Source organism: Streptomyces sp. NPDC005811, assembly GCF_040630405.1.
Classification (GTDB): domain Bacteria; phylum Actinomycetota; class Actinomycetes; order Streptomycetales; family Streptomycetaceae; genus Streptomyces.
The window spans coordinates 1-57059 of record NZ_JBEXXK010000043.1 but is presented as its reverse complement, the minus strand read 5'-3'; the positions used below and the strand labels follow the sequence as shown (position 1 = coordinate 57059).

The 57059-nt window shown below is 67.6% G+C and carries 50 protein-coding genes and 6 pseudogenes (1 of these 56 running past the window's edge); 19 read left to right on the top strand and 37 right to left on the bottom strand.

Going from position 1 to position 57059, the window contains the following annotated elements:
• The 3 genes from ABZ490_RS36275 to ABZ490_RS36265 form a co-directional block, all read right to left on the bottom strand.
• On the bottom strand, nucleotides 1-381 hold the start of the coding sequence (locus ABZ490_RS36275) for an ABC transporter permease (RefSeq protein WP_359000168.1). 426 nt of this gene lie to the left of the window's left edge; the window shows 381 of its 807 coding nt (coding positions 1-381); the start codon lies at nucleotides 379-381; its stop codon lies off the left edge, out of view.
• Nucleotides 382-443: 62 nt separating this feature from the next.
• Entirely contained in the window at nucleotides 444-1538 is a 1095-nt protein-coding gene (locus ABZ490_RS36270) for an ABC transporter permease (RefSeq protein WP_359000165.1), read from the bottom strand.
• Nucleotides 1535-3178 (bottom strand): ABC transporter substrate-binding protein, encoded by a 1644-nt coding sequence (locus tag ABZ490_RS36265; RefSeq protein WP_359000162.1) that lies wholly within the window; start codon nucleotides 3176-3178, stop codon nucleotides 1535-1537. The genes ABZ490_RS36270 and ABZ490_RS36265 overlap by 4 nt, the downstream gene beginning before the upstream one ends.
• Before the next feature lie 578 nt (nucleotides 3179-3756).
• Here ABZ490_RS36265 and ABZ490_RS36260 point away from each other — a divergent pair.
• The 5 genes and pseudogenes from ABZ490_RS36260 to ABZ490_RS36240 form a co-directional block, all read left to right on the top strand.
• Nucleotides 3757-4390, top strand: a pseudogene (locus tag ABZ490_RS36260) (IS5 family transposase); the annotation flags it as partial.
• A 1140-nt stretch (nucleotides 4391-5530) separates the two neighbouring features.
• Complete coding sequence (locus tag ABZ490_RS36255; RefSeq protein ID WP_359000159.1) at nucleotides 5531-6697, top strand: saccharopine dehydrogenase NADP-binding domain-containing protein; 1167 nt, start codon at nucleotides 5531-5533, stop codon at nucleotides 6695-6697.
• A complete protein-coding gene (locus tag ABZ490_RS36250) occupies nucleotides 6694-7128 on the top strand; it encodes an acyl-CoA thioesterase (protein ID WP_359000156.1) in 435 nt (144 codons plus the stop codon). The genes ABZ490_RS36255 and ABZ490_RS36250 overlap by 4 nt, the downstream gene beginning before the upstream one ends.
• A 176-nt stretch (nucleotides 7129-7304) precedes the next feature.
• Nucleotides 7305-8093 (top strand): SDR family oxidoreductase, encoded by a 789-nt coding sequence (locus ABZ490_RS36245; RefSeq protein WP_359000153.1) that lies wholly within the window; start codon nucleotides 7305-7307, stop codon nucleotides 8091-8093.
• Nucleotides 8094-8122: 29 nt separating this feature from the next.
• On the top strand, nucleotides 8123-9274 hold the full coding sequence (locus ABZ490_RS36240; RefSeq protein ID WP_359000150.1) for a saccharopine dehydrogenase NADP-binding domain-containing protein: 1152 nt from the start codon (nucleotides 8123-8125) through the stop codon (nucleotides 9272-9274).
• 169 nt (nucleotides 9275-9443) lie between these two features.
• Here ABZ490_RS36240 and ABZ490_RS36235 read toward each other — a convergent pair whose 3' ends face one another.
• The gene (locus ABZ490_RS36235) at nucleotides 9444-10235 is read right to left on the bottom strand and encodes an SDR family oxidoreductase (protein WP_359000147.1); all 792 of its coding nucleotides are present in this window, start codon (nucleotides 10233-10235) and stop codon (nucleotides 9444-9446) included.
• A 208-nt stretch (nucleotides 10236-10443) separates the two neighbouring features.
• On the opposite strand from ABZ490_RS36235, the gene ABZ490_RS36230 reads away from it, so the two are divergent.
• Entirely contained in the window at nucleotides 10444-11070 is a 627-nt protein-coding gene (locus ABZ490_RS36230; RefSeq protein ID WP_359000144.1) for a TetR/AcrR family transcriptional regulator, read from the top strand.
• Nucleotides 11071-11718: 648 nt separating this feature from the next.
• On the opposite strand, the gene ABZ490_RS36225 is transcribed toward ABZ490_RS36230, so the two are convergent.
• Both ABZ490_RS36225 and ABZ490_RS36220 read right to left on the bottom strand, forming a co-directional pair.
• Nucleotides 11719-12558, bottom strand: coding sequence for a hypothetical protein (locus ABZ490_RS36225; protein WP_359000141.1), 840 nt, complete (start codon nucleotides 12556-12558; stop codon nucleotides 11719-11721).
• Between the two features lie 557 nt (nucleotides 12559-13115).
• Nucleotides 13116-13868, bottom strand: a complete 753-nt coding sequence (locus ABZ490_RS36220) for a response regulator transcription factor (protein ID WP_359000138.1) — start codon at nucleotides 13866-13868, stop codon at nucleotides 13116-13118.
• Between the two features lie 194 nt (nucleotides 13869-14062).
• On the opposite strand from ABZ490_RS36220, the gene ABZ490_RS36215 reads away from it, so the two are divergent.
• From ABZ490_RS36215 to ABZ490_RS36205, 3 genes and pseudogenes are all read left to right on the top strand, one after another.
• Entirely contained in the window at nucleotides 14063-14728 is a 666-nt protein-coding gene (locus ABZ490_RS36215; RefSeq protein ID WP_359000135.1) for a response regulator transcription factor, read from the top strand.
• 586 nt (nucleotides 14729-15314) lie between these two features.
• Complete coding sequence (locus ABZ490_RS36210) at nucleotides 15315-16370, top strand: histidine kinase (RefSeq protein WP_359000132.1); 1056 nt, start codon at nucleotides 15315-15317, stop codon at nucleotides 16368-16370.
• A gap of 103 nt (nucleotides 16371-16473) precedes the next feature.
• Nucleotides 16474-17166, top strand: a pseudogene (locus tag ABZ490_RS36205) (transposase); the annotation flags it as partial.
• Between the two features lie 20 nt (nucleotides 17167-17186).
• On the opposite strand, the gene ABZ490_RS36200 reads toward ABZ490_RS36205, so the two are convergent.
• The 20 genes and pseudogenes from ABZ490_RS36200 to ABZ490_RS36105 all read right to left on the bottom strand — a co-directional run.
• The gene (locus ABZ490_RS36200; RefSeq protein ID WP_359000129.1) at nucleotides 17187-17777 is read right to left on the bottom strand and encodes an IS630 family transposase; all 591 of its coding nucleotides are present in this window, start codon (nucleotides 17775-17777) and stop codon (nucleotides 17187-17189) included.
• Nucleotides 17774-17893, bottom strand: a complete 120-nt coding sequence (locus tag ABZ490_RS36195; protein WP_093682675.1) for a winged helix-turn-helix domain-containing protein — start codon at nucleotides 17891-17893, stop codon at nucleotides 17774-17776. The genes ABZ490_RS36200 and ABZ490_RS36195 overlap by 4 nt, the downstream gene beginning before the upstream one ends.
• Before the next feature lie 6 nt (nucleotides 17894-17899).
• Nucleotides 17900-18289 (bottom strand): helix-turn-helix domain-containing protein, encoded by a 390-nt coding sequence (locus ABZ490_RS36190; RefSeq protein ID WP_359000126.1) that lies wholly within the window; start codon nucleotides 18287-18289, stop codon nucleotides 17900-17902.
• Nucleotides 18290-18715: 426 nt separating this feature from the next.
• Nucleotides 18716-19426, bottom strand: a complete 711-nt coding sequence (locus ABZ490_RS36185; RefSeq protein WP_359000124.1) for an alpha/beta hydrolase — start codon at nucleotides 19424-19426, stop codon at nucleotides 18716-18718.
• Between the two features lie 182 nt (nucleotides 19427-19608).
• On the bottom strand, nucleotides 19609-20316 hold the full coding sequence (locus ABZ490_RS36180; protein WP_359000120.1) for an ATP-binding cassette domain-containing protein: 708 nt from the start codon (nucleotides 20314-20316) through the stop codon (nucleotides 19609-19611).
• Nucleotides 20313-21080 (bottom strand): ABC transporter ATP-binding protein, encoded by a 768-nt coding sequence (locus tag ABZ490_RS36175; protein ID WP_359000117.1) that lies wholly within the window; start codon nucleotides 21078-21080, stop codon nucleotides 20313-20315. The genes ABZ490_RS36180 and ABZ490_RS36175 overlap by 4 nt, the downstream gene beginning before the upstream one ends.
• Entirely contained in the window at nucleotides 21077-23077 is a 2001-nt protein-coding gene (locus ABZ490_RS36170; RefSeq protein ID WP_359000114.1) for an ABC transporter permease, read from the bottom strand. The genes ABZ490_RS36175 and ABZ490_RS36170 overlap by 4 nt, the downstream gene beginning before the upstream one ends.
• A gap of 30 nt (nucleotides 23078-23107) precedes the next feature.
• The gene (locus tag ABZ490_RS36165; RefSeq protein ID WP_359000111.1) at nucleotides 23108-24442 is read right to left on the bottom strand and encodes an ABC transporter substrate-binding protein; all 1335 of its coding nucleotides are present in this window, start codon (nucleotides 24440-24442) and stop codon (nucleotides 23108-23110) included.
• A gap of 247 nt (nucleotides 24443-24689) precedes the next feature.
• On the bottom strand, nucleotides 24690-25448 hold the full coding sequence (locus ABZ490_RS36160; protein WP_359000108.1) for an SDR family NAD(P)-dependent oxidoreductase: 759 nt from the start codon (nucleotides 25446-25448) through the stop codon (nucleotides 24690-24692).
• Nucleotides 25449-25499: 51 nt separating this feature from the next.
• Nucleotides 25500-27098, bottom strand: a complete 1599-nt coding sequence (gene mdlC, locus ABZ490_RS36155) for a benzoylformate decarboxylase (protein ID WP_359000105.1) — start codon at nucleotides 27096-27098, stop codon at nucleotides 25500-25502.
• Nucleotides 27099-27134: 36 nt separating this feature from the next.
• On the bottom strand, nucleotides 27135-28622 hold the full coding sequence (locus tag ABZ490_RS36150) for an aldehyde dehydrogenase family protein (RefSeq protein ID WP_359000102.1): 1488 nt from the start codon (nucleotides 28620-28622) through the stop codon (nucleotides 27135-27137).
• Between the two features lie 184 nt (nucleotides 28623-28806).
• Nucleotides 28807-30210: an aminomethyl transferase family protein gene (locus tag ABZ490_RS36145; protein WP_359000099.1), complete on the bottom strand. Its 1404-nt coding sequence runs from the start codon at nucleotides 30208-30210 to the stop codon at nucleotides 28807-28809.
• 298 nt (nucleotides 30211-30508) lie between these two features.
• The gene (locus tag ABZ490_RS36140) at nucleotides 30509-31210 is read right to left on the bottom strand and encodes a YceI family protein (protein ID WP_359000096.1); all 702 of its coding nucleotides are present in this window, start codon (nucleotides 31208-31210) and stop codon (nucleotides 30509-30511) included.
• 270 nt (nucleotides 31211-31480) lie between these two features.
• The gene (locus tag ABZ490_RS36135; RefSeq protein ID WP_359000093.1) at nucleotides 31481-32296 is read right to left on the bottom strand and encodes a citryl-CoA lyase; all 816 of its coding nucleotides are present in this window, start codon (nucleotides 32294-32296) and stop codon (nucleotides 31481-31483) included.
• Nucleotides 32289-33473: a CoA transferase gene (locus tag ABZ490_RS36130; protein WP_359000091.1), complete on the bottom strand. Its 1185-nt coding sequence runs from the start codon at nucleotides 33471-33473 to the stop codon at nucleotides 32289-32291. The genes ABZ490_RS36135 and ABZ490_RS36130 overlap by 8 nt, the downstream gene beginning before the upstream one ends.
• A gap of 3 nt (nucleotides 33474-33476) precedes the next feature.
• On the bottom strand, nucleotides 33477-34952 hold the full coding sequence (locus ABZ490_RS36125; RefSeq protein WP_359000088.1) for an amidohydrolase family protein: 1476 nt from the start codon (nucleotides 34950-34952) through the stop codon (nucleotides 33477-33479).
• 124 nt (nucleotides 34953-35076) lie between these two features.
• The gene (locus tag ABZ490_RS36120; RefSeq protein ID WP_359000085.1) at nucleotides 35077-35223 is read right to left on the bottom strand and encodes a hypothetical protein; all 147 of its coding nucleotides are present in this window, start codon (nucleotides 35221-35223) and stop codon (nucleotides 35077-35079) included.
• 236 nt (nucleotides 35224-35459) lie between these two features.
• Nucleotides 35460-36338 carry a dioxygenase gene (locus ABZ490_RS36115; RefSeq protein WP_359000083.1) on the bottom strand — a complete coding sequence of 293 codons (879 nt, stop codon included), beginning with the start codon at nucleotides 36336-36338 and terminating at the stop codon, nucleotides 35460-35462.
• A 547-nt stretch (nucleotides 36339-36885) separates the two neighbouring features.
• A complete protein-coding gene (locus ABZ490_RS36110; RefSeq protein ID WP_359000273.1) occupies nucleotides 36886-37098 on the bottom strand; it encodes a hypothetical protein in 213 nt (70 codons plus the stop codon).
• A 109-nt stretch (nucleotides 37099-37207) separates the two neighbouring features.
• Nucleotides 37208-37252: pseudogene (locus tag ABZ490_RS36105) on the bottom strand (hypothetical protein); the annotation flags it as partial.
• A gap of 760 nt (nucleotides 37253-38012) precedes the next feature.
• Between ABZ490_RS36105 and pabB the strand changes: the two are divergent.
• The 9 genes from pabB (at nucleotide 38013) to folP (ending at nucleotide 45413) form a co-directional block, all read left to right on the top strand.
• Complete coding sequence (gene pabB, locus ABZ490_RS36100; RefSeq protein WP_359000080.1) at nucleotides 38013-39176, top strand: aminodeoxychorismate synthase component I; 1164 nt, start codon at nucleotides 38013-38015, stop codon at nucleotides 39174-39176.
• A 454-nt stretch (nucleotides 39177-39630) separates the two neighbouring features.
• Nucleotides 39631-40527, top strand: a complete 897-nt coding sequence (locus ABZ490_RS36095) for a methylenetetrahydrofolate reductase (RefSeq protein ID WP_359000077.1) — start codon at nucleotides 39631-39633, stop codon at nucleotides 40525-40527.
• Nucleotides 40524-41396, top strand: a complete 873-nt coding sequence (purU, locus tag ABZ490_RS36090; protein WP_359000074.1) for a formyltetrahydrofolate deformylase — start codon at nucleotides 40524-40526, stop codon at nucleotides 41394-41396. The genes ABZ490_RS36095 and purU overlap by 4 nt, the downstream gene beginning before the upstream one ends.
• A 16-nt stretch (nucleotides 41397-41412) precedes the next feature.
• Nucleotides 41413-42285: a bifunctional 5,10-methylenetetrahydrofolate dehydrogenase/5,10-methenyltetrahydrofolate cyclohydrolase gene (locus ABZ490_RS36085; RefSeq protein WP_359000071.1), complete on the top strand. Its 873-nt coding sequence runs from the start codon at nucleotides 41413-41415 to the stop codon at nucleotides 42283-42285.
• 2 nt (nucleotides 42286-42287) lie between these two features.
• A complete protein-coding gene (locus ABZ490_RS36080) occupies nucleotides 42288-42632 on the top strand; it encodes a protocatechuate 3,4-dioxygenase (RefSeq protein WP_359000068.1) in 345 nt (114 codons plus the stop codon).
• A 1-nt stretch (nucleotide 42633) separates the two neighbouring features.
• Nucleotides 42634-43476, top strand: coding sequence for a class III extradiol dioxygenase subunit beta (locus tag ABZ490_RS36075; protein WP_359000266.1), 843 nt, complete (start codon nucleotides 42634-42636; stop codon nucleotides 43474-43476).
• The gene (locus ABZ490_RS36070; RefSeq protein ID WP_359000065.1) at nucleotides 43473-44180 is read left to right on the top strand and encodes an alpha/beta hydrolase family protein; all 708 of its coding nucleotides are present in this window, start codon (nucleotides 43473-43475) and stop codon (nucleotides 44178-44180) included. Before ABZ490_RS36075 ends, ABZ490_RS36070 begins: the two co-directional genes overlap by 4 nt.
• A gap of 11 nt (nucleotides 44181-44191) precedes the next feature.
• The gene (locus tag ABZ490_RS36065) at nucleotides 44192-44473 is read left to right on the top strand and encodes a muconolactone Delta-isomerase family protein (RefSeq protein WP_359000061.1); all 282 of its coding nucleotides are present in this window, start codon (nucleotides 44192-44194) and stop codon (nucleotides 44471-44473) included.
• Between the two features lie 100 nt (nucleotides 44474-44573).
• Nucleotides 44574-45413, top strand: a complete 840-nt coding sequence (folP, locus tag ABZ490_RS36060; protein ID WP_359000058.1) for a dihydropteroate synthase — start codon at nucleotides 44574-44576, stop codon at nucleotides 45411-45413.
• A gap of 11 nt (nucleotides 45414-45424) precedes the next feature.
• Here the strand turns inward: folP and ABZ490_RS36055 are convergent.
• From ABZ490_RS36055 to ABZ490_RS36005, 11 genes and pseudogenes are all read right to left on the bottom strand, one after another.
• Nucleotides 45425-45673, bottom strand: a pseudogene (locus ABZ490_RS36055) (hypothetical protein); the annotation flags it as partial.
• Nucleotides 45674-45707: 34 nt separating this feature from the next.
• Nucleotides 45708-46157 (bottom strand): annotated as a pseudogene (locus ABZ490_RS36050) (IS5 family transposase); the annotation flags it as partial.
• 5 nt (nucleotides 46158-46162) lie between these two features.
• Nucleotides 46163-46459 (bottom strand): annotated as a pseudogene (locus ABZ490_RS36045) (DDE endonuclease); the annotation flags it as partial.
• On the bottom strand, nucleotides 46353-46991 hold the full coding sequence (locus tag ABZ490_RS36040; protein WP_359000056.1) for a winged helix-turn-helix domain-containing protein: 639 nt from the start codon (nucleotides 46989-46991) through the stop codon (nucleotides 46353-46355). The gene ABZ490_RS36040 and the pseudogene ABZ490_RS36045, both read right to left, overlap by 107 nt.
• A gap of 58 nt (nucleotides 46992-47049) precedes the next feature.
• Nucleotides 47050-47916 (bottom strand): dioxygenase, encoded by an 867-nt coding sequence (locus tag ABZ490_RS36035; protein ID WP_359000053.1) that lies wholly within the window; start codon nucleotides 47914-47916, stop codon nucleotides 47050-47052.
• 811 nt (nucleotides 47917-48727) lie between these two features.
• Nucleotides 48728-49888, bottom strand: coding sequence for a CoA transferase (locus ABZ490_RS36030; protein WP_359000050.1), 1161 nt, complete (start codon nucleotides 49886-49888; stop codon nucleotides 48728-48730).
• Nucleotides 49889-49988: 100 nt separating this feature from the next.
• Complete coding sequence (locus ABZ490_RS36025; protein ID WP_359000048.1) at nucleotides 49989-51428, bottom strand: amidohydrolase family protein; 1440 nt, start codon at nucleotides 51426-51428, stop codon at nucleotides 49989-49991.
• Nucleotides 51429-51475: 47 nt separating this feature from the next.
• Entirely contained in the window at nucleotides 51476-51997 is a 522-nt protein-coding gene (locus ABZ490_RS36020; protein WP_359000045.1) for a DoxX family membrane protein, read from the bottom strand.
• A gap of 48 nt (nucleotides 51998-52045) precedes the next feature.
• Complete coding sequence (locus tag ABZ490_RS36015) at nucleotides 52046-52609, bottom strand: flavin reductase family protein (protein ID WP_359000043.1); 564 nt, start codon at nucleotides 52607-52609, stop codon at nucleotides 52046-52048.
• 2 nt (nucleotides 52610-52611) lie between these two features.
• The gene (locus ABZ490_RS36010; RefSeq protein ID WP_359000039.1) at nucleotides 52612-52992 is read right to left on the bottom strand and encodes an ester cyclase; all 381 of its coding nucleotides are present in this window, start codon (nucleotides 52990-52992) and stop codon (nucleotides 52612-52614) included.
• A gap of 31 nt (nucleotides 52993-53023) precedes the next feature.
• Nucleotides 53024-54214, bottom strand: coding sequence for an acyl-CoA dehydrogenase family protein (locus ABZ490_RS36005; RefSeq protein ID WP_359000036.1), 1191 nt, complete (start codon nucleotides 54212-54214; stop codon nucleotides 53024-53026).
• Nucleotides 54215-54418: 204 nt separating this feature from the next.
• Between ABZ490_RS36005 and ABZ490_RS36000 the strand changes: the two genes are divergently transcribed.
• Nucleotides 54419-55435 carry an AraC family transcriptional regulator gene (locus ABZ490_RS36000; protein ID WP_359000033.1) on the top strand — a complete coding sequence of 339 codons (1017 nt, stop codon included), beginning with the start codon at nucleotides 54419-54421 and terminating at the stop codon, nucleotides 55433-55435.
• The last annotated feature ends 1624 nt before the right edge of the window (nucleotides 55436-57059 follow it).

Sequence of the window (57059 nt, the reverse complement as noted above, 5' to 3'; positions counted from 1 at the left end):
CGCGCCGCCCGTGCCCGTGATGAGGACCAGGAGGAGCAGCATGGGCGGGAACGCAACGAAGAGGTCGACCCCTCGCATCAGCAGCTGATCGACCCATCCCCGCGAGGTCATGCCGGCCACGGTGCCCACCCCCACACCGAGGACATAGGTGCCGACGACCGCGAGCGCCGAGACCCACAGGATCGCCACACCGCCGGCCAGGGCACGACTGAGCACGTCCCGCCCGAGGAAGTCGGTGCCGAGGGGCGCGCCCGGACCGGGCGGCGCGCCCGGCACCCCGACGGGCGCGCTGATGGAGTTCGCCGTCAACGGGCCGATGACGGCGACTGCGAGGACCAGGACGAGGAGCATGAGGCCCCACTTGCCCTGCCGGGTTCGCAAGAACTTCGGAGTCCTGCTTGCTTTCTTGGCGGGACGCGAATCCGTGCGCTGTGCCAGAGAGGTCACGTCCACTCCGTTCGCAGCCTGGGCACCAGGAGCACGACGACGATGTCGGCCAGGACGTTGATGAGGATGTAGAGGGCGGCCAGGGCCAGGGCGATCGCCTGGACCATGGGGATATCGCGGACCTGCACCGCGTGCACCAGCACGTTTCCGATGCCGGGATATCCGAAGAGCGCTTCGACGACGATGATCCCGCCCAGCAGGTACTGCACCGCCTGCGCGTAGGTCTGCACGCTCGAGGCAAGGGAGTTCCTGAGCGCGTACCTCACGATCACGCGCCGCTCGCCGATTCCGTTGAGCCGCGCCATTCGCACGTAGTCCTGCTTGAGCGACTCGATCACGCCCGCACGTATCTGCCGGGCGCAGAAGGCAAGGGTGGCACACAGGAGCGTGAGGACGGGCATGACCAGAGCGCTCGGACGTGCTAGTGGGCTGCTGCCGGGTGGGACGAGCGACACCGGTGGAAGAAGGTCCAGTTGGTTGAAGAGGAGGGCGATGAGGAACGTCCCCAACACAAACTCGGGAAGTGCTCCCAGGCACAGGGCCCCAAAGCTCAGCAAGTGGTCCGTCAGCCGACCGGCACGCAGAGCGGCGGCCGTGCCCACGAGCAGCGCGAGGGGAAGCAAGAGCACGGCCGCGATGCCTCCCAGCACCAGGCTGTTCCACAGCGGTGTGCCGATGATGTCGCTGATGGGCGCGGACTTGGCGCCGTGTGCCAGCTGGGCGGCGGAGTCACCGAGGTGCCCGCGGGCGGCGTCGCCCAGCCAGTCTGCGTACCTCACCAGCAGGGGGCGGTCGAGTCCTAGTCGCTGTTCCAGTTCCGCCAGCCGGGCCGGGTCGGGATTCCTTCCAAGTGACGCCTCGGCCACGTTTCCCGGAAGGGCGTTGGTTCCAAGGAAGATCAGGAACGAGACCGCGAGCAGGGTCGCCGCTCCCGCAAGGAGCCGGCGTAGGACATAACGGAGGAGGGGACGGTCCGGAAGTCCTCCCCCTCCTGTCGCCGCAGCGCCGGGCTCGCCCCCCGGGGCGTCCGAACCATCATCCGTCCGGAACGTGCGCGGAACGTCGGTCGATGGGGCATCGCTCTTGTTCACTTCGCCAGCCAGCCGTCGCGGAAGCAGTAGGAGTTGAGGGGGCCGTTCACCGTGACCTTGAGGCCGCGCACGGTCGTCCCGACGGCGTCGAGCCAGTCCGGCTGTGCCCAGACGATCAGGCCACCCGTCTCGAACTGTTCCTGCTGGGCTCGCTTCCACTGCGCGGCCGCTGCCGCCTCGTCGGTCGCGGACACCGCAGCATTGAAGGAGGTGTCCTTGGTACTGTCCCAGGCGGTCTCGCCCAGTTGCCCCATGCTGGAGTAGGCCGTCGTGAGGGATGGATAGGCGCCGGTCACGTCCAGCCCGAAGGGGTGGGGCCATCCGGTCGAGGGGAGAAAGTAGATCGACGGATCGAGCACCTGGACCTCGACCGTGATTCCGGCCGCGCTCGCCTGGTCGGCGAAGAGTGTCGCCGACTCCGTGGCTCCCGCGAACACGTCCGAGGTATGAAGCTTGACCTTCAACGACTCCTGGCCGGCAGCCTTGAGCAGTGCCTTGGCCTTCTCCACGTCCCGGGGGCGCTTCAGGTCCTTCGCGAAGTTGTTCGATCCGACGCCGACGAGGTCGTTGCCCACGGTTCCGTAGCCGGCCAGCGCGCCGTTGATCAGTGCCTTCCGGTCGACGACCAGCCGCATGGCCTGGCGTACCCTCACGTCGTTGAACGGCGGTGTGTCGGTGCGCATGCAGAAGTAGAAGGGAGAGGCCGATGGGGAACGCAGCAGCGTCACCTCGGTGGACGACGCGATCTGACGTGCGACGACCGGGGGCACCGACGGTGCCACGTCGATCTCGCCACCCTTCAGGGCGTTGATCCGCGCGTCCTCGTCGTTGTACGACGAGTCGATCACGAGTTCGTCGACGTGTGGTTTTCCCTCCTCCCAGTAGTCCCGGTTCGCGCTGAAGACGCTGCGCTGTCCGGCGTTGAACGATTCGAGCTTGAACGGTCCGGTCCCCAGAGAGTCGGCTGTCATCTGATCAGCGGTAGCGCCGTCCTGGACCACGTACGGGATGGACAGCATCGAGTCGAACTCGTACACCGGCTTCACCAGGGCAATCTCGACTGTCAGCTTGCCCCGTTTGCGGATGTTCGGAAGGTCCAGGTAATGACCCATTCCGACCGCCATGGACACGGAGGGATCGGACCAGAGCCGCAGGGAGTGGATCACGTCGTCGGCGGTGAAGGGTTTGCCGTTGTGGAAGGTGACCCCCTCTCGGAGCTGGAGGGTCCACACGCTTCTCGACTTGTTCGGTTCGACCGACAGCCCCAGGGCAGGCACCAGTTTACTGACGCTGTCGGTGGTCTCGAACAGTCGGTCGTACAGGTTGGTGACACGAGCGATGTCGACTGCGGAGAACGGGGCCAGCGGATTGACCGTTTCCGACTCCCCCGCCCCGATCATTCCGACCCGGAGCGTGCCGCCCGGCGCTGGTGTACCGCCCGGGGCAGCGTTGTGGAGTGTGACCGTTGCGGCCGGGGCCGCTCCCCCGGAGGTGTCCTGACAGCTCGTGAGCAATCCGGTGCCGGCCGCGGCGAGGATCCCTGTGGCTCCCAGCCTGAGCACGCCACGGCGACTCACTCCATCACCGGGCTCCCGCCGTCGACCGTCGGCTGCCTGGGCGATGACGTTGTGCGGTTCCATCGGGGCTCCTCGTATGACGTCCGATGCCGTATCTGGTCAGTTGTCGGCGAAGCGCCAGGACGTGTGGCGTGCCGTCGTAGCACCGCGCTGTCGCGCAGTCGCGGCACGTGTGTGCCAGGTGAGACCGTCGACAGTGGGGATCGCCCATCGGCGCGCAGTGCGGACGGCCTCGTTCGCACAAAGCAACGCCCTTCCTCACGAAGGCACTGTCGTCCTCTGTTCAGTGGGATGGATCACACGTGCGGGAACAGCACCCGGCTGGGGGATGCCCCGGTTCGGTGCGAGCCGACACCGGGCGGGCGGAACTGTCCGGGTAGGAACATTTTCGGCCACGTCGCGCGGGGACTGCGGTTCGTCGCACGAGATCAGACATCTGGGGGATGCGGGGCCGGGAACCGGTCCACATAACATCGGCGACCCTACGCCGGGCCTGCCTTCGTTCCCGGGCTTCGTTACCCTCTGAAGGAGTTACTCGCTCTAACAAAAGCTGTTGATCATGTGACTGTTGGCTTGTCTGCTCGCTGGTCTGGTCCTGGGTAAACGTCAGTCGCGGCCGTGGATCGTGCCGGATGAAGCGGGAGTACCTGCCCCAGGAGCTGGGCTTTGGTTCGGGCATGTCCTGCTGGCTGCGGCTCGCCGCCTGGAACGAGGCCAGCGCCTGGAACCAACTCCATGTGGTGCTGCTGGAGAAGCTGCACTCGAAGAACCAGCTGGACTCGTCCCGGGCGGTGATCGACTCCTTGCACGTCCGGTCGGCACGCAGGGGCCCAAAGGCGGCCCCAGCCCGGTCGACCGCGCACGGCCGGGCAGTAAGCACCACCTCATCGTCGACAGGCAGGGCATCCCGCTCGCGGTGTCGTTGATCGGCGGCAACCGCAACGACGTCACTCAACTCCTGCCGCTGCACGACAAGATTCCGGCCGTCGCGGGCAGGGTCGGCAGACCGCGCTGTCGGCCGACCGCGGCTGCGACCACGACGAGTACCGCCGCCTGCTCTGGCAGCGAGGGATGCGCCCCGTGATCGCAGAGCGAGGCCAGCCCCATGGCAGCGGCCTGGGCATCTTCCGCTACGTCGTCGAGCGCACGATCTCCTGGCTGCACGGCTTCCGCCGGCTTCGGATCCGCTGGGAACGACGCGACGACATCCACGAAGCGATCCTCGGCCTCGCCGTCTGCGTGATCACCCACCGGCACGTGAAGCGCCTTTGTTAGGGCCCTTTGGTCATGAGCACACCAGGAGACCTGGTCATGGCAACGGAGGCGGCCGGGCGCATCGACGACTGAGCCGAGACAGGCGACCGACGTGTGTACCACCCCCCGCTCTCCGTCAGGCACTGATCGGGTTCGGGCTGGGAAAATCCTTCTCGCTTCCGAAGAACATCCCCCGGCCCGCTTTTCAGCGCCTGATCGTGGCCCCTGTGCGTCAGGAGTCCGCGTCCAGCGGACGATCAGGAGGTGACGTCGGCTATCGGTGTGAGGTCTGCCAGCCCAAGGAAGGGACCGGTGTGCCCCCATGGGTGGTCCACCTACGCGGCGATCCGACGGCGATGACATCGACACGGAGCAGGATTTGACGACCGAGGGTGCGTGGAGCCAGCCGTTCAGGGCCCCTGCCGGTCGGTCCTTCCGATTACGTGGTGGCGATCCTTTTGGGCACACGCCCACAGGGCCGAGCTCAGTGTCGGCCCGGTCGTGGTGTGGGATGAGCCCGGCGGGGTACCTCGCCTGGCCGCGGCCCCGAGAGCTGCGCATGACGGCACACTCCACGTCGAGGGTCTGAGGCGTTCTGAAGCACTGTTCGATAGTGGCGTCAACGACCATGACCCCGCGCACCCGCCGGGAGCTACCCCCATGGCCGAGGACGAGGGATACCGCAGGACACGCAGACCGGTATGGACCTGATGGCCGCCCTGTACGACCTGGAAAGGTAGTGCGCGCCCCCACTGGCCTGGCCCGTACTTCGCGCCCCGGAACGATCCAGCCGACCTTCCGCCTCACATCGTCCTGATCGCCGAGTTCGACCCGCACCGCGAATGCCGCGCATATGTGCGCGAGCGCAGCGTCGTCCGAGTACGTCGCGGAGCCACATGGAAATCGGCCTGGCCCACTGCGCCGACACCCCGCTGCCCCCAGCCCCGGGCTCGCGCCCTTCCAGCCTGCCGTCAGTGACGTGGTCGCCTTTTTTCCGGCCACATGACGGCGAGGCCGTGGCCGCCGGTGTGTCACACCAAGCGCTCACACCCCCAGCCGGGCATTTCTCAGCGCACGCTCAAGGTCTCGCGCCGTCCTCCGCCTATGTTCCAGGACGACCCACCCATCGCCATACCGTCGCCAGCCGCAGGAGGACCCTGAATGTCGCATCCCCCGCTTCGTGTCATCGCCGTCGGAGGCGCCGGCGCCATGGGCCGCTGGGCCGTGAGAACCCTGGCCCAACTGGGCACGGCCGCCGTGCTGACCGTCGCGGACATCGACGAGAACCGTGCGCGCCGCCTGGCCCAAGAGATCGGTGGTCCGTGCCGCGCGCTGGCCCTCGACGCCACCGACCCCGGTGCGCTGAGCGCGGCGTTCGCCGACTACGACGTCGTCGTCAACACCATGGGGCCGTTCGCCACGTTCGTCCGGCCGGTGCTGGAGGCGGCCCTCGACGCCCGGTGCCACTACCTGGACATCAATGACGACTGGCAGCCCACGGTGAGCGCGTTCGGCTACGACGCTGACGCCCGCATGCACGGTCTGCACATCGTCGTCGGGCTGGGCGGCAGCCCCGGGGTCACGAACCTCTGTGCCGTCCTGGCGGCCGAACGACTAGACCGGGTGGACGAGTTGTACACCGGTTGGAAGGTCGCCGGGGCCACCGCGGTGGACGAGCCGGGCTACCCGGCCGCCAAGGCGTCGGCCGCGGTAGAACACTGGCTGCACCAGTGCAGCGGCCCCATCAGGGTGTGGTCCGAGAGGGCCGTCGCGCAGACCGACGCCGTGCGCAAGGTCACCCTCGACTTCCCGGGACGGGGCAAGGTCGACGCCTACACCATGGGGCACCCGGAGCCCGTCACCCTGCCCAGGCGCTACCCCGGCCTGAGGACATGCCTGAATCTGCAGTCGGGGCCGACCTGGCTCCTCGACCATCTGCGCCATGTCGGACAGGAGTTCGCCGCCGGGCGGGTCGGTCTGCGGGAGGGAGCAGAGATGCTCGCCGATCCTCCTCGCCCCGCCGAGCAAGGGCCGCGCGATCCGCTGCCCGTCGAGTGGGGCCTCGCCGTCGGGATCAGGGACGGCCGCCGACACACGGTCGCTGCGTATCCACGGCACTTCCACCCCGCGCGGATGGGCGGCAATACCGGAGTACCACTGGCGGTCGGCGTGGAACTCCTGCGCCGTGGCCTGCTCAGGGACACCGGTGTGCACGCCCCGGAGACGGCCGTCGATCCCCTGGCGTTCTTCGACGTCCTGGCGCCCCTGATCGATCCCTCGCTGACCGGCGCGGGCGACCTCATCGCCGTCGAGGAGGTCGCGGCATGAGCCCCGTCAACGCGGCGAACCAACCGGACGTACCGCAGGGCTTCAAGGACTGGTGGTCGACCACAGTCGAGCCGTGGTGGCGCGACTTCGACTACCTCGGTCACGTCACGGCCGCGTCCTACGCCGCCATATACGAACAGGCCTTCGCCGAATTCGTCGCCGAACGGTGGCACACGTCTGAGCCCAGCTACGTCGTCGCACGGCTGGACATCACATACCTGCGCGAGATCCGCCCCCGAAACACCCCGCTACGGATCCATGTGAGCATCGGGCACACGGGACGGACCAGCCTCACCGCCGCCATGGTCCTGTGTGACGTGGAAGGGCTGCCCCGCAGTATCGCGCGGGCGCGCTACTGCGCCTGGGACCGGGAGCAGCGCACCACCCGACCTCTGACCACAGAGGAACGGACCGGGTTGGCCACCAGTTGACGGCCGAGTCCGAGGGGATCGCTCGCCGCCTCGGAATGCCGGAATCGGCCGGATGTGCGATTGGAGTGCCCCACCCAACCGGGCATGTTTCACCGGACGTTCGTCCCCTACCGCCGACGGCGTGGCGAAGGTGGTCTGGCTCGACCTGAATCCCCCCATCCGAACGGAGCCCTTCCATGACCATCAGCCGCCCCGAGGCGAAGTCTCTCACCGACGCCTTCGGCCTCACGGGCAAGCGCGCGATCGTGACAGGGGCCAGCCGCGGCATAGGACGAGCGATCACACTGGCGTTCGCAGCGGTCGGAGCACAGGTCTGCGCCGTCGCCCGTTCCCGGTCAGGCCTGGCGGAGACCGTCTCGCTCGCCGAGGGACTGGAGGGCTCGGTCACCGCGGTCGAAGGCGACCTCACATCACCGGACGGCATCGCGGACACTGTGGAAGCCGCCGCCGACGCGCTCGGGGGCATAGACATCCTGGTCAACAACGCAGGACTCGACAACGAGGAAAGCCTCGACCGCACAAGCCTGGAGGTGTGGCAGCAGGTCTTCGACCTCAACGTGCGCTCCGTCTTCCTGGTGTGCAAGGCGGCGGCCCCCTACCTGCTGGAGGGCGGCGGCAAGGTCATCAACGTCGCCTCGATGTTCGGTCAGGTGGGCGTGCGCGGCGAGATCGCCTACGTCACCTCCAAGCACGCCGTCGTCGGCTTCACCAAGGCGCTCGCGATGGAATGGGCGAGGAAGGGCATCCAGGTCAATTCCCTCGGCCCAGGCTTCGTGGAGACGGACATGCTGAAGGCCGCCGCCTCCGACGAGGCCGTCGCCGCGTTCATGCGGCGCTCCACCCCGATGGGGCGCTGGGCCCAACCCGAGGAGATGACAGGAGCCGCCGTGTTCCTCGCCTCGTCGGCCTCCGACTTCATGACCGGTCAGCTGTTGCTCGTCGACGGCGGCTACACCGCCCAGTAGACGGTTTCAGACATCAGCAAGGAGTGCATGTGCGGATCATCATCATGGGCGGCGCCGGCGACATGGGCCAGGTCGCCTGCGCGACGACGGCGGCTGACCCCGCGATCACCTCGGTCCTTGTCGCCGACCGCGACAGGCGGCGCGCCACCGAGGTCGCCCGGCGGCTGGGACCCAAGGGCGCCGCCATGGCTCTCGACATCACCGACGGCCACGCGACGGCGGCTGCACTCGCCGACGTCGACCTCGTGCTCAACACGGTCGGTCCGTTTTACCTCTACGGGCGCCCCGTTCTGGAGGCCGCGGTGACGGCGGGAAAGCACTACGCCGACATCGCCGACGACTGGGAACCGACGATCGAGATGTTGGAACTCGACGACCGGGCCCGTGCCGCGGGCATCACTGCCATCGTCGGGATGGGCGCCTCCCCCGGCGTCTCCAATCTGCTGGCCGCGGTGGCCCATGCACAGTTGGATGTGGTGGAGAGCCTGCACACCGTGTGGCGTGGCGGCTCGGGGGTACCCAAGGCTCCGGCGAACCCTGCGGACCTCGCTCCCGCCGCCGCCATCGACCACTGGATCCACAACCTGTCCGAGCCGATCCGTGTCTGGCGGGACGGCGAGTACCGGACAACGGACGCGCTGGAGAAGCTCGAGATCGTGTACCCCGGCGTCGGTCCCGCCGACGTCTGGACCTGTGGCCACCCCGAGCCGATCACGCTGCCCCGGACCTTCCCGGACGTCAGGCACTGCCTGAACGTGATGTTCGCCCGCCCTGGGCTGATCGACGCCGCGCGCAAGGTGCGCAACCGGGTCAGGTCTGGGGAGCTGACCGTCCCGGAAGGGAGCCTGGAGTTCCTGATGATGCCGGGCCGCCGCGGTCCCGAGGCCGGGCCCGTTCCTGACCTGCCGGGCGTATTCGCCTATGCCGAAGGCGTCAAGGACGGCAAGCCCGCGCGGACCGTGGTGTCCACCGACCTGCTTCCCGAAGGTGGCATGGGCGAGGCGACCTGCGTTCCGCTGGCCGTCGCCGCCGGGATGATCGCCCGCGGTGAGGTGTCCCGGAAGGGGGTCATGGCCCCTGAGGCGGCGATCGCCCCGGGTGTCTTCTTCCCGCGACTGGCGCCGTTCGCCGCCGACCGCGTCGGCCGGGAACCGCTGAACATCGTCGTCGAGACGTTCTGAGCGGCCCGAGCGAAGCCGGGGGATGCTCACTCGCCGCCGTGGGGCGCAAGGTGCGTGCCCCCCTCTTCCCACGCCCGCTTGATCGTACGAAGGGCACAGCCGCCACCTACGACCGTCCGCCCACCGTCCCCGAAGGCGGTGGGCCGACTGCTGCTGCGCCTGTCCATCGTCAGACGACGTTCACCAGCCGGATCCCCCCTTCGACGGGCACGACCGCGCCCGTCACATACCACGCCGCCCGGCTCGCAAGGAAGACCATGACACCAGCGATGTCGTCGGGCCTGCCGATACGACCCAATGGCGCCGCCCGTTCGAGATCGTCCTTGATCTCGTCGAGCGTGGCGGACATCATCTTGGACTCGAAGGGACCCGGCGCCACCGCGTTGACAGTGATGTGGCGGGTACCCAGGTCGACCGCCAGCACCCGGGTGAGGTGGTGCAGACCGGCCTTGCTCGCCGAGTAGGCGTATGTCGGCATGCGCGGCACCCGCAGGCCGTCGATGGAACCCACGTTCACCACCCGCGCGAGGTCGTCCGCCGTCGCGCCCGCCTCCAGGGCCGGGAGCAGGGCCTGGATCAGGAGGAACGGTGAACGCAGGTTGAGGTTGATCACCTTGTCCCAGCCGGACACCGGATACTCGTCGAGCGGTGCCCCCCACGCGGCACCGGCGTTGTTGACGAGGACGTGCAGCGCGTTCTCGAGCGCCGTGATCTCGTCCGCGACGGCGGCGCAGCCTTCCGCCGTGGACAGGTCGCGGCCGAGCGGGACGACGTCGCCATACTGTGCCAGGTCCTCGGCCGCACGTTCACAGGCGGCGGCGTCGCGCGACACCGCATAAACACGGGCACCCGCGGCAAGCAGGCCACGGGCTGCCATGAGGCCCATGCCGCAGCTGCCGCCGGTGACCACAGCCGTCTTGCCGGAAAGATCGAACAGTATGCCAGAGCTGCTTTCTGTCAAACATTCCAGAGCACGTAGTTGTGATCGCACAAACGACCGGACACTCGGAGAGGATTGTGGACAGGCACCCCCACGCTCGCCTCGAATACCTCGAAGGTATGCGCCGCACCACATCGGGGCCGGGCGCCGCCCAGCCCATGTGCCCACCTGGGGGATGTCCTGGCCAGAGCCCATGGCCCCGCCGGTCCGCGCCGATAGGATTCGAGGCATGAGCCGATCACGGGTTGAACGCGACCGCGCGTCCGATAACGCGGTGGATGGACACGGAGCGCGCGAGCGCATCCTCGCGGCCGCGACCCGTCTGTTCCAGGAATCGGGTTATGAGGGGACTTCGGTGTCCCGCATAGCCAAGGCCGCGGACATGACTCCGGCCAACATGTACTGGCACTTCCCCTCGAAACAGGAGGTGCTCGCCGAGGTTCTCAGTTCGATGTACCGGAGATCGTACGAGGAACTCGCCTCAGCAGTCCCGGCGGGGGGCGCGGTCGAGCGCCTCTCCGCGTACGTGCGCGCCTACGTCCGAATCCAGCTGACAGAAGTGGGAGAGCATCGCAACTTCGGATATGCCAGCCTCGCCTCTGCCCTCCCGCCCGAGGGCCAGGACGAGGTGAACAGGGTGGGCCGACCGTACCTGGAGCTCCTACGCGAGATCCTGCGGCAGGGTGTGGCCGAGGGCGAGTTCGAGATCGACGACCTGAAGGTGACGTCGTACGCGATCTCCACAACCTGCGAGTACGTCTTCACATGGTGTCGGGCCGACGGCCCTCTCCCGTTCGACGAGGTGGGCGAGAACTACGTGAGACTGATCCTCAGAATGGTGCGTCGTACGCGATAGCGGGACGCCGGCACGCCTGTGATGTGCGTCAACACAGGGGCAAAGTGCGCAGGTGACTGGGGGCACAGGCCGGGAGATGACGAGAACCCGGACCACAGCCGAGACCTCGGCCGCGCCCGGCACGTCGCCGCTGGAGATCATCACCTTGCGTGTCCGTCGGCCCCACTACCCAGGCTTCGCGGAAGCGGGTGATCGTCCGTCAGCTCCGGCCTTCTGCTGCGTCAGCAAGAGTTCCTGCGGAGTGTCGAGGAGAGGCAGGCGTCCACAGCAACGCTGGTGAGGCGGGCGGCCGCGACTCCCGCGGCCCCTTTCCCGGGGCCCGAACAGCGCTCGCCGTACGGCCGACACTGGGTCCACGCATCGAACATCCAGTACTTCCTCGACCGGCGGGGAGACCTGCATGGTGAGAACCTCTCCCGGCCGGGCCGGGTGGAACCGGCGGCTGTCGCGTGGCCTGATCGTAGGGTTGCGTGACGCCCAGCTGTGGCCTCTGACCAGGCAAGTTGGTCAGAGGCCACAGCCGCTTCGCAGATTCGTTCCGCTGAGCGAGGAACGAGCCTCTCCTGGTGTCCGCTTTCGATGATGCGGTTTCGGCGCCGAGACAAGAATCAGCCTCGTCCACGGCTCCCGGTTCTTCCGCCCGTTCCGCTACCCCGCTACGCCACCCCCGGGGTCAACCGGCTGGTCCCCTTGCTGGTCGGGCACAAGCGCGGGCGTGAGATCGGCGGGCTGCGTCGTAGGCAGCGTGGAGTCCTGGAGGATCTTGTCCTCGCTGGTCGACGGCGAGGGCACGATGGCGTTGGCGAAGTCCTTGCAAGCGTCGTCGGATTCTTTCTGCGTCATCGTCCTCTGGCGGAAGATGAGCCTGCTGGCGCCGGAGGGATCCTCCTCCGTGAAGCTGGCGCCATTGATGAACCAGAAGAAGTGACCGAAGAACCGACTCGGGAAGTGAAACTCCCAGTTACCGGTCGTCCTCACGAGGGCCGTCGCCCTGACGACCTGCGACTTCGAGGAGGGCCGAAGCGTTTCGGTGAACGTCTGCGACGAGGTGCGGGAATTTTCCCAGCCCACCCCGACACTCGCTGTCATACTGGCGTTCAGGACACTCAGGAAGCTGGCACCGGCGGTGAGCGAGAAGCCGAGGTTCGTACTGGAAGACGTCGTGTCCGACCACGTCGTCGCTTTCGTGATCGGTTCGGGCTCGCAGTTGAGGACGATGTCACTGACCGCGTGTTCCGCACCCAGGAACTTCTCGGTATTCGTGACCGTGAATTTACACACGTCCGCCACTCCGCAGGCCGACATCAGCTCCTCGAAGGTCGGGAGCCGGTTGTCGTTGGAAATCCCGGTGCCTTCATCGGCTTTGATGGATATATTGCTCTTACTGGTGCCTTCCGAGGCGTTGGCGACCACCGCCACCCCAGATGCGATAATAGCAATCGCGAGGCCGACATAAAGCGGCCGTTTCTTGCTCTTACGGTGCGACATCCCGCTCCATTCAGTTCGGGCCCTTTCCAGGACCGGTCTTATTCAGGTAATCAGCAGCGTGGAAAAGTCAACAGGGTCAAGTGTCCCGTCCCGTTGCCGACTTTTCCTGATCGACCGGTGGGCCTCAGGGCACAGCCCGCCATCGATTCGGAAATTTCCCGAAAAACAGCATGGATCGCTGATTGCTGTAATCAAGCTCAGGATTCACCATGCAGAGTTCGACCCACGAATGACCGACTACACAGAACTCATCCAATTGGCCGGGTTCGCCAACCTGCGTCCTACGGAATCGTCAGATGGTTTCCCGCGTCGTGGCACAGGGTTCAAACGGTTGGTGTTCCGGTTCGAGGCGCCGGCGACCTCCACCGAGGCCTCGGCCGACGAGGCGCGTGCCGGGCCGAGCACCTGGCACGGGGTAGCCACCACCCCTGGCCTGTGGATTCCGGCGCTTGATCCCCCGCGCCACTGGGCGGAAGGCCATCTCATCGACCACAACCGATATCGCTGTACAGGACTCCCAGTCCCGCGAGCGCGGGTCCCGGAGGGCGGGCCTGCAGTTACTTCCTGTGCTGACCCGGTACGAGGTGGAGGCCGGCGTCCAGCCACATGATCACTGCCTCGGTGCGGCTGAAGACACCGAGTTTGGTGTAGATGGTGCTCAGGTTGTTGCGTACGGTCTTGGTGGAAATGGAGAGTCGATGTCCGATCTCCGTGGTTCGGCAACCCTGCGTCAGCAGCCCCATGATCTGCCGTTCGCGCGGTGACAGGACCTCTGCGCGCCAGCTGTCGGTACCGTCAGGGCCGGCCGACGCTCCGGCCTGTGCCAGCGTCGCGGCTGCGACCGGGGAGAGATGTGTGTGGCCGGCTGCAGTGCTCCACAAGGCGTTCTTCAGCGTCCAGCCCTGATAGTCACCCTCGACCAGACATCCGTGGACGCCCAGCCGGAATGCCGTAGGAACCTCCCGGCCGTCCGTCACCTGGCTGATCAGGAGGATCGGCAGGGGCCTCTCCCCCGTGACACCGAGGAGCTGCGCAATGTCGCTCCTGACCTTGTGAGAGCGCAACAGAACGACCTGACCGGGGCCAGCCTGCGCGTCGGCGAAGGGCCGTTGGATCTCACGCAGACGTACGGTGTCGTTCTGCTGGAGCCACCTCCGATAGGGCCAGTCCTGGTCATCGCAGGCCACGATGACGTCGATGACGCCAGACGCACGCGTTGACCTTTTGTCGACCTTGGTTGTGGTGGTTTCCGGGAACCGGGAGCAACGCACGATAGGCCCCTTCACATGGGTGAGCCGGGTCTGCAGCACCCGACTCTCCCGGGACAGACGGCCCTGACTTGTCGGCCGTTCGGTCGATTTACAGGACCTCCCGTCGGCCGAATGGCCACACGCGCAGGTGCGCGTCCGATCGCAAAACAGATCAATGTGTTAATTTTCAAGCAGATCGGGCGGGTGTCCTGATTCGCCTGCTGAATCGAACCACCCATGGCAAAATCCGGCATGTGCTCAACAGCGAGATACGCGTACTGATCGCGGACGATCAGATCCTGGTCCGGACAGGCTTCCGAATGATCCTCGACTCTCAGAGTGACATCACGGTGGTGGGCGAGGCAGCCGACGGAGCTGAGTGCGTCGAACTGGCTCGCAGGTTGAGGCCCGATGTGTGCCTTCTCGACATCCGGATGCCGCGGCTGGACGGCCTGGAGGTAGCCCGACTGCTGGCCGGACCCGGGGTGGCCGACCCAGTAAAGGTCGTGATGGTCACCAGCTTCGACGAGGACGGCTACCTCAACACCGCGCTGCGCAACGGAGCGGTCGGTTTCCTATTGAAGGACTCGGCGCCCGCCCTTCTGATCGAGGCAGTACGAGCGGCCCGTCACGGCGATGTGCTGGTCTCGCCGTCGGTGACGGTCAAGCTACTCAAACAGCTGACTCGCTACCCAGCTCGGCCGGCCTCCACAGATCTCGCTGAACCTCCCGTGAGCGAAAGGGAGTTAGCCGTGATCCGACAGGTGGCGGTTGGCCGCACCAACCACGAGATCTGCGAGGAGCTCTGCCTGTCCCTGTCCACGGTCAAGACTTATCTGGGGCGAATCCACGGCAAACTCGGAGTGCGCAACCGTGTGGAGGTGGCGGCATGGGCCTGGGCAAACGGCCATGTCGGGTAGCCACGAGCGATCGTCAGGCATTCTCTGTGCCCGCTCCGCCAGTTCCAACGCCTCTTCGGCAAGGCCAAGATGCGTATCGTCCGTGATGAGGACGGACTCTCGGCGCCGGGCTCCTGCGTTCGCCAGCGATTTCCACAAGGCCGGCAGAAGGTGGGTGTTTGGCGACTACGACAGTGGCCTCTACTTCACCAGGTTCACCGGACGAAGATTGTCCACCATATTCCGTCCCATGGCGGGGCCTCTCCAGACACGCCCGCTCTGACCCGCTAACGGCCGATCGATTACGTGAGGCCCGAAACACTCGCGTGGCACTGTCCGTCATCCGAAGGCACGTAACCATGGCAGGAGTTGATCCATGAACCGTCTACGGGAACACCGCAAGTACGAGTGGAAAGGGGGATGGGGAAACGGCCTCGCAGGGGCACCGCACCCCTGACTCTCCATGGCGTATCCCGCGATGTGGTTCTCTCGGTCGCGTGACCGACTGCGCAGAGTCCAAGTCCTGTACTTCGGGTTGGGTACGCTGTGGCTCCTCGAAATAGTCATGATCGGGCGTGGCGCCCCCCGAACCGAAGACTGGCTGCCCGTGCTGAGCGGCTCGGTCGCGGTGGCACTGGTCCTGTTGCCGGAGCGCTGGCTGAGCCCGGAAGGCCGGGCGGTATTCGCCGTGGTCGGGTCGTCGGTGCTCACCCTTGCCGTTGTGGTGCTGAGGCGGGATCTGCCCGAGTGGGGCATGCTCGAGACGGCGTGTCTGCTGGTCCTGCTGGTCCGAACCTGCCGCCGGGCCAAGCAGCCCCGTGTGGTCCTCGTGTTGGTGTTGTGCCTGACCGCCGCCGTCATCGACGAGCCTATGAGGACAGGGGGGATGGGCATCACCCTGACCTATCCCTTTTTGCTGACCTTCGCCACCGGGGGCGCGATCGCGCTTGGCTGTTACCTGCGTTCCCGGGACGACCAGCGGGTCCGCGTCATCGCCGCCGTACGGCAGGCCGAGCGAATGCGGCTCGCCCGGGATCTCCACGACTTCGTTGCCCACCACGTCAGCGGCATCATCGCACAGGCCCATGCCGGCGACACGCTGCACAAGACCGCCCCGGAAAGCGTCGGACCGATCCTGCGCAACATCGTCGAGGCCGGCCAGCAGACCATGCAGTCGATGCGAAAGCTGGTACGCGTTCTACGCGAGGACGAGACCGCGGCGGTGGAGGTCGGTGGGCTCTTCGAGCAGCTCGCCCGCTTGGTCGCCTTGTTCGAAAGCCAGGGCGCCGGATCGACTGTCCGGCTGGAGATCACCGAACATGCCAGCGCCACCAATTTGCTACCCGAGGTGGAATCGGCCGTCTACCAAGTGGTGCAGGAGTCGCTGACCAACGTGCGTCGGCACGCTCCCGGGTCCCAGGTGCACATACGCGTCCACGAGAACCGGGCCGGGATGCTCCGGGTCGAAGTGCACAACACCATGCCCCCGTCTCCTGTGGGCCGGCGGTCCCGGATCGACGGCGGTTTCGGCCTCGTCGGACTGCGCGAGCGGGCGGCGGCACTGGGTGGTTCCATCACGACCGGCCCGAGCGACGACGGCGGCTGGTGCGTCATCTCGCACTTCCCGGCCACGTCAAAGGCCGTAGCCCGAGACACAGGCTGAGTGGCCACTTGGGGACAGCTCGATCGCAGCGCGGCCAGTCCTGGTTCTAGTAGGACTCCGTTAGGTCTTCCGGTCGGGCCTGTTCGGGAGCATGTTGGGTTGGGTGGATGCACATGAAGTGAACCGTGTTCGGGCGAAGTTGGCGTTGTTCGTGGCGGATGTATTCGCCTCGGTACCGCGGAAGGACCAGCGGGCCAAGGGCGACTGCTATCTGCGCGGACTGATGCTGGAGGGCCGCCGCAAGTCGATTCAGGCGATGGCCTCGCGACTACCGGACGGCAACGAGCAGAACCTGCAGCAGTTCGTGAACCAGTCCACCTGGGATCCGGTGCCGGTGCAGCGGCGGATCTGTGAGCGCATGCTGTCGCTGATCAATCCGGTAGCCTTGGTGATCGACGATGTGTCGGTGCCCAAGGACGGCCGGATGTCGGCCAGCGTGGCCCCGCAGTACTGCGGGGCCTTGGGAAAGAGGGCGAACTGCCAGGTCGCCGTGAGCGTGCACGCCGCGACCGATACCGCGTCCTGCCCGCTGCAGTGGCGTCTGTTCCTGCCCCAGGAGTGGGCGTCGGGCCCCGTACGCCGGGGTCTGGCCCGCATCTCTGGAAGTCATGCGGCATCTGGTTGAGGGCCTGCGAGGTGCGGGGTTGCTGGGTGACTGGCATGTGCCGGCGAAGTCGTCGCTGTTTCGGGCCCCCAGCCCCGCTATCGCCGCACCGCCCCCTCGGTGGCAGCCTTGGCCACCCACCTCGGACACGAGGTATTCACGCTTGTGACCTGGCGCAATGGCTCGCGAGGGGCCAGGTTTGAAGACGGGCCCTACTGATCTTTTCGTAAGTTCGGTGGGTGTGGTGGGTGGATGGTCAGGCCGGTGTGGGCGAGGAATGACCAGGGCAGTTGTGGGTTGTGGTTGATGCGGTGGATGCCTTGTTCGGTGGCGTCGGCGACGTCGGCGAGGTGGTCGCCGGCGAGGTTGGCGAGTTCACGCTTCTTGAGTGAGGACCACAGCAGTTCCACCGGGTTCAGCTCGGGAGCGTAGGCGGGTAATCGCTCCAGAGTGAGCCAGTCCTGCTCGGCGACCCAGGCGCGCATCGCGCGGCTCCAATGGGCCGACAGGCCGTCCCAGACCAGCACCACCCGTTCCCCGCGGTAGAACATCTTCATCTGCTCGAGGACTTCGATGAGGGCGGCGGTGTCGTAGCTGCCGGGCTTGAGGTGGAAACACAGCCGGGCCCCGCGTTCGGGATCGGTGGAGTGGTAGCCCAGGGCCCCGGCCATCGACGCCCGCTTCCAGTTCAGGCGGTGCCGCAGCAGCGGGGTCCGGCCACGGGGTGCGTAGGTGCGGCGGACCTGAGGCAGCAGGGAGACACCTGATTCGTCGAGGAAGACGATCCAGGCACGTGTGTTCACGGCCCTTTTTTGATGCGCGGCCACTCGTGCGCGATCCAGCGAGCGATCTCGGACTCGTCCCGCTCGACCGCCCGCCGCTCGGGCCGTTGCAGACTCCATCCGAGCCGGCCGGTCAGCAGTCGTCACACCGACGCCCGCGACGACGTCACCCCCGTTATCTGCTCCACGACGGCGCCGACTCGCTCCAGGGTCCACAGGTCGGCCTCGAAGCCATGAGCCTGAGCTCCTCGCGCCAACGCGGCCCGGACGGTCTCGACCTGGGCGTCGTCCAGCTTGGGCGGGCGACCGGTGGCCGCACGCCGCCGGAGGGCCGAAACACCGCCTTCCTCCCACACCCGCCGCCAACACCGCACACTCTCGGCACACACACCCACCGCCCGCGCGATCTCCACATTCGAGGCGCCCTCCTCGAACAACTCGACCGCCCGAACACGACGCGCCTCCGCCAACTGAGGCCGCGACAAAGGAGGAAGAGACGAGCCGGCAGCCGAAGGCGAGGGTTGATAAGCCACCCCGACAGCCTCCCACTCACAAGGCCACCACACCCACCCAACTTACGAAAAGATCAGTAGTGGTCGCAGCGGCGGTCAGCAGGACCGTGCCGATCCGGTCCGAGACAGTCGATCCCCTCGGGTGCCCCATGGTGAAATGGCCCCCGCACTCGTTCTCGTGGTCGACGGGGTTGTGGACCCTCACACGCGGTGCAGGGAAAGTTGGCCGCTGATGCGGGTGGCATTGCTGGCCCCCTCGGTGCGGAACGCTGTGCTGGTGGACCCGCTCCCTGGGGAACGCCGTCGGGCTCCCTGACGGCATTGTCGATACACGGCCCGCTCCGGCCCGTAGCTGGTTGACACCCAGTCGGTGGCGGGGGCAGGCGGACATCAGGTCCTGGGCGCCGCAGGTCTTCGATGCGGCACCCACGTGGCCCTCCGGACGGGTCAGCCTCTCGCGCCCTCCCGCATGACATCGAGCAGTGTCCCGGTGAACTCCTCCGGGCGCGACAGGAACGGCGAGTGCGAGCTCTGGATCCGCCGGATCCGCGCGCCGGCCGCCGTGGCCATCGCCTCCTGGGCGAAGACGGGCATGACGGCGTCTTCGTCGCACACCAGATAGGTGGTGGGGACGTCCGCCCAGGCCGTGGACCGCAGCGGCTGGCTGTAGGCGTCGCGACGCTGCGGAGTCAGATCGGCACAGGCCTTGGCTGCGATGTCCTCGGGGCAGTCGGCGTAGAACAGTTCGGTGGGTGTCGCGGGCGTCACCGTGGTGCCGTCCTCCGAGATGACCCACCAGTCGGCGGGCTTGCCCCCGAGGGAGCCGAGCAGGGAGTCGCCCTTGCCGAGGACGAAGGAGGCCACGTAGAGAATGTTCGCCACGTTCGCTTCCCCGGCCGCGCCTTCGGTCGCCGGAACGCCGCCGTAGGAGTGCGCCACCACGGTCACCGGCCCGTCGATGGCACGGATGGCCTGGCGGATCGTCTCGGCGTCGTCGTACATGTCTCCGCGCGCCTCGCCACCGTGCACGCTGGGGAGCTCGACCGCAGTCCAGGACACTCCCGCAGCATCCAGCAGCGGTGTGACCCTCGACCAGCATCCCGGGCTGTGCCACGCACCGTGGACGAGAAGTGCAGTCGTTGTTTCCGATGTGTTCATGCGCCGAAACGTACGGGTCACACGAGGCGTCGGCCATCGGCTGTTTGTCTCGACTCTCGACGGGCATTTGTCGCCTGCGGAGCCGGTCTCCGTGCGGGACGCCGAGGCGGAGAACGCCACGGGTGTGACCGCCGACAGCAAACTGTCGGCGGTCACACCCGTGGCGCTGTTCCCCGCGGCGGTCAGCCACCTCCCAGGTAGCTCGCGAGGATCAGGTTCCGGTCCTCGGCAAGCTCCCGTGCGGGCCGTTCGACGGTGACCTCACCGTGGGACAGCACGTACCCCCGGTCGGCGATCTCCAGCGCCAGCTCGATGTGCTGTTCCACGAGCAGGACACCGCAACCGGTGTCGTCGGCGAAACGCCGGATGACAGGGAGCAGCTGCTCGACGATCACCGGGGCCAGCCCGAGGCTCAGCTCGTCCAGCAGGAGCAGCCTGGGGCGACGGGCCAGTGCCCGGCCGACGGCGAGCATCTGCTGTTCGCCACCGGAGAGCAGTCCGGCGCGTCGGTTCTTCAACCGGGTCAACGCCGGAAAGCGCTCGTAGACCTCGTCCGGGTCGAGGCGTTCGCCCCGGTGGCCCAGTCGCAGGTGTTCGGCGACGGTGAGCCCGGCGAAGACTCCGCGGCCCTCCGGCACGTGCGCGATCCCCTGCTTGGCCCGGGCGCTCGGTGTGGCCTTGGCCAACGGCTCGCCGCCGACGGAAATGGTGCCGCCGAGGGGACGGACCAGTCCTGAGACCGCCTTGAGCGTGGTGGTCTTGCCGGCGCCGTTGGCCCCCAGCAGGGCCACGACCTCACCGCGTCCGACGGTGATATGCAGGTCCCTGACGGCGGCGACACCGTCGTACCCGGCGGTGAGGCCGTCGATGTGCAGGACGGGGTCGCTCATGATGCCTCCTTCTGGGCCGGTGTCGCCGCGCCGCCGAGGTAGGCGGCGATCACCTTCGGGTCCTCCCGTACCTGGTCCGGCGGACCGGATGCGATGACCTTGCCGAAGTCCAGCACCACGACGGTGTCACACACATCGAGGATGAGGGCCATGTCGTGGTCGACCAGCAGCATCCCGGTTCCGGCATCGACGACGGCGCGCAGCCGCCGTCCAAGCCGGATGCTCTCCTCGCTGTCCAGACCGGCCGCCGGCTCGTCCAGGCACAGGACGCGCGGCCCGCCGGCCAGGGCTCGTGCGACACCCACCAGCTTGCGCTCTCCCTGGGACAGGTCGACGGCCTGCGTGTCGGCGCGCTGGTCGAGGCCCACAACTGACAGGGCCCCCTTGATGTCGTCGCCGAGCCTCGCAGGCCGGGAGAAGGTCTCCCTCCAGGCGGCCGCCCACCCAGAGCGCTGGGCAGTGGCCACGGCCACGTTCTCCGCGACGCTGAGTCCGTCGAACAGCTCAATGCTCTGCCAGGTCCGGGCCAGTCCGTGCCGCACCCGGGTGTGGGGGCGCAGCCGGGTGAGGTCCGTTCCGCCCAATTCCACCCGTCCGCCGTGACGGGTGAAGCCGGTCACGGCGTCGATAAAGGTGGTCTTGCCCGCCCCGTTGGGGCCGATCAGCCCCACCAGCTGCCCCTCACCGACGTCGAGGTTGACGCCCGACAGAGCGTGGACGCCTCCGTAGCTGACACTGAGTTCCCTTACGGACAGCCCGTTCATCCGGCCACCTCCGCGGTGTGCGGTGCCGGGCCGTCCGCGGGTGCCCGCCCACCGCCGGGGTCGGGGGGTGCCGCTCGGCGCAGGCGCTTGTTCTGCTTGCTGCGGTGGCGGGCACCCGCCACTCCGTCCGGGTTCATCACGAGGGTGAGGATCAGCGAGACCCCGGCGAACAGCAGGGCCCAGGTGCCGCTGATCCCGAACCACTCCTGCAAAGCGTGCGGGATGAGTGCCTCAGTGGACAGCAACCCCGCGAACACCGCGCCCGAGACCATCGTGATCCCTCCGACGTAGGCGAAGGCCAGCAGCCCGAGGGAGGCCAGCGCGGTGAAGCGGCCGGCGCTCACTGACGAGAAGTTGTACGCGTAGAGCGTGCCCGCGGTCGCTGCGATGAAGGAACTGATGCCGAACGCCGCGACCTTCACGTTGCGGACGTTGATCCCGGCGGCCGCCGCCGCGCGCTCGTTGGAACGTACGGCCAGCATCTGGCGGCCGAGCGAAGTGCGGCGCAGGTTCGCCACGTACAGGCCGATCCCGACCGTGACGGCCAGGACCAGGACGCCGAACACCGGGCTCGGCTCGGAGCCGTCCAGACCGCGGAAGGACGCGTCCGTGCCCAGTGAGACACCGAAGAGCTCCGGGGAGGGCACCTGGACACCGCCCAGACCGCCGAACGAGGAGTTGGCGAACAGTGCCTGCTCCATCGCCAGGGCGGCGGCAAGGGTGACAACGGCGAGGCTCACGCCACGTACCCGCAGGGCGGACACCCCGATGGCGACGCCGAGCCCGGTCGCCGCGACCACCGCGATCAGCGGACCGAACGGGAAGGGGATGTGGGCGCCGGCAGTGAGATGGGACAACAGGAAGCCCGCCGTGCCGGAGAGGGCCAGCTGCACGACCGAGATCTGTCCGACATAGCCGGTGATCACGATGATGGACATGACGATCACGGCACCGATCAGAGAGTTGGTCAGCGCCTGCCGGAAATCGAATGGGAAGAGCACCAGGGCGACGGCGCATACGCCTGCGGAGAGCAACGCCGTCCGCAGAAGCCGCTCGGGAAGCGGTACGGCCGGCAGGCGCTGCTGTACGGCGTCGCCGCGTCCGGGCATCTCGGCCCCGCGCACGAACAGCGCGATGGTCATGCAGGCGAAGACGAGGAGCTGCTGCACGCCGGGCATCGCGTTGCCGTTGTCGGTGGGGAACCAGCTCTGCGTCGACAGGTAGGAGAGCACCGACTGGAGCACTCCGATGAGCAGGCCTGCCGTGGACGCGATACCCAGAGACGTGAACCGGGCGAACAGCGCCGCCGCCAACGCCGGCACGATCTGCAGGGGCAGTGTGGTCGAGTCCAGCTGGACGATGGGGGCGGCCAGCACCCCGATCCCGCCCGCGACGAGGCTGGCGATCAGGGTGCCGGCCAGGGAGATCCCCTTCGTCGAGAGGCCGGCCAGCTGGGCGGCCTGCTCGTTCTCCGAGGCAGCCCGGGTGGCCAGGCCGAACCGGGTCCACCGGTAGAGCGCGGCCAGCAGGAGAGTCAGCGCAACGACCACCCCCGCCAGGATGAACCGGTCGACCGGAATGATCGCCCCCAGTACGGTCACCGCCTGGTCGGTCAGCAGGCTCGGCATCTGCCGGGGCTCGGTGCCGAACCCGAGCAACACGGCGGCCTGTGCCGTCAGCAGCAGCCCCAGTGAGGCGGCGAGCTTGGCCAGCGGAGGCGCGTCGCGCAGGGGCCGGAACGCGAGGTACTCGCTGAGCAGTCCGGCGACCGCGGCGGCGACCAGGGCTCCGACCAGCGACACGGCCGGTCCCATGGAGACGCCGAAGTGGTCGGACCTGAGCGCCCAGAAGGCATAGCCGGCCAGCATCGCCACCGCTCCGGTGGCGAGGTTGATGGTGCCGGACCCTCGGTAGGTGACAACCACGCCGAGGGCCATGCCGGCGATGAGGGCGCCCTGTCCGAGACCCAGCAAGGTGAAGAGCAGCAACTGATCCATGGACTGTGTCCGTTCGTTCGTGGGGCCTGATCAGGCCGGGGGACGCAGCCAGCCGGTGAGCGAGGTGAACACGCCCTTGCCCTTGTACTGGTAGAAGCGGGCCTGGTCGTTGCAGACGGCGGGCGAGTCGGAGTACTTGCCGCATTCCACCTTCGGCGCGCCCATCACCACGGGACCTTGGAACTTGGCGAGTTGGGCGCTGACAGTCGCGGGGGTGATCTTGTCCGCGCCGACCTCGTTCATGACCTTGGCGTAGGCGAGGACGGTGCTCCAGGACGTGGCGGCCCACACCTTGGTCTGGTCCGCCTTGTCCAGCCCGGCACCGGACGAGGCCTTGACGTAGGCCTGTACGTCGGGCGCCGTGCTGTCGGCGGGCAGGGTCTGGGCCACACCGTACGTCCACGCGGGCAGGTCACCGCCGAGGCCCTGGGCCACGTCGGGCGAGAGACAGACCGGCGTGGAGACCACCGGCTTGGTGCTGCCCAGCTGCTTGAGCGCCTTGGCGATACCGACACAGCCCTGGCCGGCGGAGATCGGCACGATCATGTCGGCGGTCTGGCCGCCGGCTGCGGTGACCGGGCCGAGCAGGTCCGTCGCCTGGGCGTCGAAGCCCACGGACTTCACCTTGATACCGGCCGACTCCATGGCCTTGCGGGCGGCCTCCGCCGCGATCTTGTCCGGCGGTGTGTTGGTGTGGAGGATCGCGGCGGTCTTCGCGTGCAGGACGTCGCGGCCGTAGGACCCCCACGGACCCCACACGTGCGACAGGTCGCCGAAGATGATGGACGTGTCCTTGGCCGTCGGCACCGAAGGACCGGTGGCCACGCTCACCAGGACGGGCTTCTTGCCCTTGAGCACGGAGTTGAAGGACTGGTCACCGACGAAGACGTTGCCGAAGGCGACGGCCGACACGGCGGAGTCGTTCAGCATCTCCTGCCCGCACCGCTGCCCCTCTTCCTCCGCCGAGGCGATCTTGCAGACCTGGAGGGCCAGCGGGTGGCCTCCGATCCCGCCGAGCTCCTTGTTGACGTAGTCCACCGCCGCCTGCGCGCCCTTGGTCGCTTCGGGCGCGCCGTTGGCGGTGCCCTCGACGTTCACCCAGCCGATGGTGACGGGCGACGCGCTCTTGTCCGCGGCACCAGCCTTCCCTCCCACGTAGGTGAGGTAGTCGGTCACGCCCTTCTCCACGGCGTCGCCCTTCGCGGCGCCGGTGGCGACCGGGTTGGATGCCCCGGACGAGGCGGAGTTCCCGTTGTCGGAGGCGCCGGCACACGCCGAGGTGAGAAGAACAGCACCGACCACCGGTGCGAGCCAGCGCCTGTCGATTCTCGACGCTCTGGTGAACTGACGTGATGTCGGGCTCATATGCGGTCCTCCCGAGGACAGCGTGAGGAGCCCTTGCACGGCTCCTTCACCGGATATGCGGCGGAGTCTATGGAGTTCATTAATTGAGGAGGAATGCGACGGGGAGCCTGGATTTGAGGGAGTAATGGCTCGCTTCGAACAGGTCATTTGTCTTGTCCCGCCTTTCGGGGCACGACAAAAGCGGTGCCGACGCAGGCGTCGGCACCGGTCACACGAGGGAAGATGTGCGAAAAGTACTTCAGGTCGCTCAGATAGTCATGCCCCCGTCGACGGCCAGGGTGGCTCCCGTGATGAATGCTGAGTCATCACTCGCCAAAAACAGAACGGTGCGCGCTATTTCCTCGGGGGTGGCGTGGCGGCCCAGCGGAATCATGGCGTCGAACACCTCGAAGGCCATTTCCTCGCTCAGCCCGGTGATCGTCTGTTCCACCGCGCGCTGGAAAGGTGTGTCTGTCGGTCCCGGATGGATCGTGTTGACTCTGATCCCCCGTGCGGCGGCCTCCCGGGCCGCCACCCTCATGAGGCCGACCTGGGCATGTTTGGCGGTGGCGTATCCGCTGATCGCCGGCTCGGCGGTCAGGCCCACCACGCTCGAGTTGATGATGACGGACCCTCCGGGCCCCAGGTGGGGAAGGGTGTACTTGAGGAGCAGGAAGGTTCCGACGACGTGGACGTCCAGCACCCGGCGGAAGACGTCTTCGGGGTAGTCCTCGATGCTCGCGATGTCGCCCGCGATGCCTGCGTTGCTGAAGACCACGTCGAGTCGGCCGAACCGGTCCAGGGCGTCACCGACCGCGGCACGTACGTGCTCGGCGCAGTTCACATCCGCCACCGAGAACGCGCAGCGTTCGCGTCCCAGTTCCTCCCATGCCGCACCGAGCGCCTCCCGGTTCATTCCCACGAGGTGCACGCGAGCGCCTCGCGCCGCCAAGAGGCGGGCGGACGCGAGCCCGATACCGCTCTCTCCACCCGTGATCAGGGCAACTCTGCCTTCGATGCGGCCCATATGGCTGTCCTAGTCCTCGTAGGGCTGATGTGTGGGATGTCTCGCCTCGGCTCAGCCCAACGGGCGGGTCTCGGCACGGACCGGAATCTCCAGGAGCCTGGGCCCGCATGCCGATGACGTGGCGTCGAGGGCGGCGGAGACCTCCTCCGCCGTGGTGAGATGCCGGGCGGGTATCCCGTATCCGTGCGCGATGCGCACCGCGTCCAGACCGGGCAGATCAAGGCCCGGAGCGTCCGTGATGCCGAGCTGACCGACGAACCCATGTAGGGCTCCGTACCCGCCGTTGCGGAGCACGAGGAACGTGACCGGCAGATTCCACTGTGCCGCCGTCCACAGGCCGGCCACCCCGTACTGGACGGCGCCGTCGCCCAGCACGGCGACCACGGGGCGCCCTGGGTCTGCCAGAGCCGCACCTACAGCGGCCGGGAGTCCGAAGCCGAGCCCTCCCGCGGCCGGGAAGAACAGGCTGCGGGGTCGGTCCAGGTCGAGGTGCGCCCAGAACTGGGCGGTGTTCGACGTCGATTCGTTGACCAGTCGGATGTCGGGCGGCAACCGGAGCGCCATCTGGGCGAAGAGCCAGTCCGCTGTGAACGGGGCTTCCTCGGACTGCGGGACGGACGGAAATTCCCGTGGCGCGGGCCATGTCCGAACAGGCGGTGGCAGTCTCTCCAGCAGCTGCCGGACGACCTCGCCGACGTCACAGACCACGGCGTCTCCGAACGCGGCGCGGCCGGCGGAGGCGGGGTCAGCGGTCAGCGCGATTAGTTCGGTGCCGTCCGGGAGCCACGGCCCAGGGCGGTAGGCGTGGTAGCGGAAGACGGGAGCGCCGACGACCAGGACGAGATCGTGCCCCTGAAGGTGTTCACTCACGCCGGCGATGCTCGGGGGCAGCACGCCCCGCCACAGGGGATGGCGGGTGGGGAACGGACACCGAGGTGGTGTGGGTGCGGTCCACACGGGCGCGCGCAGTTGTTCCGCCAGTTCCACGAGGAGGGGGGCGACACGTTCGTCGTCGGCCTCCGGTCCCACCACGAGCGCCGGCCTGGCGGCCTGCCGCAACCGGTCCGTCAACTCGGAAACGAGCTCAGGGCCGACCGCCCCTGCCCATCGGACGCGGCGTCCGGGCAGGTGGGCAACCTCGTGGGCGGCCACCTCCTCAGCCCAGTCGTCCATGGGCAGGGACACGAGCACCGGGCCGGTGGGCGGCAGGGCAGCGAGGTGGAAGGCCTCCGACAGTGCCCTGGGGACGTCCTGGGCTCTGGCGGGTTCGAACGCCCACTTGACCTGTGGTTCGGGGACGCGGGTCATGGCCGGCTCGGCGAGCACCGATCCGAGCCCGACCATGGCCCGCGCCTGCTGACCGGCCGTCAGCAGCAAGGGGGTGTGGGACGCGCGGGCGTTTGCCAGGACGCCCATCGCGTTGCCCAGCCCTGCAGCGGAGTGCAGATTCACCAGCGCCGGACGGCCGGTGGCCTGCGCGTAGCCGTCCGCCATGGCGACGACTGCGCCCTCGTGTAGTCCCAGGACGTATCGGAAATCCGGCGGAAAATCGTCCAGGAACGGAAGCTCGTTCGAGCCGGGGTTACCGAAGACGGTGGTGAGTCCCCAGACCCGGAGGAGGTCGTACGTCGTCTCACGAACAGTCGGCACGGCAACCTCGGAGGGTCAACTGCGAACGGAGGGGGCTCAACCGACCGGCCTCGTGACGGTGTGCGCCTCGGTGAACGCCAGCAGGCCGTCCGGACCCATCTCGCGTCCGATGCCGCTCTGCCGGAAGCCGCCGAACGGAGCCCTGTCGTCGCAGGCGACGGCGTTGGCGTGGTTGATCCACGTCGTGCCGGTGCGCAGCCGAGCCGCTAGGGTGTCGGCCCGCACGGCGTCGGCGCTCCAGACCGAGGAGCACAGGCCCGACCAGTCGTTGTTGACCAGCTCGACGACGTTCTCGACGTGGTCGAACGGCAGGATGGGGAGGGCGGGTCCGAATTGCTCCTCGGTGACGATCCGCAGACTGGGGTCGGGGTCGAGGACGAGGGCCGGGCGCAGGAAGTGGCCACCGGAACCGGCCACTGCGGAATCCAGGGTGCCCAGTTCGCGGATCTCGGCTCCCGAGTCGGCCGCCTGCGTCAGCATGGCGGTCACCGTGTCGCGCTGGGCGGCACTGTTGAGCGGGCCCATGGTCGATGCGGGGTCGGCGCCGGGGCCCACACGGTGCGCGTCGAGGACGGAGGAGAGCCCTTCGACGAGTTCGTCGTAGCGGGAGCGGTGGACGTAGACCCGCTTCACCGCCATGCACACCTGCCCGCTCGTCATGAACGCCCCCTGGGCCAGGCGCTGGAGGTGTTCCGCGTCAAGCTCGGCGTCGTCCAGCACGATCGCGGGGTCGTTTCCTCCGAGCTCCAGGGTGACGGCGGCGAGGTTCCTCGCGGCAGCAGCCATGATGTGCTTGCCGGCCGCGGTGCTCCCGGTGAACACGATCTTCCGGACCCGCGGGTCGCTGATCACCGGGGCCACCGCCTCGTTGCTACCGGTCACCACGTTCAGCACCCCGGCAGGCAGCCCGGCGGCGAAGAGTTCCAGCATGCGCACCATGGCCAGCGGCACAGTGGGCGGAGGCTTGACCACCGAGGTGTTTCCGGCCAGCAGCGCGTGCGGCAGGCTCGCGCCGAGGATCGCGATCGGCCAGTTGAACGGGACGATCACGGTGACCACCCCCATGGGCAGCCGGTGGATCCGTGAGGTCAGCGGCGGCCCTGCGAGGTCCTTGACCAGGTCGAGGGTGTCGACGAGATCCAGGGCCGCGCGGGCGCGGGCCACGAAGACGGCCAGCTCCACCTGGCTCTCGAAGGGGATCTTGCCGTTCTCGCCGGTGATCAGGGCCGTCGTCTGCGCAGCGGCATCGGCGTCGAGCGCGGTGAGCGCGTCAGCGATAATCTCCGCGCGACGACGGGCCGGGATGGCGGCCCAGGCCGGGAACGCGGCATCGGCGGCGGCCACCGCCGCTCGGGCCTGTTCCTGGCTCGCCGCGGCGGCGTAGCCGACGATCCGGTGCGGGGCGGCGGGATCGTGTACCGGAAGGAGTTCCTCCGTCTCGACGGTCTTGCCATCTATGAGCAGCCCGGTCCTCACCGGGGCGGCCTGCGGTTGCTCAGCTGTCGTACCGGCCTCTTCGGTCATGCGACTCTCCAGGTGGTTCGAGCAAATGGGTGGAACCGTCTCCCTGCGTCCCGGCTCGGGCCCGCGCCCCGGCCCGAGCAAAGGACCGGCCCGGTCGTCAGGAACCGGGCCGGTGGTCGGACAGTCGCCGACCCCGTTTCGGCGACATCGCGCTGCGACGCGGGACCGGGCCCTGCCCGGGTCGTCAGCTCGCGCCGCCGGTACGCCAGCCGGGCTGGTAGGTCTCGCGCGCCATGTCCGAGTACGGAGCGGGGCTGACGATCGCGCGGACCGCGAACTGCTCGTGCGGCTGAACCGTGGTCTTGCGACTGCCGCCGTCCGGCTCGCCCCAGACGACGCGGACCTCGGCTCCCAGCGGGACCTCGGGGTCGACGGTGGCCAGGGACAGGGCCTTCCGCTCGTTTGCGCTGTAGCCGGTGAACATCGACAGCCCGATCACGTTGTCGTCGGCGTCCACCACGGAGTCGTAGTTGGACGACCCGTAGTTGGCGTTGGGCAGGTCGAAGAACTGGTAGCTGGGGCCCTCCGGGGCGACCGGGGAGGCCAGCAGCTTGGCCACGTCCTCGGCGTTCCAGGCCAGGGTCACCTTGCGCCGCTGGGTCGCCGGGTCGATGGCCTCCAGCGCGTCACGGCCGATGAAGTCGTGGTCGAACTTGACGAACGAGCCGTAGCCCAGCTCCCACGGGTTGAGGTAGTAGTCGTCGATGCGGTCGGAGACGAAACTGCCGGCCAGGGCGTTGGTCGCCTCGTAGCTGTCGGCGCCGAGCCACTCGCGGAACGGGCGCAGGCCCTCGCTGCTGTAGATCGCCGGCAGGGGCGACGGGATCCAGCCGGACTCCAGGGTGTTGCACGAGTAGGCGCGGGCTCCCGCAGCCTCCAGGCCGAACTCGACACCGGCCTCCAGGATCGCGTCCCGCACCTTGTCGTACGTCTCGTACGGTCCCCACAGCTCCAGGCCCGGCGCGCCGGCCATGCCGTGGCGCAGCGTGCGGACACGCTCACCGGCGATGTTCATGTGGTCCATGCGGAAGAAGCGCAGCTGCTCGACCGGGCCGCCGTTGACCTTCTCGATGACCTCCCAGGCCCGGGGACCCTGGATCTGGAAACGCCACAGGTCGCGGGTGACCTGCTTGCCGTACGGCCGGGACGGCGACCGGGCGTCCATCCGGAGCTCGACGTCGTACCCCTGCTCGGCCTGGAAGGTGAGCCAGTTCGCGACCGGGGCACGGCCGACGTAGGTGAACTCTTCCTCCGCCTCGCGGAAGAGGATTCCGTCACCGATGACTCCGCCCTCGGGCGAGACAGGGACGAACTGCTTGGCCGAGTCCACCCGGAAGTTCGCGACACTGTTGATTCCGGTGTCGGAGATCAGCCGCAGCGCGTCCGGTCCCGAGATGAACAGGTTGACCATGTGGTGGGACTGGTCGAACAGCACCGCCGTCTGCGTCCACGCCGTCACCTCCCTCCGGAAGTTGGTGAACTCGGACGGCACCACCGGGTATATGTAGGTCCCGAGCTGGGAGTTGCGCAGCAGCTCCACCGTGTTGCCGGCCTGGTCCAGAACTTGCTGCAGGTTCTTTGCGGTCATGTGTGGGCCCGTCCTTCTTCGACGCCGTCGGCGATTACTTCGGCGTCAAGTCTCGTTTCGATCCGTGCGGCGCGAATCGGGGGAATGGCTGGTGTTGACCGGCCCTGATCGGAAGGCGTTTCCGAGTCATTTGACGTAGCCGGAGGCGCGGTGCCCAAGTGGGGTGGCGCCGTCGGGACCGGCGGGTGGCCGGACGGGGCGGTAACACCCGCCCGGCCACCCGCCGAACGCCACCAGGACGGCGATGTGACCGGAGTGCGCCGGGGCGGGCCCACAGGAGGGGTGGATCAGTCCGCCGTCACGCAGGGAGGAACGTGAGCAGGAATTCGATGGTCCCCTCGTGCTCGACCGTGATGCCGCCGAAGTTGGGGCTCTCGACGCCGTAGTCGGCGAAGGTGATCGGCAGTGAGCCCTGGACGCGGAAGGCGCCGGCCGAACGCTGGGCGGTGAGGTCGAAGGAGACGTTCTTGCTCACTCCGTGGATGGTGAACCTGCCGGACGCCTTAGCTGTGACCTTCTTGCCCACATCAGGCACGGAACCGAAATCGACGGGCCGGGTCAGTTCGAAGGTGGCCGTCGGGAACTTCTCGGTGTTCATGATCCCGCCTCGGAACTGGCCGTCACGCTCCACCGAGTCACTCTTCACCGAGGTGAGGTCGACGGTGAACGAGCCCTCGGTTGCCTCGGTCCCCTTGACCGTCAGATCTCCGGTGACCTTGTCGGTCCGCCCGACGGCCGTGGTGTTCTGTCCGAACAGTACTTCGTCGACCCGGTAGCCGGCTTGTGAGCCGGAGCCCACCTTCCAGGCCCCTTCCACTCCTGCGCGCGCCGATGTTCCGTCCTGTCCGGCGGACTGCTGCCCGTCGTCTATCGAGAGCTCCGAGGGAGCCGTGTCCTTGATGTAGTGGATGTAGACGTACGGGCCGCCCACCACCAGCAGGGCGGCCACCGCCACACCTGCGATCAGCCAACGCTTCCAGTGCCTGCGCATACTGCTCATGATTTTCGTGACCTCGATCATTAGTGAGTGACCAGTTGATGGGGAAGACCGGGCGCGTCCTGGCGTGAGCGGGGGCGCCGAAGCGCGCCCGGCGTCGAGCGGGAGAACAGGCCACCGCCCCTGGCGCCCGGGCACGGGACGGCAAGGCACGGGTAGACTTGCGCGGTGACAGACAGACCTGGCGCTCAGGTCCTTGCCTCGGGATGGGCCGGTGGGCGCCCTGAGGGGTTGGCCGTGCGGCGGGGAACCGGCGGTCCGGTCATGCTGCCGTCACGCGTGGCCCGCGGCGTGGGAGTCATCGTACGGCTGTGGCGGAACAGGCTTGTTGTTCAGGTCCACCGACAGGAAGATCCCATGTGCGACAGGGGTGCGGATCTCCTCGGCGAGCTGACCGATGAGTCCGGCGGTGCGGGCCAGCAGGGCGAAGGCGCGAAGCAGTTCGAGCGGCAGGCCGAGGTCGGCGAGCGCGGCGCCGCAGACGCCGGCGCCGTTGAGCGGCAGCGTTCTGCCCAGCACCTGGGGGTGGACCCGCCCAATGGCCGCGAACAGCGACAGGTGCGGCCCGAACAAGCCTTCCTCGGTGGCGATCCGGAACAGTCTCGGGGTCCGTGGATCTCCCTGCTTGTGGACATGGTGTCCGAGGCCGGGAATCATCCTTCGGGACGCGCGGTAGGAACGCACGGTCGCGAGGGCGAGCTCGTCCCATCCCGTCTCGTCGGTCGGGTGACTGTCCCGCGCTGTCGGCAGGGCGTCGTGCAGGAAACGGCCGCAGTCCTCGGTCACGCCGAGGAAGCGGGAGCCGCCGCCGAGCAGCCCCGCGGCAAGAGCACCCTGGATCGAGTCCGGCGCGGACAGAAGCGTCAGCCGTGCCGTGATCGCGGTCGGGGTGAAGCCGTGGTCGGCGAGCGCGGCAAGCACGGCCTCGAAAACCCGTGTCTCCCCCGCGGTGGGGCGGCGCTGTGTGGCGAGCCAGAAGGCCAGCGCTCCGAAGCCCACCTCCCCCATCACATCCTCGGCCAAGTCCTGGCCGAGCAGCGTGATGCTGTCCAAGGACGAGGCACCGAGCGCGGTCGGGTACTCAGGCATGGTCATCCTCCGTGTCGTCGCCGCCCGGCTCGTTCTCCAGCCACTTGCGCAGCTCGGCCCCGTGCTCGTCCAGCTCCGGTGGGGGCAGCCGGTAGGAGGCGGGAGTCTCGGAGAAACGGATCGGGTGCCGTGTGGTGGGTACGGCCCGGTCGCCCTCGCCCACCTCGACGACCGGGTCCAGCCCGAACCGCTCGGCCATCGCGAAGCCGCCGTCGATGGTGTTGATCGGCCCGCAGTGCACACCCGCGTCGACGAGCAGGTCGAACCACTCCAGGGCGGGCCTGGTGCGCAGCCTCTCGACCAGGAGCGGCCGCAGTTCCGCGCGGCGTTCGGTGCGGTCTGTGTTGTGTCGGAAGCGGGGGTCATCGGCGATTCCGGGGATGCCGAGCGCGTCGCACAACTTGCGGAACTGGTTGTCGTTGGCTGCGGTGACGATCAGGTCCCGGTCGGCCGTCGGCAGCGGTTCGTAAGGGAAGATACTGGGATGCGCGTTTCCCATCCGGTAGGGAACCGTGCCGCCGGCCACGTAGGCCGAGCTGTGGTTGACCAGCCCGGTCAGCGCCGACGACAGCAGGTTGACCTCGACGAGTTGGCCGCGGCCGGTGGCATCACGGTGCCGCAGGGCGGCGAAGATGCCGATGGCTGCGTGGTTGCCCGCCATCACGTCGAAGACGGAGATCCCCGCCCGGTACGGCGGTCCGTCCGGCTCGCCGGTGAGGCTCATCAGCCCGGAGATCGCCTGCACCATCAGGTCGTAGCCGGGCACCCTCCGGCCTGGACCGGTTCCGAAGCCGCTGATCGACGTGTAGACCACACCCGGGTTCCCTGAGCTCACCGAGGCATGGTCCAGGCCGTACCGGGTCAGTCCGCCCGGTTTGACGTTCTCGATCAACACATCCGCGCGCCGCGCGAGTTCCCTCGCCAGCCGTGCATCCCGGTCGTCGCGGAAGTCGAGCGCGATCGACCGCTTCCCGCGGTTGATGCCCAGGTAGTAGGTCGACACGCCATCACGCACCGGAGGTGTCCAGCCGCGTGTGTCATCGCCGCCCGGGCCTTCGACCTTCACCACGTCCGCGCCGAGATCGGCCAGCAGCATGGTCGCGTAGGGGCCCGCCAGGACGCGGGAGAAGTCGGCCACCAACAGTCCGTCGAGCGGTCCGCGAGAAGCGGGACCCATGGGCTAGCCCTCCTGCTGTCGCACGGCGACGCCCTCGCCGCGGTAGTCGCTGTAGTGGTACGGGTTGGAGATCGTTTCGGTCTCCGGGATCTCCGGCTCCACGGCCTCCCGCCAGGCGTCCTCGCCCATCGCGGTGCGCGCGTACTCGACGGTCGCGGCGACGGCGTCCCGAGCCCGGCCCAGGTCCGCGCCGACCAGCTCGTGGGCGTACTTCACCATGGTCCCGTTGACGAGGACGGTATGGACGTCGGCACGGGTGGCCTGATAGACGACGTGGCCGTAGGGGTGCAGGATCGGGTACATCGCCGGGGAACGGTCGTTCTTGATCAGGACGAGGTCGGCTTGTTTCCCCGGGGTGAGCGAGCCGATGGTGTCACTCAGGCCGAGGACGCCGGCGCCACCGATGGTGGCCCATTCCACGACGTCCCGGGCCCGGAGGCTGTTGTGCACCACGGTCTCCCCGGTCTCGTGCGCGGTCATGTGCTCGCGGGTACGGTCGGCCGACAGCGTGGCGCGCATGGCCGAGAACAGGTCGGCACTGAACCACACGCTGGTGTCCACGGACAGCGACACCGGGATGCCGTGACGCCGCAGCCGCCAGGTGGGCGGGTAGCCCTGGCCCGCGTTGTGCTCGCTCTCCGCCGAAACCGACACCGTGCCGCCGGAGGCGGCGATCCGGTGGTAGGAGTCCTCGCTGAGCGTGGCCGAGTGCACGTAGGTGACGTCGGGCGTCATGAAGCCGTGGTCCCACATCAACCGGATGCCTCTGTCGTCGGTGGCACCCCACACCCCGGCGTGGGTGGTGACCGGCAGGCCGAGCTCGCGGGCCGCCTCGAACGCCGCCTTCTCGGGGAAGGCCGCGTCACCGGTGACGTCGAAAGCGAGCTGCAGGCCGAGCATGTCGTCCCGCGAGGAGAAGTTACGGTCGACGAAGGCCCGGAAGTCCGGCGAGTTGACCCACTCCCAGGGGGCGCCGAGCAGATTGCCGTAGGCGAGCACGAAGCGGCCCGGCACGGCGCGCAGTGCCTCGACGGCGGCGTCGCCGTGCTCGGGTGTCTGCAGGCCGTGCGACCAGTCCACGGTGGTGGTCACCCCGGCGTCGACCGCCTCGACCGCGGACAGCAGGTTACCGGCGTGGATGTCCTCGGGGCGGAAGATCTTGCCCCAGGTGAGGTAGTAGAAGACGAAGTACTGCGACAGGGTCCAGTCCGACCCGAGGCCGCGCAGCGCGGTCTGCCACATGTGCCGGTGTGTGTCGACCATGCCGGGCATGAGGATGCCGCCCGCGCAGTCCACGACCACGGCCTCTTCGGGGGCCTGCAGATCGCGTCCCACCTGGTCGATCCTCTCGCCTCGCACGAGGACGTCACCGCGGTCGAGTACGCCGATCGCGGGGTCCATGGTCAGCACGGTCGCGTCGCGGAACAGGACGGGCCGGCCCGCGGCGAATTCTTCAGGGCGTGGCGCTTGAGGTGTCATGTGATCACTCCGTCGTGGAGGCTGATAGGGATCGGGCTCTGAGGACCGGGGCGCGGTCTGTCAGTGGTACGACGCCCACGGCCAGGGCCAGGGCAGCGGATCCCATGCGTAGCATCGAGTCGGGTCAGGCCGAGAGAGTGGTGAGGGACCAGGCTCCAGGGCCGGGGAATGCGAGGATGGCGGCCACGGGGCCGTACCAGAAGGGCACCTCACAGCCGCCTTTCTGGGCCTGGAAGCCGTTCGGCACGGTCGCCGTCGCCTCGACCGTCATGGTGCCGACCCCAGTGCGCCGCCGACGGGGCTGAGCAGGCCGGTCGAGACCGAGGCGGCACCGGCCAGTTCGGTCAGGCCGACGGCCACCACCGCCTGGCCGGGACGGAGCCCCACTGCTCGAAGACGGCGGCGGTCCCTGTTCGGCCCGCGCCGCGGAACCAGCCGAACAGCTTCTGGGCGCCGTGGCCGAACAACACATGGCGAGCAGCAACCGCAGCAGGAACAGCCCCGGATTCACGGCCGCGGGTCTTCGTCTCGGGCCTGGAGCACGAAGTCGAACTCGGCATGCAGATGCGGCTCGGCGATCGTGCCACCGTCGGGGGCATCGCCTGCGGGCCGCTCGGTAAAGGAAACGATCAGTTCGTCCTTGGTGCCGAACACGACGTCGGTGTCGAGAAATGCGGAGCCCTGCCGGAACAGGTGCGTGATGAGCTTCTCGTGGCCGGGGTGGTCGACGAGGAAGTGGATGTGCGCGGGACGGAAGCAGCTGATGTCGGTCCCGCTGATCAGGTTGCCGACCGGTCCGTCCATCGGGATGGCGTAGCCTCGTGGGGCGATGGTACGTACGCAGTACGTACCGTCGGACCGGGTACGGTACTTGGCGCGCAGCCGCGCCTCGTCGACCTCGGGGAGCTGCGCCTCGTACGTGCCGTCGGCGTCGGCCTGCCACACATCGAGTAGGACGTCAGACAGCGGGGCGCCGTCGAGGTCCAGGACCCTGCCCGTGATGAACAGCGGCGTGCCCGGGACGTCGTCGGACATGTCCGCCCCGAACGCGGCGGACGGTGAGCCGTCGATGTGGAACGGGCCGAGTACGGTGGCCGGCGTCGCCGCGGCCGAGAACCGGTGGTTCATCTGGACGACGAGCGTGCTCAGGCCGAGCACGTCGGAAGCGAGGATGAACTCCTGCCGTTTGTCGTCGCTGATCCGGCCGGTAGCCGTGAGCCATTCCACAGCCGCCGCCCATTCCCCCTCGGTGAGGTCGACCTCACGGGTGAACGCGTGCAGGTGGCGGATCAACGCCGTCATCAGCTCGGCCAGCCTGGGCGAGTGGGCGGTGGACCAGCGCTTCAGCGCCAGATCGGTGAGGTTGTCCTCCGTCACGAAGGCCATGGAATCCTCCTCGATTCAACAGACCTCGGGCCGCTGTGCGGACTAGCGTCCGCACAGCGGACACCATGGCAGATGATTGAGATCTAAATCAAGTCCGGCTCTGGCCCTACGGGCAGCTGGAGGCATGCGGCGGAAACGCGACGCGGGCCATCGAAATGCCTACCGGCTGTGGCTGCCGAGAGCCCGGTGCGTACCCGGGTGGCCCTCCACTCCCGCCTACCGTCCGCAAGGGGCCCGCGCTCGCACGTTGAGCCTGGGGCGCCGCCGAAAGCCTGAGGGGTCGGCGCCGATGTCGCCCGCGGGCTGAAGCAGCCGCGGCAGATGTTCCTCCACGAGCCGCTCGACCGACGTCTCGAGAGCGTGACAGTGAGCATTGAGAGACGCGACGACCCGTCCGGAGCTGTCACGCAGTGGTGCGGCCACCGACCGGATGCCGGGCGCCAGTTATTCGTCGGTCAGCGCGCACCCTTGTGCCCGCACCTCACACAGGACCGCGTCCCGTTCCTCCGCGCCAGGCCGCCAGCACGGCGTCAGCCCCGAGTGGGAGTTAGGCGAGCATTTGCTCCAGGTCGTCGGCTGGCAGAGCCGCGAGCAGCACCTTGCCCAGGGAGGCCTGCAACGCTGGGAAAGGTGTTCCGATCTGCACCGAAAGGGTCGCGAGCTTGGAGACTGCCCCCCCCCGAGCGCCATAGACGATGTCCGATCCGTCCAACTGGGCCACGGAACAGGATTCGCCGGTCCGCTCCACCAGTTGCTCCATGCATGGCCGGGCTATGCCCCACAGCCCCATGGACCGTACATGGGCGACCCGGGTTCAAGGAGCGGACATGGCCGGTCTCCTCCAGGGTCAGCAGGATCCTTCGGACGGTCGGCCTGGCGAGGCCGGTCGCGGCAGCCGCCCGGGACAGCGTCATGTGCGGCCTGGCCGGAACGTGGTGATGCCCCCAGGCCCCAGGCGAGCGCCTCGATGAAGTCCGGTCCTGCTCCCTGGCCGGCTCGGACTGCGATATCTGTCCGTACAGCCTACCGCTGTCCGCGATGCGGACAGCGGGCGCTCACCCAGCCCCTACGGGCCGAGAGCGATCGCGGCCGAGCAAGCCCTTCAATAAGGGATCGGGCGCTCGACAAGATATTCCCTTGCCAGGGAGGCGCCAACGGACACATGTCCGGCCAGCGGACAATGTCTTCGTCCCGATGGTCGTCCGCCCAAGTGACGATCAGGCCGATCGGACGCCGCGAAGGAACGTGTGTGGTTGCCGGCCCACCTCATCACAACCGGCCCGGTCAACCGCCGATCCGTCCGTGTGTGATCACCCGTCGGCAGCGGGGCCGCTCGTCCCTGCGACATCCGACCCGGTCCCGATGACTCGAATGTCCTCTGTATGAACCGCCGTACAGCCGTGTCGGCACCCAACGACGTGCACATACAGTCCTGTGCTGACGTAGAACTCGGACACAGCGCCCCACGGCGAGCCCTCCTGGCTTGAAGGGACATCATGCGTCCGCCGAACGATCCTCCGTGCTCGTCCCTGCATGACAGTCGGCCGGACCGGACGTGCCTACAGAACGCCGCCGCCTGCCCAGAATGTGCGCCTGCGGGGCACGCGATCACGGACGCGCTCTCCGGCCCGCCCCTGCCGTCTCCGGCGCCCAGGCAAAGAAGCCGGTGAAACCATGACGCCACGCACTACTGCCGCACGGTTCGACGACCTGCGCTCCGCAACGGCCTGGGAGTTCTCCCGCACCTCCTACGATCTGGTGGCCACTCAGCCGGAAGACGTCGCCCCGGTCCTCGACGAAGTGGACCGGGCGACGGCGAAGGGATGGTGGGCGTTCGGATTCGTCGCCTACGAGGCAGCGTCCGGGCTGGATCCGAAGCTGACAACCCATCGACCGGTGAACGGTCTGCCCCTCGCGTGGTTCGGCGTCTGTCCGGAGCCGAGCCTCGTACGTGTCGTGCGGCGGACCGAGCCCGATGCCTACGACATCGCCGAGGAGTGGGCCACCGAGTGGGGCCCAGAAACGCATCGTGCGCGTGTCGAGGCCGTCCGGCGGCACATCGCCGCCGGAGAGACGTACCAATGCAATCTGACCACGCGGATGTCGGGCGAGGCGAAGGGCGAGCTGTCCGCGTTCTACGCCGATCTCGCACTCGGACAGAACGGTGCCTACAACGCCTACCTGGACCTGGGTCGCTTCGTTATCGCCAGCGCCAGTCCGGAGCTGTTCTTCGAGATCAGGGACGGTCTCGTGCACATGCGGCCGATGAAGGGGACGGCCCCACGCGGCGCTACACCGGCCGAGGACTCGCGGATCGTCGCCGAACTGCGGGCCAGCGCCAAGGAACGCGCCGAGAACATCATGATCGTGGACTTGATCCGCAACGACCTCTCACGGATCGCCGTCCCCGGAAGTGTGCGGGTCTCGTCCCTGTGTCGTGCCGAGCGCTACGAGACCGTGCACCAGCTCACCTCCGACGTCTCGGCCGGCGTCGGGCCGGACACCGGTCTCGCCGACGTGTTCCGGGCGCTCTTCCCATGCGGTTCGGTGACCGGTGCCCCCAAACGCCGCACGATGGAGATCATCCGCGACCTCGAGGACGGGCCACGGGGGATCTATTGCGGCGCGGTCGGGATGGTCGCGCCCGCGGGCGCGCCGTTCCGCGCCAGGTTCAACGTCGCCATCCGCACCGTGCTGGTCGACCGGGACATCGGTGTCGCGACGTACGGAACCGGTGGGGGCATCACCTGGGGCTCCGAACCGTCGGCGGAATACGCCGAGCTTCGGGCCAAGGCCGAGGTGCTCATGCGGTGCCTTCGGCCGGGGATCCCGCGGTAGTGGCCGGTTCGCCGCCCACCTCTCAGTCATTTGTCTCGCCCGAATCGGTCGGGATGCCCGACGAAATACGCTCGGCGATTCGCTGTACTGGTGGTGGCGGTGCTACCGGTCCCCGCCACGCGAACACCAGGCCCGGGATGTGATCCGATCGCAGGAGGACGTCCGTGTCGTGGGAGGCGGTTGTCCCGCCCCTCGATCCGGAGGCGAACCGACGACCGGCCGTCATATCCCCCGATCCGTCCGTCAGTACCTCCTCCCGATCTCCACGAGTCCGGGAACGACTCTCCCTGAGCCGACCGTATGGCGTCATCAGAGGACGAAGCCCCGACACCGGTCGTGCCCGCCACGTGCACGGGAAGTCCGCGGTCACAGCGCACTTCCGACCCCGCCTGCGACCGCGGGACCAGAGCCGCACGAGACATTCCCAGCCCGTAGGAAGGAACGAGACAGAGCCATGACCGTACAGCGGGAAGACGCCGTCGCCCGGCACCGTCGATCGCATCTCGCCGACCTGGTACGCAACATCAGCTACGAGGTGATGCCGTTCAAGAACACCGAGCGGGATGTGCTGCACAGCGTGCCCACCGAGGTCCCGCTGACGGTCACGGTGACCGAGGCCAAGGGCATCGACCACACACTGGACCTCACGGAGCGCCTGGCGCGGCACGGCTATGTCGTGTCCCCGCACCTGCCGGCCCGTCAGTTCATGGACGAGCACCACGTCGCCGACGTGGTGGCCCGTCTCAAGCAATCGCAGATCCGGTCGGTGTTCGTGATCGGCGGCGATGCGCCGAAACCCGCGGGCGCCTTCGAGGACGCATACTCGCTACTGCGGGCGCTGGAGGAGAACCAGCATCCCTTCGAGGCGGTCGGCATCGGCGGCTATCCCGAAGGCCATGCCGCCATCCCGCAGGACGCCCTCGAACTGGCCCTGAAGCAGAAGGCGCCCCTCGCCACCCGGGTCCTCACCCAGATCTGCTTCGACGCGACGACGACCGCCGACTGGGCAGCAGGTATTGCGCGTGCGGGCGTCGAACTGCCGGTGTACGTCGGAATGCCGGGCCCGGTGAACCGGCAAAAGCTGATGCGGATCTCGGCGGGCATCGGGCTCGGCCAGTCGGCGCGGTTCCTGCAGAAGCAGCAGAGCCTGCTGTGGCGGTTCCTGCTGCCGGGCGGCTACAACCCGACGAAGCTGGCAAAGCGGCTGGGAACCGCCGTGCAGAAAACCAACGGCAACATCCGCGGACTGCACATCTTCACGTTCAACGAGCTCCGGCAGACCGAACTGTGGCGGCAGCACCTCCTGTCCGCCGTCTCCGCGCAGACCTCCGAAAGGGACGACCGGTCATGACCGAGCAGATCAACGACGCGGACCACGGCCGCCTGATCGTCCAGGGCGCCGACCGCCCCGGCATCGTCGCCAGCGTGTCGGGGGCGCTGACAGAGCTGGGGGCCAACATCGTGTGGCTCGACCAGTCGTCGAGCGACCCTGTGGGCGGCCGCTTCTTCCAACGCACGGAGTTCCGGCTGCCCGACCTGCCGGGACGGCTCGACGAGCTCGACGCGGCCCTGCGGACGAGGCTGGGCGAGGAACTGGGTCTGGAGTTCCGACTGGTGGAGGCACGGCGCCGTAAGCGCGTGGCCATCATGGTGTCGAAGACGGACCACTGCCTGCTCGATCTGCTGTGGCGCCACCGCCGCGACGAGCTGCAGATGGACGTGCCGATGGTGATCTCCAACCACCCCGATCTCGGGGACGAGGTGCGGGGCTTCGGCATCCCCTACTTCCACGTGCCTGTGGCGAAGGACGACAAGTCCGCCGCCGAGAAGGAGATCCTGAACCTCCTCAGGGGCAACGTGGACCTGGTCGTCCTGGCCCGCTACATGCAGATCCTCTCCGGTGACTTCCTGGCGGACGTCGGCGTTCCGGTCATCAACATCCACCACTCCTTCCTGCCGGCGTTCATGGGCGCGGGCCCCTACCAGCGGGCCAAGGAGCGGGGCGTGAAGCTGGTCGGGGCGACGGCACACTACGTGACCGAGGACCTCGACGAGGGCCCGATCATCGAGCAGGACGTGGTCCGTGTCTCCCACCGGGAGTCGGTACGCGAACTGCAGCGCCGAGGCGCCGACGTCGAGCGGCTCGTGCTGTCCCGGGCGGTCGGCTGGCACTGCGAGGACCGCGTCATCCGGGACGGCAACACCACGGTCGTGTTCTAGGAGTCTGGGAGCTCTAGTGACTGCACAGATCCTCGACGGCAGAGCCGCGTCGGTGGCACTCCTGGAGCGGGTACGGCAGGAGGTGTCCGCGTTCGTCGAAGAGCACGATCGCGTACCCGTACTGGCGACCGTTCTGGTGGGCGACGACCCTGCTTCCCACACCTATGTCCGTATGAAGGCCAACCGCTCGGCGAAGGTCGGCATGCGGTCCCGGCGGATCGAACTCGACGCAGGCATCACCACCGAGAAGCTGGTGGAGCAGATCCGCGACCTGTCCGAGGACCCGGAGGTCGACGGAATCCTCCTCCAGCATCCGGTACCGGACCACATCGACGAACGGGCCGCTTTCGAGGCCATCGACCCCGCCAAGGACGTCGACGGCGTTACCCGGATCTCCTTCGCCACCACGGCCTTCGGGGAGGGCGGGTTCGAGTCGGCCACGCCGGGCGGCATCATGGCGCTCCTCAACGCGTACGACATCCCGCTGGCAGGGAAGCACGCGGTGGTCGTCGGCCGTAGCGCGATCCTGGGCAGGCCCGTGGGCATGCTGCTGCTGACGCGGGACGCCACCGTCACCTACTGCCACTCCCGCACGGTGGATCTCGCCGAGCGGGTCGCCGAGGCGGACGTCATCGTCGCGGCGGCCGGTCGGCCTGGCCTGGTCCGCGGTGCATGGATCAAACCCGGTGCCGTGGTCGTCGACGCGGGCTACGCGGACGACAGCGGGGACGTGGAGTACGAGGCTGCCGCCGAGCGGGCGTCATACATCACACCGGTACCCGGCGGTGTCGGCCCCATGACCATCGCCACACTGCTCGCCCAGACCGTCCGGGCAGCACGCCAGCGCGAGGCGGCGCAGCGGCCGGGCACAGCTGCGGAGAGGGAATGACCATGACGAAGGCGCAGGACAACTACCTGCTCGACCTGTCGGCCAGCAGGCGCGGCTACGCGATCAACCGGATGTGCGGGTCGCTGGCGGACGAGGGGAACCGACGCAGGTTCAGCGAGGACGAGGCGGCCTACTGCGAGGCCTACCACCTGAACGCGGAGCAGAAGAAGGCGATTCTGGAGCGCGACTGGACAGTGATGCTGGATCTGGGCGCGTCCATCTTCTACACGCTCAAGCTCGCTGTGGTGGACAAGCGCTCCGTGCAGTACCTCGGCGGGGTGTTCACAGGTATGTCGGCCGAGGAGTTCACCGCGGCCATGGTCTCGGGAGGGCGGAAATTTGGCTGAGGTGATCTGGGGTCTGGCGACCTCGCACGTGCCGTCGATCGGCGCCGCGATGGACCACGGCAAAACGCAGGAGCCTTACTGGAAGCCGTTGTTCGACGGCTACGGGCCCGCGCGGGAGTGGATGGCCGAGCACCGGCCCGACATCGCGGTGATCGTGTACAACGACCACGCCAACGCGGTCGACCTCGACCTCATCCCCACCTTCGGGATCGGGACCGCCGAGTCCTACGACGTGGCGGACGAGGGCTGGGGGCGCCGACCCGTGCCGGCGGTGGTGGGCGCCCCAGAGCTCAGCGAACACCTCGTCACCGAGCTCATGGACGAGTCGTTCGACATCGCCACCTTCCACCATCTGGATGTCGACCACGGTCTCACCGTGCCGCTGTCGGTGTACTGCCCCGACCCCGGTGAGGCGTGGCCGTGCGCGGTCGTGCCCGTGCTGGTGAACGTGATCCAGTACCCGCAGCCCACGGCGGCCCGCTGCTACGCGCTCGGGCAGGCGCTCGGGCGGGCGATCCGCTCGTTCCCCAAGGACGTCAAGGTCGCGGTGTTCGGCACCGGCGGCATGTCGCACCAGCTGGCTGGCGCGCGCGCCGGGCTCATCAACGAGGAATTCGACCGCATGTTCCTGCAAGCGATCGAGAATGAGCCCGAGAAGCTGGCCGCGCTCACCCGTGAGGACTACGTCCGCGAGGCGGGTACCGAGGGCATCGAGCTGATCATGTGGCTCATCATGCGCGGGGCCCTGAGCGAGAGCGTCGCGCGAGTCCACGACACGTACCACGTCCCCGCTTCCAACACCGCCGCGGCCCTCGCGCTGTTCGAGGACCTGGGGGCGAAGTGAGTACGTTCGTCCTCGTCCACGGTGCCTGGCACGGCGGCTGGGTCTGGCAGCGGGTGGCGCAGGCGCTCCGTGAGGCCGGCCACGACGTCTACACACCGACCCTGACCGGGATCAGTGACCGCGCTCACCTCGCGAGCCCCGCCGTGGGACTCTCCACACATGTCCAGGACGTGGCGGCGCTGATCGCGGCGTACGACCTCCAGGACGTGGTACTGGTGGGCCACAGCTACGCCGGACAGGTGATCACCGGGGTCGCCGATCGTGTCCCGCACCGGCTGACCAGGCGTGTGTACCTGGACGCCTTCGTGGGCCGCGACGGAAACGCCGCGATCGACCTGCTGCCGGAGACGGTGGCCGGGCACTACCGGGAGTCCGTCGCAGGCCCCGGTTTCGGCTGGCTCATCCCGGTGCGTTCGCTGACCGTGCTGGGCGTGACGGACCAGGCGGACCTCGACTGGCTGACTCCACGCCTGACCCCGCACCCATGGCGCAGCTACACAGAGCCTCTGCAGCTCACGGGGGCCTGCGAGCAGGTCGCCGCCACGTACGTCGAGTGCACGGACTGGATGCGGGTGTTCCAGCCCCATGCCGAGAAGGCCGCGGCCCTTGGCTGGCCGGTGCACCACATCCCCACCGGGCACGAGGCAATGGTCACAGCCCCCAAGGATCTCGCCGAGCTGTTGCTCGCCATCGCCGCGTCCTGAGGAGGCACACCATGGAATTCCTGGTCCGCACGGAGAACCTGCTCCCACCCGACACCCCGGACGACACCCGTGAGCAACTCCGCAAGGCCGAACGGGAGCGGGCCGTGGAGCTACGCCAGGCGGGGATCCTCAAGCGGCTGTGGCGCGTCCCCGGCCGCAACGCCACCATCGGCCTGTACGAGGCCGAGGATCCCGCCGCGCTGCACGACGCGCTGACGTCGCTGCCCCTGTGGAAGTGGATGGACGTGTCCGTGGAGGCACTCGCCACTCACCCCCAGGAACAGAAGAGGTAACCACCACCCGAGACCGCGCACCGTCGGCACCGAGGTCATGCCGGCGGTGCGCTCCTTTGTCCGCACGCGCGTCCGCGGCTCCCCCACGAAGGAACCCTCCATGAACGAGCACTCCGCAGCTCTCGTCCACCCGCTCGTCGCACGGCCCGACGTCGGTCCGATGCGCGTGATGGGGATCGTCAACGCGACTCCCGACTCCTTCTGGTCGGGCAGCAGGTTCGGCACAGCCGAGCGCGCGATCGCGGCAGGTCTACGGATGTTCGACCAGGGCGCGTGGGCTGTCGACGTGGGCGGTGAGTCGACGAGGCCTGGCGCCATCGCCGTCTCTCCTGAGGAGGAACTCGACCGGGTTCTCCCCGTGGTGGCCCGGCTGGCGGACAACGGCCGTGTCTCGGTCGACACCCGGCATCCCGAAGTGGCAGAGGAAGCGGCCCGGGCAGGTGCGTCGATCATCAACGACGTCTCCGGCACAATGTACGGACTCGCCGGCCGGCTCGGAGTCGGCTACGTCGGCATGCACTCCCACGCCGTGCCCGTTGTCCCCGGAGCGAATCCCTTCTACGACGATGTCCACGCCGACGTTGCCTCCTATCTCCGGGCTCTCGCGGGCGCCGCCGAAGAGGAGGGCGTACGCGAGACCTGGATCGACCCCGGGATCGGTTTCGGCAAGAGCACCGCCGACAACCTGGCGCTCCTGCGGCAGTTGCCGTCCCTCTGCTCTCTCGGTGCTCCCGTGCTCCTCGGCGTCAGCCGGAAGTCCTTCCTCGGCGACGTGACCGGCCGCGGGGTCCATGACCGTCTGGCCAGCTCCTTGGCGACGGTCGCTCCCGCATGGTGCGCGGGGGTCGATGTCATCCGTGTCCACGACGTCGCCGAGACGATGGACACCATCGCGCTGTTGGAGGCGGTCTGGGGACGGGCCCAGCAAGGGACGCACTGACCAGGGATCCCTCAGAAGACCGGCGGCCCAAAGAGCAACACGACACAAATTGTCGGCGACGAGGAACGGCTCATCGATCTGAGGAGCGATGGGGCTCTAGGAATCCGTGACTGAAGAGAGGGATCAGTCTCCTTCGGGCCGCGGCGGAGAGTTTGTCCGAGGTGTTCGACGTCGGTGAAGGTGACATTGGCCAGCGGGCTACGCCATGGAAGGGACCAGATACCCTCCACCGGATTTAAGTCTGCTGCGTAGAAAGGCAGTTGCACGATGGCGAGCTAGGTTCTGTCTCTTTGGTCAGTGGCGGGTCCAGATGAGGATGCCCGCGAGGTGGAGGGCGGCCTGGTAGGCGATGGCGAGTTTGTCGGTTCGGGTGGCCAGGCCGCGCCACTGTCTAAGTTGGTTGATGCACCGCTCGACGGTGTTGCGCTGCTTGTAGGCCCCCGCGTCGAAGCCGGGCGGACGGCCTCCGGCGCGGCCTCGCCGCAGTCGGTGGCCGACTTGGTCCACCGGCTGCGGGATGACCGCACGGATGCCCCGGCGCCGCAGATGGCTGCGGATGGCGCGTGAGGAATAAGCACGGTCGGCCAGAACGGCCAGGGGCCGGGTCCGCGGCCTGCCCGGGCCGGTGCGGGGCACGCGGATGCGGGACATCACCGTCTCGAAGGCGGGCGCATCACCTGCCTGGCCTGCGGTAACGGTGAAGGCAAGGGGCCGGGCCCGGCCGTCTGCGGCCAAATGTGGGCGGCGGACTCGCGCATCCCGGCGGCCCGGTGGGTGTTGAGATTGTCCCAGCTCAAGACAATGGAGGTGCCCAGCTGGATGTGGGCGCGGACGACCAGGTCGCGGTAGTCGCTCCAGGCGAAGCTGTTGCGTCCTTTGCCCCGGTGCTCGGGGTGGCGGCGTGGCAGGTAGATCAGCCGGGACGTCTCGCCTGGCTTGTCACAGCACATCGCGGCGATCGAGAAGCGGCGCCAGGACCGGCCGCGCACCCACACCACCGGCGTGTGCCCACGCCAGCCCCAGGTGCGGGCGACGGACGGCGTCATCGAGAATCCGGCCTCGTCCTCGAAGACGATGAAGGCTCCCAGCGCCGCCGCGGTCATTCCACCTACGGCCACACATCTTCCACAAACCCGCCGCACGCTCGTCTCGCTCATCAGCCCGGCAGGCAGGACACCGCCAGGACCAGCCGTGCTGGTGCATCAGCCGGCACACCGCCGCCATCGAGCAGTCGATCTGGAACCTCCAGGCGATCAGCGCTCCGATCCGGGCCAGGCTCCACCGCTGGTCCTCCCAACCATGAGCGGCCGGCCCCAGCGCCGGTTCCTTCTCCAACTCGGCGAACCGACCGTCGGACAGCCTGGGGAGTTTCGGCGGCCCCGCCGAGGCGAGGGCGGCCATCCCGCCGTCCCACCCTGCACGCCGCCAGCGTTCCACCGACCGCTCGCTCACTCGCAGATCCCTTGCGACCACTGCGGTCTCCTCGCCACGAGCGAACCGCTCACCGGCCTCGTACCGGATCCGCTCACGCAACCTCCGCGGTTCGGTGGTCAGTCCGCCACCCTGCGCGTACCGCATACCACCGGCCTACCGCAGGGATCAGCACACGTCACCACCTGACAACACTCCGAAGAGATCAGCAGTCCTCGATGGGTTGCAGAACGAAGTCGTACTCGGCCGTCACGAAGGACGTGTCGAAGGCCGTGCCGTCGGGCGCGACACCGCTGTCGTGTTCGACGAACTTGGTAATCAGCTCCTGTTTTGTGCCGAACACGACGTCGTTCTCGATGTAGTTGGTTCCTTCGGCGAACAAGTGCGTGACCAAGCGCTCATACCCGTCCTCCTCAAGGCAGAAGTGGATGTGCGATGGGCGGAAGTAGCTGATGTCCGTGCGGGAGATAAGTTCACCGACGGGACCGTCCATCGGGATCGCGTAGCCGAGCGGCACGATGCTGCGCAGGCAGTAGGTGCCATCCTCACGGGTCTGGTACTTGGCTCGCAGGCGAGCCTCATTGACATCGAGTTGGGCCTCGTAGTTGCCGTCGGCGTCGGCCTGCCATACGTCGAGGACGGCCCCAGGCAGCGGGTCGCCGGTTGTCGATCGAACAGTTCCAGCGACGAAGAACGGTGTGCCCTCGATCCCGCCCGACATGTCCCAACCGTACGGAACGGCGGGCGAGCCGTCGATGTGGAACGGTCCGAGCACCGTGGCTGGCGTGGCGCCAGGGAAGAAGCGGTTGTTCATCTGGACGACGAGCATGCTCAGGCCAAGGACGTCCGACGCGAGGATGAACTCCTCGCGCTTGTCGTCGCTGATCTGGCCGGCTTCGGTGAGCCAGTTCATCGCAGTGATCCACTCCTTCTCAGTGAGCCGAACCTCGCGTGCGAAGGCGTGCAGGTGCTTGATCACGCTCGTCATGATGGTCGCGAGACGGGCGTCGTGCGCCGTGGCCCACCGGTCGACGGCGAGATCGGTGATGTTCTCCTCGGTCGCGTATGGCATGGTGCGGCTCCTAGCGATTCGGGTCTGTGTCCGGGTCGACGTAGATCGAGTGACGATCGATATGCAGGTAGGCGTCTATCGCCATCGGATGTAGGCACTCCTCCGCGATCTGGCCGACAAGGCCTGAGACTCATGCGAGCAGGGCGAACCCGCGCAGCAGGTCCACCGGTAGGTCGAGGTCCGCAAGGGCCGCCCCACGCGTCGGCACCGTTGAGCGGAAGGGTGCGCCCGAGGATGTCCGGGTGGACGCATCCGATGGCGTCGAAAAGGCGTAGGTGAGGACCGATGGTGCCGGTGTCGCGCGCGATCTCGAAGGTCCGCAGCGTCCGCGGATCGCCATCCTTGTGGTTGGGGTGACCGAGGCCGGAAATGAACTTCTTGGTACGTCGAGACTCCGTCGCGAGGCCCCGGCCAAGAGCCATGAATCGGTCGTCGGTGGCGTCGGCAGAGATGCCGGAACCCTGGACGGCTGCTGCGAGGTAGGCTCTGCGGTCCTCGGTAACGCCGAGGAACCGTGCCCCTCCGCCCAGCAGGCCCGCAGCCAGTGCTTCCTGCAGCGAGTCCGGTGCGCTGAAGTAGGTCATGCGCGCGGCGCTTGCGGTTGAGGTGAAGCCCTGGTCAGCCAGAACGACGGGACAGGCCTCGAACATTCGGACCTCATCCTAGGTGGGGCGACGGCGAACGGCTAGCCAAAAGGCGAGCTCACCGAATCCGACGTTCCCCATGAGGTCCTGGATCTACTCGTCGAAGAGGGTGATGGTCGTGCGGGTAGAGCGTCGAAGGGATGTTGGGGAGCCATCGGTCGGCGGGTTCATGCATCCTCCCCGGCGGCCCAGGCGCGGATCTCCGCGGTGTGTTCGCCGAGCTTCGGCGGTGGCAGCTCGTACCGCAGCCGGTTCTCGGAGAACGTGATCGGGTTGCGAATCGACGGAACCATCGAGTCACCGGTTCCGACTTCGACAACAGGCTCCAGCCCGAGCCGCTCGGCAAAACCGACGCCCTCGGCGATGGAGTTGATGGGGCCGGACGCCACGCCAGCCGCGATCAGGCGCTCGAACCATTCGGCCTTGGAGCGCTCGCGAAGGGGCTTCTCAAGCAGCGGTCGAAGCTCCTCGCGGTTCTTCGTCCGATCAGCGTTCGTGGCGAAGCGCGGGTCGTCAACCAGCTCGGGGGTCCCGAGAACGTCGCACAATCGGGTGAACTGGCCGTCGTTGCCGGCGATGATGATGATGTCGCCGTCGGCTGCCGGGAGCGGCTCGTAGGGGAACAGGCTCGGGTGTGCGTTGCCCATGCGCGTGGGCACGTTGTCGCCGGCGACGAATGCACCCGTCTGATTCACAAGCCCCGAAAGTGCGGACGAAAGCAGGTTCACCTCGACGTGCTGTCCCTTCCCGGTGTCGTTCCGGGCGTTGAGCGCTGCGAGGATGCCGATGGTCGCGTGCAGTCCGGTCACGACGTCGAACACGGAGATACCGGCACGGTACGGCGGGCCCTCGGGTGATCCCGTGAGACTCATCAGGCCGGATACAGCCTGGACCATCAGGTCATACCCGGGGAAGCCCGCGCCGTCACCGGTGCCGAAACCGCTGATCGAAGCGTAGATAACGCCGGGGTTCCGTTCTGCGAGGGCGGCGTAGTTGAGTCCGAACTTGCTGAGCGATCCGGGGCGGAAGTTCTCAATGAAGACATCAGCGCGATCCGCGATGCGGCGAGCCACGGCGAGGTCGTCGTCATCCTTGAGGTTGAGAACGACAGACTTCTTGTTCCGGTTGATGCTCAGGTAGTAGGTCGATACCTCACCGCGAACCGGCGGGACCCACGTGCGCGTGTCGTCACCGCCGGGACCTTCGACCTTGATCACCTCCGCCCCCATGTCGGCGAGCAGCATGGTCGAGTAGGGGCCGGCGAGGATGCGCGAGAAGTCGGCGACGACGAGCCCGGAGAGCGGGCCGTTCCATTGCGCGGATGGCATCGATGATCTCCTGTGGCCGCTGTGCGGCAGGTTGCGCGTTGTATGAGCGGTGACGGGCGGGCCTGGCGGCGGTCAGGTGTGCCAGGCCCGCATGGTCGGGTCAGGCGCCGTGCGTCGAGCTGGCTGCGTACTCCGTGTACATGTACGGGTTGTCGAGGACCTTGGAATCCGGAATGGCCGGGCTCATGCCTTCTCTCCAGACACTCGGGCCGAGCGTGGACTCGAGGTACTCGACGGTGCCCTCGACGGCGGCGCGCGCGCGAGCAAGCGTCGAGCCGACCAGTCGGTGGTTCTGCTTCACAATCCGCCCGTTCACGAGCACCGTGTCCACGTCTGCCCGTTGCGCCTGGAGGGCGACGTGGCCGTACGGGTTGAGCACGGGAAACATCGTGGGAGAGCTGTCGTTCTTGATCAGCACGATGTCTGACTTGAAGCCGGGCGCGATCGTACCGACGACCGAGCCGAGGCCGAGTGCCTCCGCTCCGCCGCGAGTCGACCATGCCACAACGTCTTCGCATCGTAGGCCGATGTTCGTGACGGTCTCGGAGTTCTCGTGGGCCAGCTGGTGCTCGCGGGCACGATCTGAAGCGAGTGTCGCACGCATCGCGGAGAAGAGATCGGCGCTCCACCAGACGCTCGTGTCCATCGACAGCGAGATCGGGATACCGTGTCGGCGCAGCTCCCAGCTGGACGGGTAGCCCTGGCCGCAGGTGGACTCGCTCTCCGACGAGACTGATGCGGAGCCGCCCGTCGCAGCGATCCGGTGGTACGAGTCGGTCGAGAGCGTGGCGGCATGGACGTAGACGGTCTCAGGGGTCATACAGCCGTTCTCGTACATCAGCCGGATGCTGTTGTCGTCCGTTGCACCCCACACTCCGGCATGGGTCGTCACGGCGGCACCCAGCTCTTTGGCAGCCTCGAAGGCTGCCCTCTCCGGGAATGAAGGATCACCGGTCACGTCGAACGCGAGCTGGAGCCCGAGCATGCCGTCGCGCGGTATCCGCCGCTCGATGAAGGAGCGAAGCTCCGGCGAGGTCGCCCATTCCCACGGCGCTCGGTGGATGTTGCCGTATGCGAGCACTGAGCGCCCGCCGACCTCGACCAGGGCATCGACGGCGGCCTCGGCATGGTCGGTGGTCTGCAGTCCATGGGACCAATCGACGGTGGTCGTGACGCCGGCGTCGAGCGCCTCCAAGGCGCCGAGCAGGTTGCCGGCGTAGATGTCCTGTGGTCGGAAGTGCTTACCGTGCTCGAGGTAGTTCCACACAAAGTACTGGGTCAGGGTCCAGTCCGCTCCGTAGCCCCGCATCGCGGTCTGCCAAAGGTGGCGGTGTGTATCGATCATTCCCGGCATCACGATGCCGCCGGACGCGTCGATCTCGTAGGCGTCGTCGGGAACACCAATGCCGGTTCCGACGGCCACGATCTCCTCTCCGATGACGAGTACGTCGGCTTTGGTGAACAGGTCACGTGTGGCATTCACCGACATGACCGTTCCACCGCGGATGACGATGGCCTGGCCTTCTCTGTGCTCGTTCACGATCAGATCCTCATCTCTGTGGGACATGTGCGGCGGCTGCATCCGTGTCACTCGGTGCCGGCCGGCAGTTCGAGCCGCAGCACCCGTCTGCGGCGATGGACCGGCGGGAGAGCGGCAACCAGTCCGAGAGCGATCGCTGCAGCGGAGACCCACCACCCGGTGGTCTCAAGGCCGAGCGCATGGTCGAGGGAGACGGCTCCGGGACCCGTGATCGCGAGGCACGCGGCCACGCCCCCGTAGATCGCGGGTACCTCACATCCCCCGAGGTGAGCCCACAGCCCGTTCGCCACGCTCGGCGTGGCCGCGACGGTCATCGTTCCGATGACCATCGCGCACGCCAGGGGATGGGCGACCCCGAGAGCGAGCAGAGTCGCTCCGGCCAGTTCGGACAAGGCTGCGATGATCACCATCACGGCTCCCGGGCGGAACCCCCACGCATGGAACACGGCTGCAGTTTGTGCGCGCCCGGCTCCACCAAACCAGCCGACACTTTTCTGCAGAGCGTGACCGGCGAGGAGGGTGGCGAGCGCCAGCCTGAGCAGCAGGAGTCCGAGGTCGACGTGTCCCATCAGAGCAACCTCGTCCGGCCAGGGCTGCCCGGTACATGTCCGCGCGACTCACTCATCCCAGAACCGATCCCAATGGTCGTCGTCGATCAGCGGACGCTGGTCCAAGCGCGACAAGCGGCCTTCGTAATAGATCATCGGACGGTCGCAACGTGGCCTCATCACGTAGTTGCTGACTTCCGCAAGGACGAGGCGGTGATCACCGGTCGGCACGACCTGGTGAGGGGCCGTATCGAAACCGATCAATGCATCGTCGAGGAGGACGGCGCCGCTGGATTGCACGCTGTAGGAAAGGTCCGCGAAGCGTTCTTCCACCGGACGCCTGAACGCGTCAGCCACCTCCTCCTCGCCTTGGGCGAGGACACTGAATCCCCAGCCGTGCCCCTCAAGGAATGCCGGGAACGTGGTTGAGCGATCGTCGCCGAAGAACCCGACCAAGGGCGGATCCATCGACACGAAGGTGAAGGAACTCACCACCATGCCGACTGACCGATCGTCCACCGTCGTCGCTGCCACGGTCACCCCGGCAGGGATCCGTCGGAAGGCACGCCACAGGGCTCCCGGCGTCATGGCGTCGGCCGGCGGGGGCGTGGACAAGAGCTTGGGAACACCCATGATCAGCCCACGAACTCCTGCGCGTTCCAGTAGTCGATGATCCGGGTGATTTTCCCGTCGACGCCGAGTTCGCCGACGATCCCGTAGAACACCTCGAACGCGTCGCCGGTCGCAGGCAGGCCAGGAAGGTCGTGCGCGAAAGTGCCGCGCATGATCGCCTCGCCGGCGAAGCGATTGCCGGCGTCGAACGAGCTCGTGACCACGAACGAGAGGTCCGGCATCGCGACGAACGTGTTCGCCATGTGCGTCCCGAGTTCCGCGGGGCGATAGAAGTTCAGGTCGAGCGGCTGGTCCCGGTAGTGCATCTCGGGCGCGAACTGCACGAGTACATCCTCGATGGCGTGGCGGTTCCAGGCCTCGTAGAGCGTGTCCAAGACGGTCATGGTGTCTGTCCTTAGATGTTGTGGTCGTAGGTCACAGGAAAGGGGTGTTGGGATCAATGCCGACGAGCACACGGCCGTAGACCTCGCTGTTGGTGGCATAGGCGAGAGCAGCGTGCGTCGAGAGCACCTCGATGTCGCGGAAGCACTGTTGGATCGGCACGGCCTTCTGAACAGCGCTCGCGCCGCTGTGCTTGCGCAGGATCCCGACGGCCTCGCGAGACAGTTCGGTCAGGTAGCCGACGCGGGCGCGGACGTCCGCACGTGTGCGGGTGTCCATCGATCCGCCGGCGCTGGCCGTGCCGTAGACGTCGTTCGCAACCTGGTCGGCGAGCAGTCCGGCCGACTCGATGCGAACCTGCGCGTCAGCGACCGCATAGTGGGTGATGGGAGCCTCGGACTGCACCTTCCACGCTGTGTAGGTGATGCCACGCCCGGGCAGGCGCTCCAGGAAGTGGTCCATCGCCGCCTGGGCTATACCGATGGGAACGCCACTGCTGATCGCGAGCACGTGAGCGAAGAAGCCGGTGCTGTAAAGCGCGCGTTCCTTGTTGGTCTCGGTCCGGTAGTCACCGCGCAGCGCCGCGTTGAGGTCAATCGAGCGGTGCTCGGGGACAAAGACATCCTCAGCGGTTGAGGTGTGGCTGCCGGTGCCGCGCAGTCCGATCGTGTCCCAGTCCTCGACCAGCCCGAGTTCCGAGGTCGGAACCAGGACCATGCGAATCTCCATCTCGCCGTCAGGTTTGGTCACAACGGCCGCAAGGTGGTCCCAGGCGGCATGCAGGCGTCCGGTGTTGAAACCCCACCGACCAGTGAGCTTGTACCCGCCGTCGACCGGGGTCAGGGTGCCCGTAGGCGAGAAGATGCCGGCGATCCGCACGTCAGGGCCATCCGCGAACACCTCGTCCTGGGCGCGGTCGTCGTAGAGGCCGGTGGCCCAGGACCCGAAGCCATAGAGAGATGTCACCCAGCCCGTGGAGCCGCAGCCCCGCGCGATGGCAGCGAACGCGCGCTGCTGGGTTGCGATGTCGGCCTCGAGCCCACCGAAGCGCTTCGGGGTTCCCAGACGGAATGCTCCCGCTTCGGTCAGGGCATCGAGCACCTCGTCGTCAAGACGAGCTTGCTCTTCGACCTTCACAGCACGCTCCCGAAGGAGCGGCTGCAGTGCTTCGAGCCTCTCAATGACGTTGGTATCGACCTGGACAGGTTGCTCGGTGACAGTCATTCATACCTCGCAGCTTGGGCCGCGTTCTGCAGCTGCCGTTTGACGTTGCCCGGAAGTCTGCGGAGCGAGTGACGCCGATCACAAGCCAGATCCCGAATGCTCGGGACCGAATCCGCAACGGCTGTGGTCGTCGGCATTGCGCGTCGATGCTTCCGGGCTAAATTGGCACAGAAGCTGTTTCGGACTGAGACAAGGTGGTCTCCGATGAGTGCTGTTCTGGGGCTCCCGAAACCTCTTGCCAAGCATCGCCTCTTCGAGACCGACCGTCTCGAAGAGGCCACCGAGCACGGACGTCGGCTGCTGGCACGGCATCGGCTGATTCCGTCGGAGGGTGGAAAGAAGCTCGATGCCGTCGTGAACGGCGTCGACCTGGACGGCTCCCGGCTGCTCTACATGCGGTACGGGAAGCAGCTGCGGGTCACGGCCGAACCGATGCGTGACTGGTACGGAGTACATTTGCCGCTCAAGGGGAGACTCTCTGCCTGGAACCGTGGCTCACTGACGACGACCTGTCCCGGACAAGGAGCGGTCTTCGGGCCACTCGATCCCGTCATGATGGACTGGTCCGAGTCTCTGGAGCTGCTCGTCTTCTGGATCTCACGCGACCACCTCGATGAGAGCGTTCGAACGCTCAGCGGCCGCCGCCTTGACGGCACAGTGACTTTTGCCGCCAACCGCGCTTCAGACGCCCCCATGCTCCGCTCGCTCATGTTGTGCATTGCAGCGACCGTCGACGCGCAACCGAACGGTCTTGCGCCGGCGGTACGCCAGGAGGTTCGCCGGAGCCTGCTGTCCACGATCGTCCTGACGCAGGAACACAGTCACTCGCCGAGCATCCTCCAACACGACTCCCACGCCCTCGCCCCGCGTGTTCATCGGCTCATCCACGAGGTCGACGCGAACCCTCGTGGCGATCACGCGGTCGGAGCACTGGCTGCCAGAGCGGGGCTCAGCGAACGAAGCGTCCAGATGTGGTTCCGGCGCGAGACCGGGATGTCGCCCAACGCCTACGTCCGAGCCGCATGCCTGCGAGGGGCGCGCGAGGAGATCCTTTCGGCCAGCGGGCGCAGCAACTCGATCGGTGAGATCGCTGCAGCCTGGGGTTTCAGCAACGCCGGTCGTTTCGCGCAGGAATACCGTCGTGAGTACGGGGAGCAGCCCAGCTCAACGCTGCGGAGGTCTGCGTTCCATCCGTCGTCGGGTGGTCAGGAGTCAGCGTGACCGGATCGGCATTACCGCAGGTCACGTCGGCACGTGCTTCTACGGTGTCGGGGTTGGCTCTGTGCAGGCTGCCCCGCCACGGGAAAGAAGACGTCCGGCGCGCCTACGGGTGACGCTTGGACCACGCATGGGTTGCCCGTCCAGACGGTCTTTCCAGGAGAGTCGTAGCGGCAACCCCATCGGGTGGTGAGCTGGGCAACGAGGAGGAGGCGCTGAGCCGTTGCATGTGCGCCAGATTCACCGTATGCCTCCTCCCTGCCGGTGGAACCGGCTCAAGGAGAGCAAGAGCCCCAGGTTCGGTACGAGCCTGCCTGCGCCATCAGTGGCGGCAACCGCTGCGGCATCGCCGTCGCTGAACGCCGACCCGGGTTCGGCGATGCCGCAACGGGTGAGGGCCGCGACGCCGTCGACCGCCCGAATTCCGGCATGAAGGCCGTAGGCCGCGTACCAGCACCTCGGCCGCCGTGGTCGTCGTTCTCGTCTGGCTGTGCCGCCACCCCGGCGGTCCACCCTGCGAAGCCAACGACTCCGCTCTCGCTGGATCGCCCACCAGCAGACGCGGACCTTCAGGCATGCAGTTGAACAGATGTTCGCGTCTGGCGCGGGCGGCACCGGCGGTGATGGCGTCCCGCGTGATGGTGTAGCCGATCACGGTTAGGGAGTGCGCCGGGGGCGCGTGCTGACGTGACTTCCGCTCCCTGCCCGTAGGGTCGGGCCACCGTGCAGCTCTCCGTCCCGTGAGTCCGTGGCAGCTCTTCTCGCGCTGGGTCAGACGTGCTCGGCGATCACATAGACGGAGTTGACCCCGCCCGCCCGAGCGACAGCGACGGAAGCGGTGACGGTTCGCTCGGCTGGTCTCTGCGCTCCGCGCCAGGAACTGCCCGGGAAGCTCCAGCCGATCACTCCGCAAGGCGGCGCTTCCACCAGGGATCTGTGGGTGGTGAGAACGGATCTGGCAGGGTCCGCGCCAAGAAGCGGTCGTCCAGGGGAGCGACCGCTCCGAGAAGTTCACGGCGTGCCTTGCGGTTCATGGCCGAGGCCGTGCCCTGCAGCAGCGTTCGCGCGTGCCTATCCCTCCAGAGGGTGGTTCCCCACCCGTAGTTGGGTCCGTGGTCCGGCCATGAGTGAAGCGCCAGAGCCCATGCCCGGAAGGCGTGGGCGACGTGGCCGGGAGGCAATCTGTACTGAACTTCGAACTGTGCGATCTGCCGGTTCGTCGCAGCGGACAAACCAGGGATGACCTGTCGGCTTCTGGCGCTCCTGCGACGGGGTTGTTCGGTTCTGATCTCGCCTGGTGACCGGCGAGGCATGGGCACTTCCAGCTGGGAAGACGAGTGACCGTCCGACGGTAGGTGGCGTCAGTCCGAAGAGCAAGCGGTCAACTGGCTGTTTGCTTTTCGGCTCGGGCGCGGGTGGTGGTGGCATCCCGCGTGGTGCTGAAGGGGATCAATCGTTGGGCGTGTTCGGGGCGTTGGGGAGTGCGGGGCGCTTTCGGGGAGCCCGGTGGGGTAGATCTGGTCCATGCTGCCCTCAAGGAGCAAGCCGTAATGCCTGCATAGATGACTCCGAGGACGGGAATGTGCCGGTCATCGGGGTAAATGGCCTGCTCAGGGCCGCTGAGACG

What these genes read in the sequence shown, in the direction of transcription:
- ABZ490_RS36115 (WP_359000083.1), bottom strand. Translation starts at nt 36,338, where the DNA reads ATGGCCTTCGTGACGGAGGACAACCTCACCGATCTGGCGCTGAAGCGC.
- ABZ490_RS36080 (WP_359000068.1), top strand. Translation starts at nt 42,288, where the DNA reads ATGACGAAGGCGCAGGACAACTACCTGCTCGACCTGTCGGCCAGCAGG.
- ABZ490_RS36005 (WP_359000036.1), bottom strand. Translation starts at nt 54,214, where the DNA reads ATGACTGTCACCGAGCAACCTGTCCAGGTCGATACCAACGTCATTGAG.
- ABZ490_RS36000 (WP_359000033.1), top strand. Translation starts at nt 54,419, where the DNA reads ATGAGTGCTGTTCTGGGGCTCCCGAAACCTCTTGCCAAGCATCGCCTC.
- ABZ490_RS36040 (WP_359000056.1), bottom strand. Translation starts at nt 46,991, where the DNA reads ATGCGGTACGCGCAGGGTGGCGGACTGACCACCGAACCGCGGAGGTTG.
- ABZ490_RS36255 (WP_359000159.1), top strand. Translation starts at nt 5,531, where the DNA reads ATGTCGCATCCCCCGCTTCGTGTCATCGCCGTCGGAGGCGCCGGCGCC.
- ABZ490_RS36145 (WP_359000099.1), bottom strand. Translation starts at nt 30,210, where the DNA reads ATGACCGCAAAGAACCTGCAGCAAGTTCTGGACCAGGCCGGCAACACG.
- ABZ490_RS36120 (WP_359000085.1), bottom strand. Translation starts at nt 35,223, where the DNA reads ATGACGGTCGAGGCGACGGCGACCGTGCCGAACGGCTTCCAGGCCCAG.
- ABZ490_RS36245 (WP_359000153.1), top strand. Translation starts at nt 7,305, where the DNA reads ATGACCATCAGCCGCCCCGAGGCGAAGTCTCTCACCGACGCCTTCGGC.
- ABZ490_RS36135 (WP_359000093.1), bottom strand. Translation starts at nt 32,296, where the DNA reads ATGCCTGAGTACCCGACCGCGCTCGGTGCCTCGTCCTTGGACAGCATC.
- pabB (WP_359000080.1), top strand. Translation starts at nt 38,013, where the DNA reads ATGACGCCACGCACTACTGCCGCACGGTTCGACGACCTGCGCTCCGCA.
- ABZ490_RS36160 (WP_359000108.1), bottom strand. Translation starts at nt 25,448, where the DNA reads ATGGGCCGCATCGAAGGCAGAGTTGCCCTGATCACGGGTGGAGAGAGC.
- ABZ490_RS36110 (WP_359000273.1), bottom strand. Translation starts at nt 37,098, where the DNA reads ATGGAGCAACTGGTGGAGCGGACCGGCGAATCCTGTTCCGTGGCCCAG.
- ABZ490_RS36165 (WP_359000111.1), bottom strand. Translation starts at nt 24,442, where the DNA reads ATGAGCCCGACATCACGTCAGTTCACCAGAGCGTCGAGAATCGACAGG.
- folP (WP_359000058.1), top strand. Translation starts at nt 44,574, where the DNA reads ATGAACGAGCACTCCGCAGCTCTCGTCCACCCGCTCGTCGCACGGCCC.
- ABZ490_RS36230 (WP_359000144.1), top strand. Translation starts at nt 10,444, where the DNA reads ATGAGCCGATCACGGGTTGAACGCGACCGCGCGTCCGATAACGCGGTG.
- ABZ490_RS36170 (WP_359000114.1), bottom strand. Translation starts at nt 23,077, where the DNA reads ATGGATCAGTTGCTGCTCTTCACCTTGCTGGGTCTCGGACAGGGCGCC.
- ABZ490_RS36010 (WP_359000039.1), bottom strand. Translation starts at nt 52,992, where the DNA reads ATGACCGTCTTGGACACGCTCTACGAGGCCTGGAACCGCCACGCCATC.
- ABZ490_RS36125 (WP_359000088.1), bottom strand. Translation starts at nt 34,952, where the DNA reads ATGACACCTCAAGCGCCACGCCCTGAAGAATTCGCCGCGGGCCGGCCC.
- ABZ490_RS36265 (WP_359000162.1), bottom strand. Translation starts at nt 3,178, where the DNA reads ATGGAACCGCACAACGTCATCGCCCAGGCAGCCGACGGTCGACGGCGG.
- ABZ490_RS36015 (WP_359000043.1), bottom strand. Translation starts at nt 52,609, where the DNA reads ATGGGTGTTCCCAAGCTCTTGTCCACGCCCCCGCCGGCCGACGCCATG.
- ABZ490_RS36035 (WP_359000053.1), bottom strand. Translation starts at nt 47,916, where the DNA reads ATGCCATACGCGACCGAGGAGAACATCACCGATCTCGCCGTCGACCGG.
- ABZ490_RS36185 (WP_359000124.1), bottom strand. Translation starts at nt 19,426, where the DNA reads ATGAACACATCGGAAACAACGACTGCACTTCTCGTCCACGGTGCGTGG.
- ABZ490_RS36020 (WP_359000045.1), bottom strand. Translation starts at nt 51,997, where the DNA reads ATGGGACACGTCGACCTCGGACTCCTGCTGCTCAGGCTGGCGCTCGCC.
- ABZ490_RS36250 (WP_359000156.1), top strand. Translation starts at nt 6,694, where the DNA reads ATGAGCCCCGTCAACGCGGCGAACCAACCGGACGTACCGCAGGGCTTC.
- ABZ490_RS36180 (WP_359000120.1), bottom strand. Translation starts at nt 20,316, where the DNA reads ATGAGCGACCCCGTCCTGCACATCGACGGCCTCACCGCCGGGTACGAC.
- ABZ490_RS36130 (WP_359000091.1), bottom strand. Translation starts at nt 33,473, where the DNA reads ATGGGTCCCGCTTCTCGCGGACCGCTCGACGGACTGTTGGTGGCCGAC.
- ABZ490_RS36095 (WP_359000077.1), top strand. Translation starts at nt 39,631, where the DNA reads ATGACCGTACAGCGGGAAGACGCCGTCGCCCGGCACCGTCGATCGCAT.
- ABZ490_RS36140 (WP_359000096.1), bottom strand. Translation starts at nt 31,210, where the DNA reads ATGAGCAGTATGCGCAGGCACTGGAAGCGTTGGCTGATCGCAGGTGTG.
- ABZ490_RS36175 (WP_359000117.1), bottom strand. Translation starts at nt 21,080, where the DNA reads ATGAACGGGCTGTCCGTAAGGGAACTCAGTGTCAGCTACGGAGGCGTC.
- ABZ490_RS36030 (WP_359000050.1), bottom strand. Translation starts at nt 49,888, where the DNA reads ATGCCATCCGCGCAATGGAACGGCCCGCTCTCCGGGCTCGTCGTCGCC.
- purU (WP_359000074.1), top strand. Translation starts at nt 40,524, where the DNA reads ATGACCGAGCAGATCAACGACGCGGACCACGGCCGCCTGATCGTCCAG.
- ABZ490_RS36150 (WP_359000102.1), bottom strand. Translation starts at nt 28,622, where the DNA reads ATGACCGAAGAGGCCGGTACGACAGCTGAGCAACCGCAGGCCGCCCCG.
- ABZ490_RS36065 (WP_359000061.1), top strand. Translation starts at nt 44,192, where the DNA reads ATGGAATTCCTGGTCCGCACGGAGAACCTGCTCCCACCCGACACCCCG.
- ABZ490_RS36225 (WP_359000141.1), bottom strand. Translation starts at nt 12,558, where the DNA reads ATGTCGCACCGTAAGAGCAAGAAACGGCCGCTTTATGTCGGCCTCGCG.